This is a genomic window from Allobosea sp. 2RAB26, assembly GCF_052115465.1.
Taxonomy (GTDB): Bacteria; Pseudomonadota; Alphaproteobacteria; order Rhizobiales; family Beijerinckiaceae; genus Allobosea.
Genome location: NZ_JBFRGS010000005.1, coordinates 112,321 through 169,991, shown reverse-complemented (window position 1 = coordinate 169,991; position 57,671 = coordinate 112,321). Strand labels below are relative to the sequence as shown.

The following is a 57,671-nucleotide window of genomic DNA, read 5'->3' as shown; positions in this document are numbered from 1 at the left end:
GCCGGTCGCGAAGCTGCTGCATTTCCTCACAGGCTTCCTGTTCTACCCGCTCGGCTATTACGCGCTGACGCGTTTCGTGAAGAGTTTCGGCATGCCCGCCGATGGTTGGATCTGGGGGGTGATCACCTACTTCATCGCGCTCGGCTTCTTCGCGCCCCTGGCCGGTCAGGCCTTCCTTCTCACCGACGTGCCGCGCCTCTCCCTCATGAGCCTGATTGGCCACGCGATCTATGGCTACCTTGCGGCCTTCGTCTTCGAGCAGCTCGAAGCGTCTTCTGCGCCGGTTCGTTCCCGCTGAGGATCTGACCGGGGCTCTTGTCGATGACCGGGCACATAGCGCGGTTTCAGCGCCCTGTGCCCGGCTCTCCCTCACCAGGATTCGCAGCAAGCTCAACGGCCAGTCGCGCCGCGACTGCCGGCACATCGGGGCTGGCATCGGCCAAAAGCACGGGTGGCGCAACGGAGGCTGCGAAGCTTTCGGCAATGGCTGGCGAGAGCGTGATCGCACGGCCGGCCAGGGCCACCGGCTTGAGGCCGACACGCCCACGCAGTGCCAGAGCGAGGCGGGCGAGTTCCCATCCTGCCCCCGCAAAAATCCGTCTCGCTTCGGGATCCCCGGCCTCATCGGCAGCGCTTACGGCACGGGCCAAAAGCCCCAGGCTGCCGCGGTCGCCGCCATAGATATAGACGCGGGCCGCTTCCCAGGAGCTGCCGCCAACAGCTGCGGAGAGCGCCCGGCCAATCACTGTGCTCCAGCCGGAACCCGGCGCTTCATCTTCTCGCCGCAGGACGAACCGCAACGCCTCGGTCGCGATCCAGGTCGCCGCCCCGCCATCGTCGACCAGCACGCCATAGCCGCCGGCTCGGATGATCTCGCCGCCTGCCGCGAGGTGGTAGCCGATGGAGCCGGTACCGGCATAGACGACGATGCCCTCGCCGGGCGCAAAGCGGGCGCGATAACCGAGCCACATGTCGTCCACGACGAGCACGGATGTCTCGGCGCATTGGAAGGCACCCGCGAGCATCCGTGCAAAGAGGGCCGTCGTCGGCGAAGCCGATCCAATGCCCGTGACGCCGGCCACGATGGCGCTGGGCCGGCCATGGCCTGCGAGTTCCGACGCGAGCCCCGCAAAGATGCCTCGCACGCGCTCATGGTCCGCCTCGCTGAAGACATGGCCCGTCATCGGTGCCACGTCGCCTCGTGCCATGACCTCGCCAGCTGCGGAGACGAGACACCAGCGCGACGCCGTCCCGCCCGTCTCGATGCCCAGGCCCAGCGGGTGCTCAAGCCCGGGCATGCGCGACGAAACGGCGGGTGATCTCGCGGGGATTGGTGATGGCCGTGCCAACGACCACGGCGTGCGCACCGGCTGCGAAGGCCGCATCAAGCTGCTCCGGCCGCTCGAAACGCCCCTCCGCCACGATCGGCGTCGATATGGCGCCAGCGAGGGCAGCGATCAGCGCGATATCCGGCCCCGCCGCCTTCAACGCAGCGGTCTCATCGGTGTAGCCGGACAAGGTCGTGGCAATGTAGTCGGCGCCAAGCCTGGCCGCACGGACACCGTCCTCGAACGTCGCGCAATCCGCGAAGACGGGCTTGCCCAGTTCACCGCGGATGCGCGCGATCAGAACCCCGAGTGGTTCGCCATCGCGGGGCCTGGCGGTTGCATCGAGCGCAATGATGTCGGCGCCCGCGGCAGCAATCAGCGCAGCCGCGGCGAAATCGGGCGTGATATAGACCGGAAAGTGATCGTCCCAGCGTTTGAGGATGCCGATGATCGGCAGCGTGCTGACCGCGCGGATCGCAGCGATATCGGCAGGCCCATTGGCACGCAGGGCGAGCGCCCCGCCCTGCTCCGCCGCCTGGGCCATCGCCGCCATGAACACCGGCCCATGCAACGGGTTGGCCGCCCGCGCCTGGCAGGACACGGCGAGGCTGCCGGGCGGTATCAGGTTCTGATTGTCTAGAAGTGTCACTTTACCGCCCCTGCGGTCATGCCCCGGATGAACTGGCGCGACATCACGATGTAGATGATGGTCAGTGGCAGGGCTGCGATGGTGAGGCCGGCAAAGAGCATGCCCCAGTCGGTGGTATATTCGCCCATGAACACCGAAAGGCCCTGAGGCAGGGTCTTGCGCGCATCGGTCTGGATGAAGACGAGCGGGAAGAAGAAATCGTTCCAGGTCGGCACGGCATTCTGAATCGCGGAGATGACCATCGGCGGCACGGATAGCGGTAGCATGATGGACAGCATGATCCGCGGTTCGGACGCCCCGTCGATGCGCGCGGCCTCCTCGAGTTCTGTCGGCAGCGTCCGCAGGAACCCGGTCATGATGAAGATCGTCGAAGGCAGGCCCATCGCCGTATAGATCAGGATGAGGCCGAAACGGGTGTCGAGCAGGCCGAAATCGCGCATCTGGAGGAAGAGCGGGATCACCGCGAGTTTCAAGGGCAGCATCAGGCCGGCCAGGAAGAACATGAAGACGGCCGAATTGCCCGGGAACTCGTAACGCGCGAGCGCATAGGCCCCCATCGTGCCGAGCAGCAGGATAAGCGCGATGGACGAGCCGGTGATGATCACCGAGTTGATGAAATAGCCCGGCAGGCTTGTCTCGCCCCAGATCCGGGTGAAGTTCGCGACATAGGTGAAATCAGGAACGGAAAACGGTGCGTCGAAGATCTCCCCGGTCGTCTTGAAGGCCGAGAAGACCATGATGACGATCGGGTAGAGCATCAGAACGGAGTTGCCGACGAGCAGCGCGGCGGCGATCAGACTGCCGGGGCTGCTGCGCGGAAACAATGGGTCCGGGCTTTGGGCCTTTGCCGTCACAGCGCGATCTCCCGGCGGCGCAGATACTGCGTAATGAGCGTGGCGACGACCGCGATGAACATGAACATCAAGACGGCAAGCGCATTGCCGTGCCCGAAATCCTGAAGGCCTCCGCTCTGGTTGCCGAAGGCAGTGCGGTAGAAATAGAGCCCCAGCACGTCCGTCGAGCCGTAGGGCGAGCCGTCCAGCCCCGCCATGATGTAGGGCAGCTCGAACCAGTTGAAGGCGCCGATGAAGAGCAGCGTCAATGTGATGGTCGTGGAGGGCGCCACCAGTGGCCAGACGACACGGGTCAGCATCTGCCAGCTGCTGCAGCCGTCGAGCTTGGCCGCTTCCAGGATTTCGCGGGGGATGCGCTGCATTCCAGCCAAATAGACCAGGGCGGGAAACCCGACCCAGTGCCAGGCATTGGCCATGACCAGCGCGGGCAGCGCCGTCGTCTCCTGACCGAGCCAGGGCTGGCGCAGCACGCCGAGGCCGATCATGTCGAGAAGCTGATTGATGAGGCCGAAATTGGGGTCGAGGAAGAGCTTCCACAGGAACCCGACCAGGACGGTGGACAGGATCACCGGCATGAAGATCGCGATCCGGTGAAAGCGAAAGCCGAACGGCTCCCGATAGATGAACCAGGCAAGCAGAAATCCGGCGGTGTTCTGCACCACGAAAAGCGCGAAGAAGACGAAGAGATTGTGCCGGAAGGCGCGCCAGGTCAGCGCCGCGAAATGATCACCGAACAGGACATCGCTGAAATTCTGCAGGCCGACGAATTCTCCCTGGGCCATCCCCTCCCAGCGATAGAAGGCAGAGCTGAGCGCCACCAGCAGCGGCCAGACGACGAAGGTCAGCATCATCGCCATCGGCGGCACGATGAGAAATGCGATCCAGGCCGCGCGCTTGCGCCTTTCGCGGCGTCGGTAATCCGTCTTCATGAGACCTGGCCTGTTGAAGCAGCACTCAGGGGGAGAGCCCGGCGCGCGCCTGTCCAAGCGCATGGTCGGGTTCTGCCGGCCATGCGCATCATGGGAGCTTCAGCCCCGGAGCTTACTTCTTGAAGGGTGCGTAATAGGTCCCGATGCCCTTCGTGACCTCGGCACCGACCTCGGCCGGAGTCGCCTTGCCCGCCAGCATCTTCTGCACGCCGGACTGCAGCAGCACCGAGCCCGTCGGCTCCTGATAGCGGAAATTGACCAGCATGATGTAGGACATGGCCCGCTCGTTGAGCGCCGCGACCTCCTTCAACAACGGATTCTCGAACTTCACGCCCTTGATCGGCGAGATGTTCTGCAGATCGTTCGAGAAGGCCGTGCCGAACTCAGGCGTACCGAGGAAGCGCAGGAACTTGAGCGCTGCGTCCTTCTTCTTCGACGCGGCGTTGATCGCGTAGCCGCCATCGTAATAGAGCGCGACAAGCCGCTCATCCCCGGCCTTGGCAACCGGCGAGGCAAACATCCCCAGTTTCAGCTTCGGGTTCTGGCGCAGGAAGTTGGCGAGCTCGAAGGAGCCACCGGCAAACATGGCTGCGCGCCCGGCCGCGAAGAACTGCTGCGATGCGGCATAATCCACGCCCGAGAAATTCGGGGCGAAGTACTCCTTCAGCTCGTTCAGCTTGGCGAGAGCGCCAACGAAGCGCGGATCGGTGAAGTCGGCCTTGCCGGCGAGCACGTCCTGCTCGAACTGCTTGCCGATCTGGGAGGAGAGCAAGGCGCCGACGATGGTCTCGTTCTGCCAGGAGGTGGCGGTGCCGTTACCGAAGGGGGTGATGCCCTTCTCCTTCAGCGTCTTCGAAACGGCGACGAGCTCGTCCCATGTCGCAGGCGGCGTGACGCCGGCCTTCTCGAACAGATCCTTGTTGTAGATGATCAGCATCGTCTGCGAGGCGAAGGGCACCGCATAGAGCTTGCCATCGGACCGCATGGTCTCTGCCGCCACCGCCGACGCGGGGAAATTGTCGAATTCCGGCACCATCGTCTTGTCGAGCGGCACGAGATAGTCCGGCTTGCCGACGCCAAGCGTGCCGTAGGCGCGCACCTGCACGATGTCCGGCCCGGTGCCGCCAGCAAGTGCGGTCGACAGGACTGTGGGATAGTTCGCGGCCTCGAAAGCCTCGAACTTCACATTGATGTCCGGATGTTTCTTGCGGAACGCCTCGATGAATTTGGCGTAGGCTGCCTTATCTTCCTGGCGCCAGCTCCAGAGGGTGAGATCTTCCGCCTGCACCGGAGCCGCAAGGACTGTCGCGGCGGCGAAAGCCGTCAGGGCGAGCTTGCCAAGCGCGCGTCTCAAGATGGATCTGGTCAGAATCCCGGCCAACATGTTTGCTCTCCCTCGTTGAACGTAACGTTTGTTATTGTTGGATGAATTCGACGGCCGGCAAGTTCGGCGTCACGACGAGCGCGGTCGCGTCATCGTGGATCTTGACGCGGTTGAACCGTTCCGTGCGAGGATCTCCGTTCTCGAGCCGGCGCAGTTCGGCAACGAGTGCAGTTGCACCGTCGCGCACCACAGCCTGCATGAGACCAGCCTCGTCGTAGCGTTTCAAGACATCGACAAGGCGCATGAACCCGTCGGAAGCGAGCAGGACCGTCGCCGTCGGGGACACGGTCGCGGAGAAGGAACGCAAGCCCGCTTGCCACGGAAGCCCGGGATGAACAGCCCAATAGCCATCCGGCTGGTTCAGGAAACGGCGATTCTCGTGAATCTGCGCCAGAGCAGGCGCCGAAATCGGCTCGCCGTCATGCCGCAGGCCGGTTCCGGCCGCTGCGATTGTCCGGGCCTCGAACGGGCCCGCGGAAGCGTCCGTCCAGCGCTCCATATGTTCGCCATCAAGAATAATGATCGACACATCGCCGATCACCACCCCCTCGATACGACAGGATTGCCCCATGGCTGAAAGGCGCAAGAGGCCGAGGACGGCCGAAGGCCCCTCTCCTCCGATACGCTCAGGCTGACCGTCACCCAGCGCGGCGTAATCCCGAGCGGCAGCCACCTCGAGAGTTGCCGCGATCTCGGAAAGCGGGGCTTCATCGCGCGCCGTGGAACGCAGGATCTCATCGACCCGCTGCGCGAGCCACGCCCCTTCCGATTGCTGCTCCGTTCTGGAAGCGCCTGAGAAGAAGGCGGACCCGTCGATGATCCATGCATGCGAGCCGGAAGATCCCGCCATGTCCTCGTTGAAGGGCGCACTGCCCTTGACGCTGACCTGCGACAGGATGCGCCAGCCGGCCGATTCCTTCGGAACAGCAGAGACAGCGGGACGTTCTGCGGACCCTGAAAGAGACCCTTCGCCTTTCACTGTTCCGCGTGCTCCCGCTTCGCGCGCTCAGCGCGATCAACACCCTCTGGTACGATACCAATATAGAACCAGTTAACGCTGTTCAAGCCGGAAAATGCTCGCCCCTGCGCCGCCGGGCGAAGGGTTACGACGCGTGTCTGAGGGGTCAGCCCTCCTGCCGCTCGGCCACCCGCTCCAGCCCGAACTCGCGTCCGGGAATCGAGGCGAGCAGCGCTTGGGTATAGGGGTGTTGCGGATTGCCGAAGACAGCGCCGATCGGCCCGGCCTCCACCACCTCCCCGCTCTTCATGACAGCGACAAGATCGCAGACCTGAGCCGCCACGCGCAGATCATGGGTGATGAAGACGATCGACAGGCCAAGACGCTGGCGCAGTTCCGCCAACAGCTTCAGCACCTGCGCCTGGACCGATACGTCGAGCGCGGAGACAGGCTCGTCCGCCACCAGCACATCCGGCTCCAGAGCCAATGCGCGGGCAAGTCCGATCCGCTGGCGCTGGCCGCCCGAGAACTCATGCGGGTAGCGTTCGGTCGCGGCGGGATCGAGACCGACCAGCCCAAAGAGTTCCTTGGCGCGCGCCAATGCCTGCGCACGCGGCATGCCGTGAACGACGAGGCCTTGCGCGACCGCTTCCCCCGCCTTGCGGCGCGGGTTGAGCGAGGCGAATGGATCCTGGAACACCATCTGGATATGGCGCGTCTCCGCCCGCATCTGCTCGCGGGTCAGACAGGCGAGGTCGCGGCCGTTCAGGCGGATCTCGCCGCTCTCGGGATCGATCAGGCGCACGAGGCAGCGCGCCAATGTCGACTTGCCGGAACCGGACTCGCCGACGATGCCGAGCGTGCCGCCCTTCGGCAGCACCAGCGAAACATCCTTGACCGCGTGGGTGATGCGCTGACCGCGACCGAAGAAGCCACCGGTGCGATACGTCTTCGAGACGTGCTCTACGGTCAGGATCGGATCGCTCGACAGCGGACGCGGAGGCGGAGCCTTCAGTGGCGGCACCGCGGCGATCAGCTGCTTCGTGTACGCGTGCCGGGGATTGTCCAGCACCGCACTGGCCGTGCCCTCTTCGACGACGCGGCCCTGGCTCATCACCGCGACGCGGTCGGCGATTTCGGCAACGACACCGAAATCATGGGTGATGAACAGAACGGCCGTGCCCTTGCGCCGCTGCAGGTCGCGAATGAGTTCGAGGATCTGCGCCTGGGTGGTGACGTCGAGCGCAGTCGTCGGCTCATCGGCGATCAGCACCCTGGGATCGAGTGCGAGCGCCATGGCGATCATGGCGCGCTGGCGCTGACCGCCCGAGAGTTCATGCGGATAAGCCTTGAGCGCCGAAGCCGGATCGGGAATCCGCACTTCATCGAGCAGGGCGAGGACCCGCGTCCTGATCTCGCCAGCCGGCAGATCCGTATGGATCTCGAACATCTCGCCAATCTGGTCGCCAATGCTGCGCAAGGGATTCAGCGCGGTCATCGGCTCCTGGAAGATCATCGCGATACCGGCGCCGCGCACCTTGCGCATCTCAGCCTCGCTCACATCGGCAAGGTTGCGGCCCTCGAAGAGGATGCGCCCGCCGTCGATCGCGACCCCGCCCGGCAGCAGCCGCATGATGGCATTGGCCGTCATCGACTTGCCGGAGCCGGATTCGCCGACGACGCAGAGGATCTCATTGGCCGCCAGGGAGAGCGACACATTCGCCATGGCGTGCGACCGGTCGGCGCCGGCCGGCAGCTTCACGCTGACATCGTCGAGAACAAGAATCGGGGTCATCGGCTCTTCAGCCTCGGATTGAGCGCGTCATTGAGCCCCTGCCCGACCAGCGAGACGGCGAGCACGGTGACGAGAATGGCAATGCCGGGAATGGCCGAGACATACCACTGCACGCGCAGCACATCGCGCCCTGCGCCGATCAGGTTGCCCCAGGAGGCAACGTTCGGATCGGAGAGCTTCAGGAAGGCGAGCGCGCTCTCGAGCAGGATCGCGACCGCCATCACGACGCTGGCATAGACGATCACCGGCGGTAATGCGTTGGGCAGGATCTCGCCAAAAATCAGCTTGATGTCCTTCAGCCCGAGCGTGCGTCCCGCCTGCACGAACTCGCGGTTGCGCAGCGAGAGGAACTCGGCCCGCGTCAGTCGCGCCGAAGCCGGCCATGAGACGATGCCGATGGCGACCGTCACCGTGGTGATGGTCGAGCCGAACACCGCGACGAGCACGAGCAGCAGCAGGAAGTTCGGCAAGGTCTGGAAGGCCTCGGTCACGCGCATCAGTACGGTGTCGACCCAGCTGCCGTAATAGCCGGCGAAGGCGCCGATCGTGATGCCGATCATGACCGAGATAAAGGTCGCGACCAGACCGATCAGCAGCGAAATGCGTGCGCCATGAAAGATCTGCGCGGCGATGTCGCGGCCGGAATTGTCGGTCCCGAGCAGGAAGCGCGGGTTGCTCAAAGGCCAGATCAGCGGCCGCCCGGCAAGCGCCAGCGGATCGCGCGGATAGAGCCAGTCGGCCGTCCCCGCCATGGCCAGAACGAGGATGAGCAGCAGCAGGCCGATGACGGCCGAGGGACTGCGGAAATAGAGCTTTGCGAACTCCATGGCTTAGGCTCCCGCCGTGATGCGCGGATCGAGCCGGGCATAGAGCAGGTCGACGATGAAATTGACCGCGATCACCAGCAGCGCCGAGACGAAGATGATGCCGAGCAAGGTGTTGAGATCGCGCTGCACGACCGATTCATAGGCCAACCGCCCCAGCCCCGGCAGCGAGAACACGCTCTCGACCACCACAGAACCGCCCAGCATCGTGCCAGCCTGCAGGCCGATCAGCGTCACCATCGGCAGCAGCGCATTACGTAGGACGTGCCGCACCACCACCCGCGTCTCATCCATGCCCTTGGCCCGCGCCGTGCGGACGAAATCGAGATTGAGCACCTCGAGCATCGAGCCGCGCATGATGCGCAGATAGATCGCCATGTAGAACAGGCCGAGCGTCAGGGTCGGCAGGATGAGGTGCTTGGCGATGTCGAGCGTCCGGGCCAACCCCGTAAGGCTGACTGTGATATCCTCGAAACCACCCGCTGGCAGCCATTGCAGGTAGATCGAGAACACGACGATCGCCATCAGCCCGAACCAGAAGGTCGGCATGGCGTAGAAGATCAGCCCCAGTGTCGAGATCAGGGTATCGGGCCATCTGTTGACGCCGCGCGCCGCGATCACACCGAAGATCAGCCCGAAGAAAAAGGCAAAGGACAGCGAGGCGCTCATCAGCAGGATCGTCGCCGGCAGCCGCTCCGCAATCACGGTCACGACCGGCTTGCCGTAGATCGCCGAGAAGCCAAGATCGAGCCTGACCAGTCGCCAGAGATAATTGCCGAGCTGGGCCCAGACCGAGAGATCGAGCCCGTAGAACTCGCGCAGATGGCGGGCGGTGGCGGCATCGCCTCCGCCCATTTGCGCCATCATCGCATCGACCGTATCGCCCGGCGCGAATTTCAGCAGCAGAAACACCCCGATCAGGATCAGGATCAGGGTCGGGATCGAGGCGGCAAGACGCCGCCCCGCAAGAGCTAATACGCGCATAGGAACTGGCCGGTTTCGACTGCGGAGGCTGGTGGACGTGTCACTCCGCCAACCAAAGATCGTGCCAGGAACTCGAGCCCCAGCGCGGCGTGTTGGAGTGATTGCGGGCCTTGGCGTTGATCACCGTCAGGAAGATCTGCTCGATCGGCGTCCAGATCGGCAGCTCTGTGTTGGCGCGCCGTACGAAGTCGCCATAGAGCGCCTTGCGCTTCGTCGGATCCACCTCGGTCGCCGCGTCGTCGATGATCTTGTCGATCGTCGGATCGGTCCAGTCCCATTGATTGGTCCATGGCGCACCCTTGGGCTGTCCAGAGCGATACCACACCGTCGTCGAGACCGCAGGATCATTGCGGTACTGATGCCAGCCCGTAGCCAGGTCGAAGGCGTGGTCGTCATAGACCTGCTTCAGGTAGCCGCCACCATCGTTGCGCACGATCTCGACCTTGATGCCGACATTGGCGAGCGACTGCTGGATGAAGGTGGCAAAGAGCGTGATGTCCTCACCCCATGGAGCCGGCAGCAGGCGCACCGAGAAGCGCGTCCCGCCGGCGCCGGCCTTGAACCCGGCTTCGTCGAGCAGCTTCGTGGCGAGTGCCTTGTCGAAGGGATATTGCGGGCCGTTATCGGCCGGATAGAAATCGGTCGAGACGGAGGGGACCGGACCTGTGCCGAGCTTGGCGAAATCGCCGAGGAAATTCTCGATGAAGAACGGGATGTCGAGCGCATGCGCGATCGCGCGCCTGACCCGGATATCCGCGAGTTCCTTGCGGCGGAAATTGAACTCGATCGTGTTGGTGCGGGCGTTGCCCTCGTTGCCCTTGGTCGAAACGATGAAGCGCGGATCCTTGCCGAGACGGGCGGAATCCGAGATCGTCAGGCCCGAGAACGGGCTGTAGTGGATCTGTCCGGCTTCCATCTGGGCGGCGGCGGCAGCGCGATCGGTGACCACGCGCCAGACGATCCGGTCGAGATAGGGGGCGTTGGCGCGCCAGTAGTTCGGGTTGCGGTCGGCGATGATGTGCTGGCCCCGCTCGTACTGCGCGAACTTGAACGGCCCCGTGCCCACCGGTGCCAGATTGACCGGGTTCTGGCGGATGTCGCCTTTGCCTTCGTAGAGATGGCGCGGCGAGATGTAGCCGAGATCGGGCAGTGCGCGCAGCAACAGGTTGAGCGGCATCGGGCGCTCGTAGCGGAACACTGCCGTCAGCGGGTCGGGCGTATCGACGGCGGTGAGGAAGAGCTGCAGCGTGGTGCCGTAGTTGAGGATCTTCTTCCACATCTCCATCGCGGTGAACTGCACGTCGGCGGAGGTGAAGGGCTTGCCGTCATGCCAGGTCACGCCCGGCCGCAGCTTGAACGTGATCGTCTTGCCGTCGGGTGCAGCCTCCCAGCTCTCGGCGAGCACGCCGACCGGCTGGCCGCTGGCATCGAGATCCACCAACTGCTCCTGGATCTTGCCGCCGATGATGTAGACGCCGGTCGAGGCCTGCAGGCTCGGGTTCAGCTGGCGCTGCTCGGCACCGTAATGGACGGTGAAGACTCCGCCCTTGCGCGGTGTTTCCTGGGCGAAGGAGCGCATCGGGAACAGCACATTGGAAGCGATGGCGGCGCTTGTCAGCAGCGCGGCGCGGCGGGTCATGTCCATGGAGACCTCCTGGGTCCGGTGTTCGATAAGGGCAGAGCCGGAATTCACGATGATCCGGCCATCAGGCTGTTCTCAAAGGGGAGCGAAGGCTCGCGTCACGGTACGAAGCTGACGATCACGCCATTGGCGGAGTCGGCCGGTACGCTGACGGCACCACCATGGCGCACCGCGAGCGGGCCGAGCGCCTTGGCAGCGCCTTCGAGATCGGCACTCGCCAGAACGATCGCGGTTGCGCCGGCGGGAGCCGCACCGATCCGCACCGCATCAGGATAGCGCCGCGCAAAACCGGCCGCATCATAGAACAGGAAATCGGCGCGCTTGCCGCCCGACGGCACCAGCCAGCCGTCATCCTGCGGACGCGCAGGCTCGTCGATCAAACGGCTGAGATGCCCGGCGGCCGCCTTCGGATCTGCAGCGAGGACCTCGACCCGAACGATGCGGCTCGCGCCGTTCGCATGTTTCTGGAGCTCAGGAATCCAGACCGTCTCGCGCGTCAGATGCTGGCAGGCAAAGATGCGCAGTCCGCCGGGACTCTCGGTCAGAGGCCAGCGGAAGACATTGAACTTCGCTTCGCCCGTCCCGCCATTCGGCAGATCCACCGGGCGGCCGAAATGCACGGGACCCAGGGCTTCGAGGCCACGGCTCTTGAGCTCGGCCGCGCCGGCAGCGGCATCATCCGTGGTGAAGGCAGCGCGCTCCAGCCCTTCCCGGTTCTTCAGATAGTCGCGGGTCGGCTTGTTCTGATCCGTCTCGGTCAGCACGCCGAGCAGCTCGAGATAGTCGTCTCCGAACATGATCGTATAGTTGCCGGTGCCAAGGATCGGCGAATGGGTGCCGCGCGGCGAGACCGTGAAACCGAGGCGCTCCCATTGCCGGGCAGAAGCATCGAGATCGCGGACGGTCACGACGACATGATCGAGACCGAGAATGTGCTTGAGCGACATGACGCCCCCTTTGACCAAGAACCCAACGGAAGCAGAGTTCATCCGAACCAACAGAGGGGCGCAACCACTTCGAGGTGACGTTTCCAGCAGCCCCCGCTGCGCGGCACACATAGCGTCCGGAGAATAGTATTTTCAACAACCCGAGCGAGAAAGCCTAAATTTGGTAGATTTCATTCGTCTTTGGCGAGAAAAATAGAAAACTGTTCTCCGCCAGGCAAATCGCTGGAACCAACCTACTTGCGAGCGGGCGGTCATGGCGGCAAGTATGCGCAAGCTCCTGCCAAACGGGTTTTGACCGGCCCGCCTTGCGAAAGATCGCCGCCGATGACTGCTCCGCCCTCCGTCGCCTGGCCTCCCTCTCTCTGGGCCGCCACCGCCCAGCCTGGGCCTGTGCTCAGCGCGCTCCAAGGGGATGTCCAGACCGATGTCGTGGTGATTGGTGCCGGCTTTACCGGCCTCTCGACCGCGATCCATCTCCGCGAGAGCGGCGTCGACGTCACGATCGTGGAGGCAGCCGAGCCCGGCTGGGGCGCCTCGGGGCGCAACAACGGCCAGGTCATCCCGACGCTTGCCGGCCACGATCCCTCCGCGATGGTGAAACGCCATGGCGAAGCCGGCGAACGCTTCAACGCGGTGCTGCGCGACAGCGCTCAGTATCTGTTCGACCTCGTGCGGAAATACGATATCCCGGCAGAGGCTGAACAAGCTGGCTGGATCCAGCCCGTCCATTCGCCTGGTCGCTTCAAGCTCGCCGAGAAGCGCGTGCGCGAATGGTCGGCAATCGGGGCACCGGTCGAACTGCTCGATCGCGCCGCTGCGGCGGAGATGCTCGGGTCGGATGCCTGGTTCGGCGGCTTCTGGAATCGCACGGGCGGTCATATCAATCCGCTCGCGCTGACACGTGGACTGGCCGAGGTCGCGCTGAAGCTTGGCACAACCATCTATGCGCGGTCTCCCGCCACCTCGATGAGCCATGCCAATGGCCGCTGGACGGTGAAGACCGCGCGCGGCTCGGTCACCGCTCGCGCGCTCGTGCTGGCGACCAATGCCTATACCGGCGAGTTCGAGCGCGATCTCGCCCCCGAGATCGCCAGCGAGGTCATCCCTGTTCTGTCCTGGCAGATGGCGACAAAGCCGGTCAGCGACAATATCGCCAAGACCGTCATACCGGGCCGCCAGGCGATGTCGGACACGCATCGCGAGCTCTATTTCGCCCGCTGGGACGCCCGCAACCGCCTTGTCACCGGGGGAGCGGCCGTGCTGCCGGGCGATGGCGGGGTCAATCTGCGGCCGCAGATCGCGGCACGGCTGAAAACACTCTGGCCGCAGCTCGGCGATGTCGAGTTCGACTATGTCTGGTCGGGCTATGTCGGGATGACCCCCGACAATCTGCTCCAGCCGCAGGTGCCGGGCTATCCGCGCATCCACCGTCTCGGGCCGGACGGCTTTGCCTGGGTCGGCTGCAATGGCCGGGCCGTTGCGCTGTCCATCTCGCTTGGTCGCGAGCTTGCCAGGGCGACGCAAGGCACGGCGATCGAGACGCTCGGCCTGCCCTTGTCCGAGCCAAAATCCCAGCCGTTCCGCGCGGTCGTGCGCCGGATCGCGCCGCTGGCGCTACCGCTCTATCGGCGGCTGGACGCGGCCGAGATCTAAGCACTCCTCGCACGAGGCTGGTGCGTGCGGCAGCACCCGCACCGATCGATCCGGAGCGCCGGCGCCATTTCGAACATCATCGCCCGGACGATGGCTCCGGGCGATCCTTGCTGAGCCAAAACGGCTCGTGGCCGATGCCCGCTCAATGAGCCGCCATGTCGAGCGGCGGTTCGATATCGTCGGTAATCGGGTTCTGGAACGGGTTCTCGGCGCGGAACGCAGCGAAATCAGCCTTGGCCGCCTTGAGCAGCGCCGGCTGGGACAGGACATCGACCGCGACGCCGGCCATGGCCTTGGCCGCAAGCGAGAGCCCCTTATGCGCCGCCGGCGCGAGGCCCTGGGCGACCAGCTGCCAGGAATGTCCGGGCGTGCCCACGGCATAGCAGGCGACGCGGCATTGCACGGTTGGAACGACCCAGCTCACAGTTCCAACATCGGTGGACCCCACGGAGAGGGCGGCGACATAGTCCAGCGGATAGATGTCGTCGCTGAGCGATTCCCCCTCCCGCACCGACAGACCGAAGCGGCCATAGGAGGCGCGGATATCCTCCTTCGAGAAGGTCTTCTGGAACTCTGCGGCGAAGGCGCGGTCAGCGGCATCGAAACCCGGCCCGCCGAGCCGGATGAGATTGGCGTGCATCGCCTCCTCGAGCGGACGGTTGCCCACGAGGTTGGCATCGCCCGACAATTGCTGCGCAACGACGGAAGTCTCCGTCATCAGAGCGGCGCCATCGGCGATCGCCTTGACCCGCCGCACCAGGTCCCACATCTCGCTGAGCGTCCGGGCGCGGATCAAATGACGCACGGTCGCCTGCGCCTGCACGACATTCGGCGCGATGCCGCCGGCATCGATGATCGCGTAATGGACACGCGCATCGCTCGGCATGTGCTCGCGCATGTAGTTGACGCCGATATTCATCAATTCGACCGCATCGAGCGCACTGCGACCGAGATGCGGCGAGGCAGCTGCATGGGATGCACGGCCCCGGAAGGTAAACTCGACCTCGACACAGGCAAGTGAGATCGCCTTGCTGACGCCGGTGAATGAGGAGGGGTGCCAGCAGATGGCGACATCGACATCGTCAAACAGCCCGGAGCGCACCATGAAGCCCTTGGACGAGCCGCCCTCCTCGGCTGGGCAACCATAATAGCGCACGCGCCCCTTGATGCCCTTCGCAGCCAGCCAGTCCTTGACGGCAGTCGCGGCAAGCAAAGAGGCCGAACCGAGCATGTTGTGGCCGCAGCCATGGCCATTTCCCCCCAACATGATCGGGCGTTGCTCGGCGACGCCGGCCTCCTGGCTCAGTCCGGGCAGCGCGTCATATTCGCCTAGGATCGCAATGACCGGACCGTCCTCGCCCGACTCGCCGATCAGTGCCGTCGGAATACCGGCGACGCCCTTCTCGACACGGAAGCCCTCCTTCTCGAGCATCGCGGCGTGTTCGGCGGCCGAACGCTCCTCCTGATAATTCAGTTCGGGCACGGCCCAGACGCGGTCGCTAAGCTCGAAGAAAGCCGGACTCTTGGCATCCGCCAACCGCCAGATCTCGGCGGTGTTCTGCTGATCGGTCATATCCTGCTCCTGGCTCTTTCCTGCCCATGCCGTCGCGCGGCCGATCGTCCGGATCGGTCTCGGCGCGAACCTGCGTCTCGCTGTTGCGACCAAACGCCCAGCGCGACAAGCCGGCAAGAAGCATGAGCACGATCGGGTCATGCAGCCAGCGCAGGATCCCGCACGGGCAGGAACGCGCCCGGGCCGCCGGGCGTCAGAAGAGGACGACGTTGCCCGTCTGGACGGCCGATCCTTATGCGGCGTGGCGCGTGGAGCCCTCGACGACAACATAGGGCTCGCCGCTAGACAGGCCTTCGACGCGCGCCCTGACGCCATAGACCTCGTCCAGCAGCGACGGCGTCACGATCTCGCGCGGCGCGCCGATCGCGACCAGGCGCGTCTTGGCCAGGACAAGGACCCTGTCGGCGACGCGCAACGCCTGATTAAGATCGTGGATCGAGATCAGGACGCACATGCCGCGGTCCCGCGCCAGTCGACGCACGAGCGACAGCACTTCGAACTGGCGATGCAGGTCGAGCGCGCTCGTCGGCTCGTCGAGCAGGAGGATGTCCGGTTCGCGCGCCAGCGTCTGGGCGATCGAAACCAACTGGCGCTGACCGCCGCTGAGTTCCCCAAGCCCCCTGAAGGCGAGATCCTCGATCTCGAGATCGCGCAGCACGCAATCGATCCGCTTGAGCTCGTCATCGCTGACCGACCATGTCCCGCCCTGCTTGAAGGCGAGCAGGATCGATTCGTAAACCGTGAGCACTGCGTTCACCGCCGTATCCTGCGGCAGGTAGCAGGACAACGGCGCGCGGCGCCCGGGCACGGAGCTCTCGCCGGAAATGCTGACCTCGCCCGCCCCTGGCGCAAGGCCGGCAATCCGTCGGAAGAGGCTCGACTTGCCGGCCGCGTTCGGGCCGATCACGGCAACGACCTCCCCGCCGCTGAGCAGCGGTGTGGTCACTTCGCTCAGAACGACCTTGCGGCCGTAACGGACGCCGACGTCGCGAAGCTGCAGGCCAACTACCATGACCGCTTCCGATTGGTCAGGATCAAGCTGAAGAAGAACGGCACCCCGATGAGCGCCGTTACGATGCTGATCGGGAAGATGAGGCCCGGTATCAGCGACTTGCTGACGACCGAGGAGGCCGAGAGGATGGCGGCACCGGCGAGCGCAGATGCCGGCAGGAAGAAGCGCTGATCCTCGCCGATCACCATGCGCGCGATATGCGGGCCGACGAGGCCGATGAAGCCGATCGTGCCGACGAAGGACACGGGCACAGCCGCCAGCAGGCTGACCAGCAGCATGATCTCCAGCCGCAGCCGCCTGACATCGATGCCGAAGCTTGCCGCCTTCTCGTCACCGAGACGCAGCGTGGTAAGGGCCCAGGCGCGGCGCATGAAGAAGGGCACGCACAGGACAACCACGGCACTGGTGATCGCAAGCTTGTTCCAGCTTGCCTTCGTCAGGCTCCCCATCATCCAGAAGACCACAGCGCCGAGCGCCTGCTCCGAGGCGAAGAACTGCAGCAATGCGAGGAGGGCATTGAAGGTGAAGACCAGGGCGATGCCGAGCAGGATCACCGTCTCGGTCGTCACGCCGCGGGACTGGCTGAGCACATGGATTAGCATGGCCGCCCCCATCGCCGCGATGAAGGCGTTCAACGGCACGATATAATCGACGGCGAACGGCAGGATGGCGACGCCGAACACGAGCGCGAGCGCCGCGCCAAAACTGGCTGCAGCCGATATCCCAAGGGTAAACGGGCTGGCGAGCGGGTTATTCAGGATCGTCTGCATCTGGGCGCCCGCCATGGCCAGCGAGGCGCCCGTCACAACCGCCATCAACGCCACCGGCAGGCGGATGTCCCAGATCACGACGCGCACGGCAACCGGGACGCTGTCCGGCATCACGAGCGCACGCACGACATCGGACGCCGCATAGCGGGCCGGGCCGATCATCAGGTCGGCAATGAAGCTCAGCAGCAGCAGCAGAAAGAGCCCGGCGAGGATCATGCGCCGGCGCGCATTCAGGGCGCGATAGCTCGCCCGCCCCCCGCCCTCGCGCACCGCCTCGGCAGCGGCGCCAGATATTCCGATCTCGCTCATCCCTTGGCCTCGACGGTCACCCAGTAGCCGGGCTGGTAAGGCAAGGGCAGAAAGCGCTCATGCAGGGCCTTCAGTGTGGCGTCAGCATCGACATCCCTGAACAGGTCGGGATGCAGCCATTTCGCGATCTCCTGGATCGCGACGAACTGGTAGGGGCTGTTGTAGAACTGGTGCCAGATGCCATGGACGCGGCCATTCCTGACGGCGGCCGTCTGCGCGAAGGCGGGGCGGCGCGACAGCGCAGCGAGCTTGCGGCGCGCCTCGATCAGGTCGACGCCGGGGCCAAGGCCGACCCAGGCCCCACCCGGGACATAGGCCTCCCAATTGCCGCCGGTGACGATGACGACATCAGGATTGGCGGCGACGACGGCCTCGGCATTAACCGTACCGAAGGTCCCGGGGATCAGGTCGCCCGCAAAATTCTTGCCCCCGGCGATCTCGACCATCTTGCCGAAATTCTCGTTGCCGAACGACATGCAGCAATCGTCGGAATAGCCCCCGGCGCGCTCGATCATCACGACCGGCCGCTTCAATGCCGTAGCCTTGGCAAGACGGTCCGTCACCAGCGAGATCTGCTCGGCCCGGAACGTGATGAAGTCCTCCGCAAGCGCCTCCTTGCCGAAGAGCTTGCCGATCAGCCGCATGGACGGTTCGGTGTTCTGGAAGGGCTTCTCGCGGAAATCGACATAGACGACGGGAATGCCGACGGAGGCGAGTTTCTCGACCAGCTTGGCCTCGTCGCTGGCGATCTTCGCCTCGACATTCAGGAAGAGAACGTCCGGCTTCAGCGCTATCGCCTGCTCGACGTCGAATGCGCCCTCCTTCATGCCACCGAAATTCGGCAGTTTGGCAATCGCGGGATAGCGGGCGAGATAGGCCTTGTAGCTGTCGGGGTCGGCTTTCGGCAGATCGTCCCGCCAGCCGACGACACGCTTGAACGGATCGTCCCTGTCGAGCGCGGCGACGAAGTACATCTGCCGCCCTTCGCCCAGGATCACGCGTTCGACTGGCGCGTTGACCTCGACCGCCCGGCCGAGAACATCCGTGACCCTGACCTTCTCCGCGAAAGCAGGCAACGTCGACGCGATGAGGCCAATGGTCAGAGTGGCTGCTTGAATAACCCTGTGAAGCAATGCCATCACGCCACCACCTAAACCTCGTCTGAGCTGGGCGGCTCGTATGAAATGACACAAGGTCGGTCAAGGCATATCTTTTAGAATACTTCCAATCTACTTGATTAAACGAATTCTAAAGTGAAGAACAGACCGCTCATTCACAAGACTTCTCGGAGCGAACCGAAGGAAAGACTTGTGAGACGCAGCGCAGCGTGGTGAAAGGTGCCGGAAACGGACCAAGACAAGGCGAATGATCGATGTCGACCACGATCGCAAATCGCAACCTGAAGGATGAAATCCGGGACTATTGGTCCATCAGGTCAGAGACATTCGATACGACGCCAGGCCACGAGATCTTTTCCCTGGAAGAACGGCGCGCATGGCTCGCGCTTCTGTCGCGGCACCTTGGCACCGATCAGGGGCGCCGGGCGCTCGACCTGGCCTGCGGCACGGGGGTGATCTCGCTGCTGCTGTCGGAACTCGGCTTTTCGGTGACCGGCCTCGATCTCTCCGAGGCCATGCTGGCGCGTGCCCGCGCCAAGGTCTCGGGCAAGGGACCGATCAAGCTCTTCCTCGGCGATGCCGAGAATACGCTGGAGCCCTCGGATAGTTACGACGCAGTGGTCACCCGGCATCTTGTCTGGACTCTGCCCGACCCGCCGGCCGCCTTCGCCGAATGGCACAGGGTACTCAAGCCGGGCGGGCGCGTCGCGATCATCGACGCGGACACCATCAACACCCCACCGGACAGGCGGTTGATCAAGTGGCTCGCACGACTTGTCAAACGCCTGAGCAGGAATGTGCCGCCTCCCCCACCTTATGCGGACACCCATGCAAGCATCCTGTCGCGCGTCTATTTTTCTGATGGGTGCCGCCCCGATGCCGTCGCCGAGTTGCTGAGGCAGGCAGGGTTCGAGGACGTCGTCGTCGACCGCGACCTTGGCCCGATCCACCGCGCCCAGGGTCGCTTCATGCCGCTCTTCCAGCGTCTCGAGCGCGCAGCGCAAAACCGCTTCCTGATCTCCGCACGCAAGCCGTCCTAAGGTGATTTCCGCCTCCCCCGCACAGACGGACCTGGCAGGCGAAGGCGGCGGCATGCCCTGCGCCGCGTCCTGAGACGCGCCGCATTCGCCCCGACCCGGGCGAGCCAGCATCGTCCGAGCCCGCAACCTCAACATGAATGGCGGCTCGCCGCTCCGCGCCGCAGTCCGGCGAAAGGCTGGAACAGCGCCGCCTTGCGCAGCCTCGTCGTCGAACTCCCTTCCCTGGCATTCCTGGGCCTGTCGGCCTGACCGGGCTCGGCAAGGAAGCTTGACCTGCACCGGATCGAGCGCTGGGCGGGTCGGACTGCCTGCAGCTTCAACGGACGCACACAAGCCAATCAGGCAGCACCGCCGTTGATCCGGCACTTCGGGGCCATAGCGCCTCGTCCGAGCGCATTCCACCCTCAATCCTTAACGCTTGTTGACTCTTCGGTCAGGCGCGATATTGTTCCTGTTATTGCAACTCAAGTTCCATTTTATGGAACTTTTCTGGACTCACCCGGATGTCCATTCTGTCGGCGGCCGTCGATGTGCTCCGTTGCTTCTCCAGCACGCGTCACGATGTGACGGTGACGGATCTCGTTTCCTTGCTTGGAATGCCGAAGAGCAATGCGTCGCGACTGCTGCGGGCGATGCGCGACGAGGGGCTGCTGGAAACGGTCGGCGACAGCAAGCGCTACCGCCCCTCCCTGCTGCTCAATCAGGTCGGCCATATCTACCGCTTCGCCGCCTCGCTGATCGACCGGGCCGATTCCGTGATCGGGCGCATCTCGGACGAAGTCGGACATACCGGCTATATCAGCGTGCGGCGCGGCACCGACATCGTCGGCGTCACGGCCCATCCCGGACGCCACGCCCTGCGCGTCGTCACGTCGATTGGCGACCGAATTGCCGCCTTCGCGTCCAGCACCGGCCGCGCCCTGCTCGCCCGCCTTTCCGACGACGAGGTCCGCCGCCTCTATGCCGGCGGTTTCGAACCGCCGTCCGATACAGCCCCACAGGATCTCGACGAACTCCTAGCGCGGCTCGCCGTCACACGACGCGAGGGCTACGCCGAATCCCATGACGAGGCAGTCAGGGGCGTGCGCGCCATCTCGGTTTCGGTCGGCGATCCGAGCACCGGCGATGAAGTCGCGCTCTGCATTTCCTTCCCGGCAGCGACCGTCACGCCGGAGGAGCGCCTCGCCATTATCCGTTCTCTGGGAGAAGGCGCCGCCGAGATCGCGGCGCTGACCCGGGACCCACTCTTCATTCCCCTACATCCCTCAATCGCGGAGACAGCTCCATGAGCAATCGTTGGCGCATCGGCTTCGATATCGGCGGCACCTTCACCGATTTCATCCTCTATGACGGCCAGGAGCGCTCGGTCCTGCTGCACAAGCGCCTGACCACGCCGCATGATCCGTCCGAGGCTGCCCTGATCGGCCTTGGCGAACTGACCGAGATGGCCGGCATCACGCTGGCCGATATCGGCGGCATCGTGCATGGCACGACGCTGGTGACCAACGCGGTGATCGAGCGCAAGGGCTCCAAGCTCGGCCTGATCACCACGCGCGGCTTTCGTGACATCCTCGAAATGGGCACCGAGCAGCGCTATGACATCTACGATCTGTTCCTGACCTTCCCGGAGCCGCTGGTCTCGCGCGAGCTTCGTCTCGAAGTCGCCGAGCGTATCGACCGCGACGGCAAGATCGTGACGGCGCTCGATGCAACCGCGGTACGTGCAACCGCCCGCGAGCTGGCCGCTGCCGGCTGCGAAGCGATCGCGATCTGCTTCCTGAACAGCTACCGCAACTCCGCCCATGAGCAGGAAGCCGGCCGGATCGTCCGGGACGCCTGCCCCGAACTCACGGTCTCCCTGTCGAGCGAAGTCGTCGCCGAGATCTGGGAGTATCAGCGCTTCGTCACCACCGCGGCGAACGCCTATGTCCAGCCGCTGATGCGGCGCTATCTGGAACGGCTGGAGCGCGAACTCGCAGCCCGCTCGTTCACCGGCTCGCTGCGGTTGATGCATTCGGCTGGCGGCCTGGTCTCCCCCGAGACCGCTCGCACCTTCCCGATCCGCCTGCTCGAAAGCGGCCCTGCCGGCGGCGGCCTTGCGACAGCCTTGTTCGGCGAGCTCGCCGGCCACAAGGACGTCATCTCCTTCGACATGGGCGGCACCACCGCCAAGGCCTGCATGATCGAGGACGGCCGCGCTGAGATCGCGCCGATGCTCGAAGCCGGTCGCGTCAACCGCTTCGCCAAGGGCTCCGGCCTGCCGATCAAGGCTCCCGTCATCGACATGATCGAGATCGGCGCCGGCGGCGGCTCGATCGCCGCCATCGACGAGGTCGGCCTGCTCAAGGTCGGCCCGCACTCGGCAGGCTCCGACCCCGGCCCGGCCTGCTACGGCATGGGCGGCACCAAGCCGACCGTCACCGACGCCAATCTGGTGCTCGGCTACTATGACCCGGGCTTCTTCCTCGGCGGACGCATGGCGCTCGATCTCGCGGCCGCGCGCAAGGCTGTTGCCTCGGTCGCGGAGCCGCTCGGCCTCTCCGTGGAAGAAGCAGCCTGGGGCATCCACAAGGTCGTCGTCGAAAGCATGGGCGCCGCGGCGCGTGTCCATCTTGTCGAGAAGGGCAAGGATCCGCGTCACTACGCCATGGTCGGCTTCGGTGGGGCGGGCCCGGCGCACGCCGTCGATGTCGCCCGCGTGCTCGGCGTCCGGCAGGTCATCATTCCGCCGGCCTCCGGCGCAGCTTCGGCGCTCGGCTTTCTCGCCGCGCCGCTCTCCTTCGACATGGTGCAGTCGCTGCCGGTCGAGTTCTCGGAGGGCTTTGACGCCCAGGCCGTCAACACCGTGCTCAGCGAGCTGGAGGCCCAGGGCCGCAAGCACCTGCTCGAGGCCGGCGTGAAGCCAGCCGACATCACGGTCGAGCGTTCGGCCGATATGCGCCTCGTCGGCCAGATGCACGATATCGCGGTGACGCTGCCGGCCGGCACGATCGATACATCGAGCCTGAACGCCATCCGCGCGGCCTTCGCCACCACCTATTCGGCGCGCTACACCTCGGTCTACGAGGGCGCTCGTCTGGAGGCGATCAACTTCCGCGTCCGCTGCGCCGGTCCGGTGCCGAGCCTCTCTCTCTCCGGCGCGGCCGGCGGCGGCGATGCCGGCACCAAGGTGAAGGGCACTCGCCAGGCCTGGTTCGAGAGCGGCTGGAGCGAGGCGACCGTCTATGATCGCTACGCGCTGCGGCCGGGCGACACCATCAAGGGTCCCGCGATCATCGAGGAGCGCGAAGCGACGACCATCGTTCCTCCCGGGGATACGGTTGCGATCGACCACGTGCTCAACCTGCTGGTCAGCGTCGGGCGGGCCAGCGCCGCCGAGACCACGATCAGCGCCGACATGCCGCTGGCTGAGGCCGCGCGCCGGATCGAGGCCGACCCGATCTCGCTGGAGATCATGTGGAGCCGCCTCGTCAACGTCGTCGAGGAGATGTGGCTGACCGTCTGCCGCACCGCCTTCTCGCTGGTGATCTCCGAAGCGCAGGATTTTGCCTGCGAGCTGCTCGACCCCGAGGGCGAGACGCTGGCTCATTCGCCACGCGCCATGCCGGTGTTCAACCTGACCCTGCCGCGCGCGGTCAAGGCGCTGCTCGAGCGCTATCCGGCCGACACCCTGAAGCCCGGCGACGTTCTGATCACCAATGATCCCTGGCTCTGCGCCGGCCATCTCTTCGACATCGCCGTGGTCACGCCGGTGTTCCTGGGCGACCGCGTCGTCGGACTGATGGGCACTGTCGGCCATGTCTCCGATATCGGCGGCACCAAGGACAGCCTCAGGGCCCGCGAGATCTACGAGGAAGGTTTCCAGATCCCGCCGATGAAGCTCTACGAAGCTGGCCGGATCAACGAGACGCTGGTCCGCCTGCTGGGCGAGAACGTCCGCAATTCCGAGCAGGTTCTCGGCGATCTGCACTCGTTCGTCGCGGCCAATGCGATCGGCGCCGAGCGCCTGCAGTCCTTCCTGAGCGATTACGGCATGCAGGATCTGCGCGCCCTCGCCTCGGTGGTGCAGGACCGTTCCGAGAAGGCCATGCGCGAGGCCATCGCCGCGCTGCCGGACGGGACCTATCACGGCACCGTCTCGAACAACCCGCTCGGCACGCCGATGACCTATCCGCTGGCGCTGACGGTCAAGGGCGACACGATCCATCTCGACTTTGACGGCGCCCCGCCGCAGCTGCCGCAGGGCGGGCTCAACTGCACCCTGAACTACACGATGGCGCATGCGACTTACCCGCTGAAATGCATGCTGACGCCGAATGTCCGCGGCAATGCCGGCTGCTATCGCGCCTTCTCGATCGACGCGCCGATGGGCTCGATCCTGAACTGCGACAAGCCGCTCGCGGTCAACCTGCGGACGCGCACCGGCTGGTACATCGCGCCGAACATCTTCCGCGCCCTGTCACAGGCCGCTCCGAACCAGGTCCAGGCCTTCACCGGACTACCGGTGGCGGCGAGCGTCTATGGCCGGGACCAGGCGGGTGATACCTATTCCGACATGCTTTTCGTCGGCGGCGGCCAGGGCGGCTCGGCCCATGGCGACGGCAAGTCCGGCCTTCTCTATCCGACCTCGGCCGCCAACACCTCGATCGAGACCTTCGAGGCGCGCGTGCCGGTGCTGGTCGTGGAGAAGACCTATCTCACCGACTCCGGCGGTGCCGGCGAGCATCGCGGCGGCCTCGGCCAGCGCGTCCGCCTGCGCAAGCTCTCCGATGACGGTCTCCCGACGCTGGTCTCGCTCTATCCGGAAGGCGTCAACAACCCGATCCCGGGCCTGTTCGGCGGCAAGGCCGGCGGCGGAGCATCAGGGCGGGTCATCGATGAGCAGGGCCATGTCCTGAAGGATGTCGGGACGGGCGACCTCGTCCAGGTCAAGCATCCCCATGAGATCGTGGAACTCGTGCTCGCCGGCGGCGCCGGCTACGGCGCGCCGGCGGAGCGCTCCCGCGACGCCATCGCCCGCGACATCGCACTCGGCCTCGTCTCACCGGAGGCCGCCAAGCGCGACTACGGGGTCCAGACCGGCCATGCGACGCACGACGTCGGCGAGGCCAAGGCCGGCATCCTTGTTGCCTGACGACTGACATCAACAAGCACATCTGCCCCTCCAGGGGCCAATAGCGGGGACTGAGGCATGAAGGACGAACCGAAAGGAGTGCCTCAGCGGCACCCGAGCCTGTTCGAGCCCGGGACGCTGGTGCTGATCGCCATTCTTTGCGTCTTTGGCGCGATCATTGGCATGCAGCTTCTGGTCTCCCTGGGCATCACCGCGAACACATCGCTGATCGGGGCGCTCGCCGCCATGGCGCTTGCGCGCGTGCCGATAGCGATGTTCACGCGCTACCGCTCGATCCATGTTCAGAATCTGGCTCAGAGCGCGATCTCGTCCGCGACGTTCGGGGCTGCCAACAGCCTGCTGCTGCCGATCGGCATTCCCTTCCTGCTTGGTCGCTCCGATCTGGTGCTGCCGATGCTGGCAGGCGCCTTCGCCGCGATGCTGCTCGACGCCTACCTGCTCTACCGGATGTTCGATTCCCGGGTGTTTCCAGCGACCGGGGCCTGGCCCCCGGGCGTTGCCGCCGCCGAAGCGATCAAGGCCGGCGACGAGGGCGGACGCAAGGCGGTGCTGATGGGGGTCGGCTTCGTCACCGGCATCCTGGCCTCCTTCGTCAAGGTGCCGCTCGCGGCCATCGGCTTTGTCGGCTCGACGGCGGTCTCCGGCATTCCGATGTCCGCCTTCGGCGTCGCCTTCATCGGCAATATCTGGGCGCTCTCGATGTTCGGCGTCGGCCTGCTGCTGCGCGGCTATTCCAGCCAGCTCTTCGGCGGCCCGCTCTTCGCCGAGATCATCCCGAAGGGCGATCTGATGGCGGCCTATATCCCGCACGGCTTCATGATCGGCGCAGGGCTGATTGCCCTGTTTCAGGTCGCGCAGCTCCTGTTCAGGCGCAGCGAAGCCCAGAAGCTGGCCGAGGCGGCCTCCGGCGTTTCCGATGCGGAAGTCAGGCGCGCGCTCGGTCTCGGCACCATTGCCTATCTCGTGATCGCGGTCTTCATCGCGCTGGTCGGCGGCCTGATGAGCGATATGTCGATCGGGATGTTGATCCTGTTCGTGCTCTATGCCGCCTTTGCGGCCTATGTGCATGAGCTCATCGTCGGCCTCGCCGCGATGCACTCTGGCTGGTTCCCGGCCTTTGCCGTCGCACTGATCACGCTGATCATCGGCATGCTGATCGGCTTCCCGATGCCGGCGCTTGCCTTGCTCGTTGGCTTCTCCGCCGCGACGGGGCCTGCCTTCGCCGACATGGGCTATGATCTGAAGGCCGGGTACATCCTGCGCGGCAACGGCGCCGATCCCGCCTTCGAGCGAGACGGCCGTCGGCAGCAGCTCTTTGCTGCGATGTTCGCCTTCGTCATCGCCGGTGCGGTGGTGCTGGTCTCCTACCAGTCCTATTTCGACCAGAACCTCGTCGCCCCCGTGAACAAGGTCTATGCCGCGACGATCAAGGCCGGCGTGGCGCCAGGCGTCGCCTGGCAGCTCTTCCTCTGGGCGATCCCGGGAGCGATCCTGCAGTTCATCGGCGGCCCGAAGCGCCAGATCGGTGTGCTCTTCGCCACCGGCCTGCTGATCAGCTTCCCGATGGCGGGCTGGGCCGTTCTGGCGGGCATCGTCTGCCGGCTGGTCTGGGAGAAGCTGCGCGGCAGCACGGGCGAAGGGGACATGGAGGTCTTCGCCGCCGGCATCATCGCCGGAGACGCGATCTTCAGCTTCTTCGACTCGGTGATCAAGAACTTCAGGCGCTAAAGCAACGGCCTGAAAACTGCTTTGCGGTTCTCGGGAAGGCCGATGCGAACACAGAGAGCTGGATCATCGGACCGGAAACGAGATCCGATCGATGACCTCAGCGCCCGTGCCGGAAACGGCACGGGCGTCCCATTCGACAGAGGACGGCCTCGCATGCGCAAACTCGGAACCCTGACCATCGGCCAGGCGCCGCGCTCCGACATCACGCCCATTCTCGACGCGGTGATCAGCTCCGACCTGCCGCGCTGCCATGCCGGCGTGCTGGACGGGCTGAGCAAGGCCGAGATCGAGCGCGACTTCGGCCCTCGCGCCGGAGCTGCCGTGCTGATCACCAAGCTGCTGGACGGCAGCTCAGTCGTCATCGACAGGAGCCGCACCGAAGCTGCGGCGCAGGCCAAGATCGCCATGCTGGAAGCCGAGGGCTGCAGCACGATCCTGATGCTCTGCACCGGCCATTTCGAGACCCTGGCGGCGGACAGGGCGCAACTGATCGAACCTGACCGCATCCTGCCGCCAACGGTCGCCGCCCTCACCCAGGGCGCGCAACTCGGCATCATCGTGCCGCTCGCCGAACAGATCGCAAGCGAGGCCGGGAAATGGGCCGGGCTTGATCGCGGACCGCTCTATGCGGCGGCCTCGCCCTATGGCGGGCCTGGTTCCAACCTGGCCGAGGCCGCCCGCGACCTCGCCAGGCGCGGTGCCAAGGTTCTGCTGATGGACTGCATGGGTTTCGTCGAGGCTCATCGCCGCGAGGCCGCGGAAGCCGCGATGCTGCCTGTGATCCTCTCCAACAGCCTGATCGGCAAGCTCGTTTCCGAGATCGTCTGAGCACTCCTGTCATGCTGGGCCCCAATTTTGGGCAGATCGCCATGCAATGGAGTTCCGGGAGGACGCAGAGACTGGCCTGACATCGGCCACACCCGCCCTTGCGCCGGTGCTTCTGAACGGCAAACGGAAGACGGCGTCTGGAGCCCCCTTCCGCCGCTCTTCCGGCCGGCCGTGGCTCGTTCGACTATTTCAGATTGCCGAGCTGGCTCTTCTGCGTGACGCCGGCTCAGATCTGATGCTCTTCGATCGCCCGCTCGTGGCCGTCAGAGCCCCGCACCCGCATTGCCGTTGTCCGTTTTCGCCCGCCGGAAGCGCCGGATGATCTGGTAGCTTCCGATGCCGGACCTGTCGCGGAAGCCGAAACTCAGGTTGATCACATCGCCTTTCCCTATAGTCACTGATCATGGAGCAACTCCTCGCTCTCGCAGCGCTCGTCGAGGAGGCTGCCCACGAAGGTAGCCCCGTCGCTGCAATGATCGGTGATCGCAAGGTTCACGACATGCCCGTCCTCGCAGAGCAGCCTGATCTCATAGGAGAGCAGCGAGGGTGCGACCTGACGTAGATCGAGGTCGAAATGCCCGCGGCATCTGCCGTTTGCGTTCCGGGATGTTTCGAAACTGTAAGATACAGGCTGGCGCGTACCGTCGCGCCAGATGATCTGGCCCTTGCCCTGAAGCCAGGTGACCTGGCGTTCGCTTTGCACGACGAGCTTCCAGCCTTGACCGGCGCCAACCCGGCACCGCGGCCCGCTCTCGGTTCAGGTTGAACGGAAGCGGCGATGGAGTGAGCGCTCTTCCAGGGCACCAGGCAAGCAAAATCCGCGCGTCATCTCAGCACAGAGGCACGCCCAGGAACGCCTCTCGGAAAGGGTACAACCTAACAGAGAGGCACGTGCCGCCGTCCCACACTCTGTGCAGCCCGCAGCAATGCCCCTCCCACCCCTTTCGAGAAGGGCAGCACGCGACGTCACGGCAAGTCCATTCTGGGATCGAGCGCGTCGCGCAGGCCGTCACCGACGAAGTTGAAGCTCGTAACGGCGAGCGTGATCGCCGCCCCGGGCAGGATCGCAAGCCAGGGCGCGCTGGTGAGATAGCTTTGGGCGTTCTCCAGCATATTGCCCCAGCTTGGAGTCGGCGGTTGGATGCCGTAGCCGAGGAAGCTGATATAGCTCTCGGCCAGGATCGCATGGGCGACGTTCAACGTCGCGGCAACGACGATCGGTGCGATCGCGTTCGGCAACAGTTGACGAAACATGATGCGTCCATTGCTGGCGCCCATCGCGACCGCTGCAACCACATAATCGCGCGTACGGAGCGATTTTATCTGAGCCTCGACGACCCGCGCCACCTCCATCCAGGAGGTCATTGCGATCAGCATGACGATCGAGGGCACCGACGGCGAGATCAGGGCCGAAACAGCAAGCAGCAGGAAGATCGATGGGAAGCACAGCATCGCGTCGACGAAACGCATCAGGGCAGCACCGACCGCACCTTCGTAGAATCCGGCGATCATGCCAATGCAGATGCCGATCGCCATGCTGATCAGCATGGCGGAAAAGCCCACTGCGAGTGAAATCCGCCCGGCCATCAGCAGGCGCGCCAGAATATCGCGCCCGAGAGGATCGGTGCCGAGTACATGCGGGCCCGAGAAGGGTGGCGCGAAGCGCTGCCGGATGTCGATGAACGTGTCGCTATAGGGCAGCAGCATCGGCCCGAAGATGCAGGCGAGCGTCATCGCCACGATTGCCACCGCTCCGAAAACCGCCAGCCGGTGCCGGCGGAAACGGCGAAAGCCGGGGCTGTTCCAGACGAATGGCGAAGCTGCGATCCGGACTTCGGTGACGCCGGTGAGATCAGTGCTCATCAGCCATTCCTCGCAATCCGCGGATCGGCGAGACCATAGAGCAGGTCTGCGATCAGACTGCCGAGCAACACCAGGACGGCGGTGAACATCAGGATGCCCATCACGGTCGGATAGTCGCGATAGCTGATCGAGTCGAGGAAGAGCCTCCCCATGCCCGGCCAGGTGAAGACGGTCTCGGTCACGAGTGCGCCCGAAAGCAATGTCGGCACATGCAGGCCGGTGATGGTGATCATTGGCAGCAGCGCATTGCGAAGGGCGTGCCGCAGCAGGACCTGGCGCTCCGGCACGCCCTTGGCCCGGGCAGTGCGGATATAGTCCTGATTGACGACCTCAAGCATCGAGGAGCGCATGTAGCGGCTCCAGACCGCCGTCGAGACCAGCGCGAGCACGATGCAGGGCCCGATCAGATGATGGATCCGGTTGAGCACCGAACCATCGCCGATGGTGTAGCGGTTGCCGGCAGGTAGCCAGCCGAGCCCGACCGAGAAGACATAGATGATGACAAGGCCGAACCAAAAGGTCGGGATCGAGAGCGCGATCATGGCGCCGATCGTCGCGAGTGAATCGAACAACGAGTAGCGTCGGATCGCGCCAAGCATACCGACCCAGGCGCCGAGCAGCATGGCGAGCAGCGTCGAGCTCAGCATCAGTTCCATCGTCGGCCCGATATGGGAGGCGATGATCTGCAGCACCGGCTGATGGTCGCGATAGGACAGCCCCCAGTCGCCGCGCAGCATGCGCCAGAGCCATTCCGCATATTGCAGCGGCAGCGGGCGGTTGAGGCCGAGCTGTTCAGCGATGCGGTCGAGATCGGCCTGGGTCATGTCGCCGCCGGCGGCGAACTGCGAGAGCGGCCCGCCCGGAGCCAGGTGCAGGATCGCAAAGCCGATCATCGAGACGATGAGCAGCAGCACGAGCGCCTGCAGCAGCCGTCGCACGAGAAAGGTGCTCATGGCGCCGTGTTCCGGGAGGGTCCGTTCATGGTCTCAGCGCGCCCAGTACCAGCTGCCCATGTTCCAGGTATTCTGGCGGGCATTGATATTGGGCTCGTAGCCGATGAGCCCTTCCTTGTAGCCCTCGACCGGAACATATTGGTAGATCGGCAGGATCGGCAGTTCCTCGCGGACGATTTCCTGCAATTTCCAGTAGACGGCCTTGCGCTTGGCCTGATCGAAGGTTTCCTGGCCCTCCTTCAGCAGCTTGTCGACTTCGGCATTCTGCCACTGCATCTGGTTGGCGCCGCTGCCGTTCTTGGCGGGTATAGCATCAGAGGCGAAGCGCGAGGCCGGATCGGGATCGATCACGGTGCGGAAGGCAGTGCCGACCAGCAGCGACTGGAACTTCGAGCGCGTATAGAACTCGCCCCAGATCACCGCGGCCGGCATGTTGTTGATCTTCATGGAAACGCCGACCTGCTGCCAGTCCTGCATCATCAGTTGCTGGCACTGCTCGCGTAGCGAGGCGCCGGTCGTCGTTGAGACCGCGAACTCAAGTGGCACGCCGTTCTTCATGCGAACGCCGCTGCCGCTGCGTTTCCAGCCAGCGTCGTCGAGCAACTTGTTAGCCTTGGCGAGGTCGTAGCTCTGCTGCGGCAGGTTGGGATTGTAGGCCCAGGATTCCTGAGGCGCGAAGGACTCCGTCGGCTTGTGCAGGCCATAGAAGATGACGTCGATGATCGCCTGCTTGTTGATCGAGGCGTAGAGCGCCTGGCGCACCGCCTTCTCGGACAAGGCCGGATGCTCGAGATTGGGCATCAGGATTTCGAGCGAGGCGTTCGGGATCTTCACGATCTTACGGCCCGGCAGCTTCACGGCCTCGGCATAGAAATTCGCCGGGATGCCAGTGCCGATAATGAGGTCGACCTGTCCCGTGCGGAACTGTGCATAGAGAGCCGTCTGGTCCGGCACATATTTGAGGACAGCCTTCTCCAGATAGGGGCCCTTGCCGTGATAACGCTCATTGGCGACGAGCGTGATGTTGTCGCCCGGCGTGCGCTGCCCCCATTTGAAGGGCCCGGTACCGACCGGCGCGCCGTTGAAGGGTGCGGTATTCGGGTCGCTGGCTTTCTCAAGCAGATGCTTGGGCACGATGAAGGTGTTGGAGAGCAGCGCGAGATAGGGCGCGTAGGCCTTCTCCATGCGCCAGGAGATCTCATGCGGTCCCTTGACCACGATGTCCTTGACCAGCGCATGGCCGACCCGGGTGCGGCTCTTGAAGCCCGGCGCATTGATCAGCTCCAGCGTGTATTTCACGTCCTCGGCCGTGAAGGGCGTCCCGTCATGCCAGGTGATGCCCTCGCGCAGTTTGACTTTCCAGGCCAGGCCACCTTCCGAGATGCCCCCATTGGCCTCGCTCGGCACCTCGGTTGCGAGATCGGGCATCAGGTTGCCCTGAGGGTCGGCGAGCCACATCGTATTGAAGACCTGCATCCAGACGGTCTCGTCGACCTCGATGCCAGGCATGAGCGGGTTGAATGCTGTCGGCTCCTGCGACAGGCCAACGACGACCTGGCCGGTCGGTTTAGCGGGCGGTGGCGGAGCAGGCTTGGTCTGGGCGCTGGCTCCAACCCCCGAGGCGGCCAGCAGGCCGCCCGCTCCGAGCGCGAGAAACTGGCGGCGATGCAATGCCGGCATCGGGAAAGCCGAACGGGTCGTTCCGTCGGAGTGCTTTATCATCCGGTAACCCCTCTTTTGCTTGTTTTGCGGAAGTCCCGGGCGCCCCGGGCAATTCAGGCGGAAACGATCGCGCATCCACGCCGCCCGCTTCATCCGTCGGGTCGTTCGCGGGCGCGGCCGGTCCTTCAACCGCGTGCCTAGGTTAGGCCTGCACCCACCCGCCTCGTATGCCGATCACGGCGCCCGGCCGGGCATAATCTGCCGATTCAACCACCGCCTTTGGCATAGGGTTCTGCACCGGATCGGGTCTTATCGAGCCGATCAAATCGGATCGGCCGTGCGGATGGATTGGTCGTTGCCCGCGCGGAGCGGTCCCGCAGCGCAAGGAAAGCCAGCCTATGTCTCCTCCGGTCACCCGCGTCCGTAGCGACGAGTTTCTGCCGAAATCTGCCGATGTGGTGGTCATTGGCGGTGGCATCGCCGGCACGAGCGCGGCCTATGAGCTGGCAAAGAAGGGGCATTCGGTCGCACTGGTTGAGAAGGGGCACCTCGCCGGCGAACAGTCGAGCCGGAACTGGGGCTGGTGCCGCCAGCAGAATCGCGACCTGCGCGAATTGCCGCTGGCCCAGCGTGCCGTCGAGATGTGGAACGGGTTGAACGAAGAGCTCGGAGCCGAGACGGGCTTCCGCCGCACCGGGCTGCTCTATGTGACGACCAAACAATCCGATCTCGATCTATGGTCGAACTGGGCCGACCGCGCCCGCGAGTATCAGATGCATAGCCGGATGCTGACGGCTGCCGAGGCCAAGGCCATGTCTCCGGGCAGCACGGAGAACTGGATCGGCGGAGTGCATTCGCCGACCGACGGGCGGGCCGAGCCCGCGCTGGCGACCCCGGCCATCGCCGAAGGGGCGCGCAAGCGGGGGGCGACCATTCATCAGAGCTGCGCCGCACGCGGACTCGAGACCGAGGGCGGGAAGGTTTCGGCGGTCGTCACCGAAAAGGGCACGATCCGGACCAGCGCGGTGCTCTGCGCCGGCGGGGCCTGGAGCTCGATGTTCTGCCGCCACCACGGCCTCAAGCTGCCGCAGGCGGGCGTGCGCTCCACCTCCTTTTTCACGGAGGCCGCACCGCAGGTAATCGAGGGCGGGCTGTCCATGCCCGATCTCACCTTCCGCCGCCGGCTCGATGGCGGCTATACCGTCGGCATCAGCGGACGCGGCCTGCTCGAACTCACTCCGCAGGGCATGCTCTACGCCCAACAGTTCTGGCGGACCTTCAAGAAGCGGCGCTGGGGCCTGACCATCCGGGCTGGCCGGTCCTTCTTCGCCGGGCCGGAGGCGATCTCCCGCTGGAGCAACGATGGCATCTCGCCCTTCGAGCGGATCCGCACCTTCGATCCGCCGGCACAGGAGGAGCTGATCAGCTTTGCCCTGACACGGCTTGGGCAACTCTATCCGCAGCTCGCCAATGTGAAGATCGCGCATAAATATGGCGGGCTGGTCGATTTCACCCCGGATTGGATTCCGGTCATCTCCGGCGTCGCGACCCTGCCCGGCTTCTATATCTCGACGGGCTATAGCGGTCACGGCTTCGGCATCGGCCCGGCCGCCGGGCGCCTTGCCGCCGACATCGTCGCCAACGACACCCCCATCGTCGATCCACACCCCTATCGCTACAGCCGCATGATCGACGGGACCGATCTCGGCGAGCCCGGCATGATGTGACGCGCCCTTCAATGTCTTGAAGGCAAGCCACCGCATCGGGGTTGGGTCTTGCCATAGCTGCCCCCGCCAATCGGCATCGAGACCGCGCTGCGGCATTGAGTCCGGCGCCGATGCAAAGATGATCCAATGCCGCCGGCAGCGCGGTCGCTAACGTCGCGACGAAACCCTGCCGGAGCTCCCCGCCTATGTCACCGACGCTTGAACGCATCGCCAGCAATGCGCGCCTGCCGGCCCAGGCCGATATCGTCGTGATCGGCGCCGGAATCGTCGGCAGCGCAGCAGCCTATTTCCTGGCGAAGCGTGGGCACAGCGTCGCACTCGTCGAGAAGGGCGTCGTCGGCGGCGAACAGTCGAGCCGGAACTGGGGCTGGTGCCGGCAGCAGAACCGTGACGCCCGCGAACTGCCCCTCGCCATGCGCGCCATGGAGCTCTGGGACGGGCTCAGCCGCGACATCGGCAGCGATATCGGCTTCAGGCGAAGCGGCCTGATCTATGCCAGCAATGACGCCAGCCAGATCGCGCAATGGGACAAATGGCGCGGAACCGCACAGCAATTGGGCATCGATACGCGCATGCTCTCCGGCAGCGAAGCAGCCGCCATGACGGCAGGCACCGGCCACTCCTGGCTCGGCGGGGTCCATTCGGTCAGCGACGGCAAGGCTGAGCCTGCCCTCGCCGCACCTGTCCTCGCAGAAGGCGCCCGTTCGCAGGGTGCGAGCATCCATCAGGATTGTGCTGCGCGCGGCCTCGACATCACGAATAGCGCGGTCTCCGGCGTGATCACCGAGAAGGGCCTGATCCGAACGCGCTCCGTCATCCTGTCCGGCGGTGCCTGGGCATCAGCCTTCTGCCGGCGCCATGGCATCCGGTTTCCGCAGGCGAGCATCCGCTCGACCATTCTGCGGACGGAAGTCGCGCCCAGATTACTCGATGCGCTCTACACCCCCGACTGCGCCCTGACGCGTCGGCTCGACGGCAGCTACACGATCGCGATCAGCGGCAAGGGCACACTTGAAGTCACGCCGCAGGGACTGCGCTATGCGCGCGAGTTCCTGCCGATGTTCATCAAGCGGCTGAAAGCGGTCGAGTTCGGCTTCGGCACCTCCTTCTTCAAGGGGCCGGAGGCGCTCGGAGGCTGGGCTTTCGACAGGGAGACTCCCTTCGAACGCATCCGCGTGCTCGATCCCGTGCCGAGCCGCAAGTCCGTTGCGCTGACGCTGGCAAGGGCACGGGCGCTCTACCCCGCACTTCAAGACGTCGCCGTCCGGGAGAGCTGGGGCAGCTATATCGATTCAACGCCGGATGCCGTGCCGGTGATCTCGCCCGTCGCGGATCTGCAGGGCTTCGTGCTGGCGGCCGGTTTCAGCGGGCATGGCTTCGGTCTCGGGCCCGCGGCCGGCCATCTGGCGGCCGATCTCGCCGTGGGGGACAAACCGATCGTCGACCCGCGTCCCTTCCGGCATTCGCGCCTGATCGATGGCTCGCGGGGCGAGATCGGCGAGTTCTGAACGTCGCCCGTCAGTGTCGGACAGCCCTTCATTCGGCCTTTCGCAGCCGGCGGCAATTCATGCTGAACCGGGGCAGATGATCGGCAGAATCTTTGCTCGGCGGGACGCAATTCCAAGTCCGCGCCTGCACACCGGCCCTAGTCTTGGATGCAACGCGGCAGATCGTGCTGGCGCGGCAACTTCTGATGGCGAGAGACGCGATGAGCACCCTGCGGCCGAAATTCGTGACCTTCGATTGCTATGGCACGCTGATCAATTTCGAAATGGGCCCGGCGGCGCGGCGCGTCTATGGCGCACGCCTGTCCCCCGAGGTCATGGACGGTTTCTGCGAGAGCTTCAGGGGGTTTCGCCTGGACGAGGTCCTTGGCGCCTGGAAACCCTTCATCGAAGTGGTCCATAACTCGGTGGAGCGCAGTTGCAGGGTCTGGAAGATCACGTTCGACCCGGCCGACGCCCAGGCCATCTACGACGAGATTCCGAGCTGGAACCCGCACCCGGATGTGCCGGCAGGCCTCGCCAAGGTCGCCAGGGAGATCCCCCTCGTCATCCTCTCGAATTCGATGAAGGAACTGATTCCGCACTCCGTCGTCAAACTCGGCGCGCCCTTCCATGCGGCCTATACCGCGGAGGAGGCGCAGGCCTACAAGCCGCGCCTGCAGGCCTTCGAATACATGTTCGACATGCTGGGCTGCGGACCTGAAGACGTCGTGCATTGCTCGTCCAGTCTGCGCTACGACCTGATGAGCGCCTACGACCTGAAGATCGGTCAGCGGGTCTTCGTCAATCGCGGTCACGAGCCCGGCATTCCCGCTTACGGCTACCGCGAAATCAAGGACATCGGCGGCCTGCCAGGCCTGCTCGGGCTCTGACGCCGATGCGCGATTTCGACCCTGACGCCATCGCCTTCGCCACGGGCCATTTCATCGCCGGCAGCAACATCGATGGCCCCGGTGAAAGGATCAGCGTCACCCGACCATCCGACGCCAGAACCTATGCCGACCTGCCGGTCGCATCGGCGGAGCTCATTGATCGGGCTGTCGAGGACGCAACGCATGCGGTCAAGCGCAGTGGCTGGGCGACGCAGCCCCCGCGCGACCGGGCGCGTGCCATGCGGCGCTGGGCCGAGCTGATCGAGGCGAAGAGCGAGGAACTCGGCCGGCTGGAGGCGCTGGGCTCGACACGCCCGATCGCCCAGGCCGTGACCGGCGACGTCGCCAGCACGGCCGAAGGCATCCGCTTCTTCGCCGAATGGGCGGACAAGCTCGGCGGCGACGTCGCCGCGACGCGGGCCGACCATTTCGGCATGATCGTCTCCGAGCCCTATGGTGTGGTGGGGGCGATCACGCCCTGGAACTTCCCGCTCAGCATGGCCAGCTGGAAGGTTGGCCCGGCGCTCGCCGCCGGCAACGCGATCGTCCTGAAACCGTCCGAACTGACGCCGTTCTCGACCGTGAGGCTGGCTGAGCTCGCCGTCGAGGCCGGAATTCCGCCCGGTATCTTCAATGTCGTACAGGGCACGGGCGCAGTGACGGGCGACGCACTCAGCCGTCATCCCGGCATTGCCAAACTCTCCTTCACCGGCTCCACCCGTACGGGCATCGCGGTGATGAAGGCCGCGGCCGAAACCGGCATTAAGCCGGTAACGCTGGAGCTCGGCGGCAAAAGCCCGCAGCTCGTCTTCGCTGACGCCGATCTCGACAAGGCAGCGGATTGCATAGCCAGCTCGCTCCTCGCCAATGCCGGCCAGGCCTGCGTGGCGGGTTCGCGGCTGATCGTTCAGCGGCAGGCCACTGATACCCTGGTCTCAGCTCTGCTGGCGCGCCTCTCGCGCATCGCGCCAGGTCCGACCTGGAAATCGTCGACGGGCTTTGCACCGATCATCTCGGAGATCCAGGCCCGGCGCATCGATGCGATCCTGGCCCGTAGCCGTGCCCAGGGCGCCGAGGTGCTGTTGGGAGGAGGAAGGATCGAGGGGCACGGCGGAGCCTTCTATCAGCCGACCTTGCTCGCAGGCGTCGATACGGACACCGCGGCGGTGCGTGAGGAGATCTTCGGCCCGGTGCTGACGATCCAGAGCTTCGACACCGAGGAGGAAGGCTTCGCCCTCGCCGACCACCCCGAGTATGGGCTCGCGGCCGGCGTCTACACCTCCGATCTCGGCCGCGGCCTACGGGCCGTACGCCAGATCAAGGCGGGCACGGTCTGGATCAACCGCTATAACCGCACGCTCGACTTCATCCTGCCGACCGGCGGGTACAAGAGCTCCGGCATCGGCAAGGATCTCGGCCGGCAAGCCGTCGAGGCCAATCTGCGGCACAAGACCGTGCTGATCGACATCGGTGCGTGAAGGCTTACGGCCACTCGCGCGCAGCCGGGCGCGATCGGGATGGAGCCGATCGATCGCCTCGATTCCGGTCCGCGCTGACGACGGCTTTCCCCCTGCTTCAGCGATGCTGAAGCAGGCAGGCTGAATCCACGAGCCTCATCGTCATTCCCGACAAGCCGCGAAGCGGAGGCCCGGGTGTTCGATGGGGCTCCTCTCGTTGACGCCTCCTCAGTGACGCCAGTCCTGGTAGCGGTAATAGGCGCCGACGAAGGGGAGGAACCAGGGCGGACCGAAATGGCCTGGCACTGCCGGCCAGGCGAGCCCCGCCAGTGGATTCGCATTCACGTCCCCGCCCATGACGCGGGCTATGATCTGGCCCATATGCACCGACATCTGGGTGCCATGGCCGCTGTAGCCCAGCGCATAGAACACGCCGTCACGCTCGCCGGCGCGCGGCAACCGGTCAGAGGTCATGTCGACCAGACCACCCAGCAATAGTCGATGCGGACGCCGGAAAGCTGCGGAAAGAGTTCAAGCATCCGCGCCTGCAAAATCGCACCGCTCTTGGCATCGGATTTCGGGCTCGACAGTGCGAAGCGGGCGCGGCCGCCGAAGATCAGGCGATTATCCGGCGTGAGGCGGAAATAGTTGCCGATATTCTTCGTCGTCGTCGCGGTGCGCCGCATCGGAAGGATCGATGCAGCAAGTTCGGCCGAAAGCGGCGCGGTGGCGATGATGAAGCTGCCCACCGGCACGATGCGCCGCCTGAGCCAGGCGAACGGCCCCTGCCGGGAGGCCCCGGTCGCAAGCAGCACCTGCCCGGCCTCGATCTCGCCGCGGCTCGTCACGACCCTGTGCGCACGCGCCTTGAGGCGGTGAAGCTCCGTCACGGCGGCGTTCTCGTAGATGCTCGCGCCACGCCGCGCAGCGGCATCGGCCAGCCCGACACCGAAACGGCCCATATGCATGTGGGCACTGCGCGGGAAGACCAGTCCGCCATGGAATCCGTCGGAACCGATTTCCCGGCGGATATCTTCCGGCCGGACCACGGTGAGATCAGGCTCGACGGTGCGCGACAGCAACTCCGCGCTCTTCTGCAACTTGGCGAAGTGCTCGGGCTTGGCCGCGAGCTTGATCTTGCCGGTGCGGATAAAATCGCAATCGATCGCCTCGCTTGCGACCAGCCTCTCCACCTGATCGACCGCATCATCGAAGGCCCGGTAGAGCGCTACGGCACGGTCCTGGCCCAGGCTGGCTGCGAGACCGCCGAGATCATGGGCGAGCCCGTTATTGCAGTGTCCGCCATTGCGCCCGGACGCCTCGCCGATCACACGGCCCGCCTCCAGAACTGCAACGCTTGCGCCGGATTTTGCCAGGGCCAGGGCCGCCGAGAGCCCGGTGAAGCCAGCGCCGACGATGGCGACATCGACAGTGCCTGCGAGCGGACCTGTGGCGCCTGCGCCGAAACGCGGCGCCGTCGCAAGCCAATAGGGTTCGAGTTTCATCAGCGATCGATCCGCGGGTCAGCGCCGGCTGTCAGGGCCGGAAAGGCGTTGCGAACCGGTCTGCGCAAGCTGTTGCCCAGACGCGGTCCGATTTGGAAGCCCGAGCATGCGACATTCTAAGCCCATGTATTGTATGAATTTTACTATTCTCGAAAGCCAGCGGCGCACCTATACTTGGGCTTCATTCCAGATGAGGCTCGCAGGGGTGGATTACAAAACGGCCAAGCGCCCACTTGACTATGCGATCGATATCCGCGCGATGACCGAGGCCGATCTCGGCCAGGCACACCAACTCTCGATCGCCGTCGCCTGGCCGCATCGCCCTGAGGACTGGCGGCTGGTATTCGAGGTCGGATATGGCCTCATCGCCTGCGACCGGATCGGTCGTGCGCTCGGGACAGCGATGTGGTGGCCCTTTGGCGAACATTTCGCCACGATCGGCATGGTTATCACCTCGCCCCGCCTCCAGGCGCGAGGTGCGGGCCGGCGGCTGATGGACACGATCTTCGAACAATCCGGGCAGCGCGATCTGCGCCTGAATTCGACGCGGGAAGGCTACCGGCTCTACCGCTCGCTCGGCTTCGAGCCCATCGGCCGCGTCTTTCAGCATCAGGGCCGCGTCGAGGATGCAGGCCCCGCCACCGATTCCACGATCTCGGTAAGGCCGGTGGTTGTGGATGATCTTGACGCCATCGCCCGTCTCGATGCGATGGCCTATGGCGCGGATCGGACGCGGGTGATCAAGGCCCTGATGCCGCAATCGATCGGGACGATCCACGAACGCAACGGAGAGGCCGTCGGCTTCGCGTTTTGCCGCCGCTTCGGGCGGGGCCATGTCGTCGGGCCGATCGTGGCGGAGGACGATATGGCGGCGATTGCTCTGACCCGGCCCCATGTCCAGGCACATGAGGGCGAGTTCCTCCGGGTCGACACTGCGATGGAGCAGGGCTTGTTCGGCGGTTTCCTCGAATCCTGCGGCATGATGATCCACGACACCGTGACGACGATGATCCGCGGCAACAATCATGCGGCGCGCGGCACGATGCGCACCTTCGGGCTGATCAACCAGGCCCTGGGTTGACGGTTAGATCATCGGACCGGATATCGTATCCGGTCCGACGTGTTTGCATCGGCTTTCCCGAAAACCGCAATCCACTTTTCGGGCCGATGCTTTAAACGTCGAACAGCACAGGCAGCGGATAGCCCGATTTCTGGATCGGCGTCTTGATGACGATGTAGCTGAAGTATTTCGAGATGCCGAGATTGCGATCGAGCAGCGTCTCGATCAGCGACTGGTAGTGCGTCAGCCCGCGCGTGACGAACTTGACCAGATAGTCATAGCCGCCGCTGACCATATGGCATTCCACCACCTCGTCGACGCGACGCAAGCCTGTCTCGAAGCGGATGAAATATTCCTTCGTATGGTCAGCCAGCGTGATCTCGGTAAAGACGGTGATCGTCTCACCAAGTTTCTGCAGATTGATCGTGGCTCCATATCCGGAAATGAAGCCGGCTTGTTCGAGCCGCTTCACCCGCAGCAGACAGGGGCTCGGAGACAAGCCGACCGCATCGGCCAGCGTGACATTCGTCACGCGGCCGTTGTTCTGGAGCTCGATCAGAATCTTCATGTCAATGCGGTCGAGCCGCACGCCCGGTGTCACCACGAAAGCCTCACCCCAGCCCTCCCCGCGCAAACCCGAACGGCGAGCCACCACTCCGGTGGCGTGAAACTAAACACGTCGCTCTATCCGAGCAAAGCGAGGATCATGCCAGCTCAACCAGTTTCAACTCGGCTGTGACCTGAGGGAGCGCCAGCATGTCGTCCAGCGTCTGGCGCAGGCGCGCGACAATCAGATCGATTTCCGTCTCGCTGCAGCACAGAGGCGGAGCGAGCCCAATGATGTCATCGGCGAAGGCGCGGAAGATCACGCCATTGGCATAGCCACGCGCAAAGAGATGGTCGGACAGCTTCGCCGCGCGCGAGAACTTCGCCTTGGTGACCTTGTCGGCAACGATCTCGACACCGGCGAGCAGGCCGCGCGCCCGGACTTCTCCGACCAGGGGATGGTCGGCAAGCGTAGCGAGGCGCTCCTCGAAATAGGCGCCGACGCGCTGGCCGTTGGCGAGGATGCCACCCTCGTCATAGAGGCGCAGCACCTCAAGCGCGACGGCGGCGCTGACGGGATGGCCCGAATAGGTATAGCCATGCCCGATCGGGCCGCCGGCGGGTGCGTTGTCGGCGATGGCGCGATAGACCTTCTCGCCGATCGCAAGCGCTCCGAGCGGGGCGTAACCCGAGGTCAGGCCCTTGGCCATGCTCATCATGTCCGGCACGACGCCCTCCGCCTCGCAGGCGAACATCGGGCCGGTTCGTCCAAAGCCGGTGATGACCTCGTCGGCGACGAAGAGGATGTCGAGTTCGGCCGCAGCATCGCGCATCGCCTTCAGCCAGCCCTTCGGGGGAACGACGACACCGCCCGAACCCTGCACCGGCTCGCAGAAGAAGGCGGCAACGGTGTCAGCACCGAGTTCCTCGACCTTGGCCCGCAGCGTCGCGACGCTGGCTGCGATGACGGCGCCGTCGTCGGAGCCCGCCGGGTTACGATAGGGATAGGGCGAGGCGATGTAGTGCTGCCCCTCCGCCGGCAGGTCGAAATTGGCGTGGAACGCCGGCAGCGCCGTCACGCCGGCCCCCGTCGAGCTCGAGCCGTGATAGCCTCGCTCTAGCGAGATGATCTGCTTCTTCGCCGGTCGTCCGGTGACGTTGTAGTAGTAGCGGATCAGACGCAGCGCGCTGTCGACGGCATCGGAACCGCCGAGAGAGAAATAGATGTGGTTGAGATCGCCGGGAGTGATCTCGGCCAGCTTGGCGGCCAGCCGGATCGCAGGTTCGCTGCCGAAGCCGAAATAGCCGGTCGCATAGGGCAGCTCGCGCATCTGCGCGGCAGCCGCCTCGACGATGCTGTCATGGCCATAGCCGACATTGACGCACCAGAGCCCCGCAAAGCCATCGATCAGTTCGTGACCATCGGCGTCCGTGATGAAGGCTCCGCGTGCCGACTTCAGGATGGTGACGCCGCGCTTCTCATGCCCCGCCCAGTTGGCGACAGGGTGGACCCAATGCATGCGGTCGAGTGCTTCGAGCGAGTTGACGGTCATGGAGACAGGCCTTGCTGGGGGATCTCTGGATCGAGAGGCGGATGACGGATCAGGCAGCGCCGGCCTGCGTATAGGCAGCAGGTTCGGACCTCAGTCGCGTAGCATGCGCCTGCTCGCGCAGGTAGCGGCCCGGCGTGACCCCGCATATGCTCTTGAAATGACGCGACAGGTGGCTCTGGTCGAAGAAGCCCGCCTCGGAGGCCGCCAGTGCCAAGGGCACGCCGTCGCGCAGCAATGACTTGGCGTAACGGATACGCCGGTGGCAGATGAAGCGATGCGGCGTGAGCCCGACCTGATGGCGAAACACCGTCACGAAACGGCAGACGCTCAGTCCGGCGAGAACCGCAATATCCTCAAGATAGACCGCGTCGGTGAAGTGCCGCTCGATATGGGCGAGAGCACGTTGGATACCGGGGCTGATGCGGCCCGAAAGCGCTGCACCGACATTGGAAACTGGCTCATGCATGGACTGGCTCTTCCCTGCTGACGGCCTGGCCGCCTTGCCAGAAGCCTAGGACCGGGCCGCCATGATGTCGGCTTCAGCGGAGGGGCCGACATGGTATCCCCTGCGCATTTCCGAGGCAGCGACAGCACATCATGCTTTCGGTGCTCTGAGCGGCGCCGCCGCTCAGGCTTGCTTCAGCCCGCCCATATGGAAACTCTTGGTCTCCAGATATTCCTCGATGCCGGTTGCGCCGCCTTCGCGCCCAATTCCGGACTGCTTGATGCCACCGAAGGGCGCAACCTCCATCGAGACGGAGCCGGTATTGAGCCCGACCATACCGAATTCGAGCCGCTCGCCGACGCGCCAGGCGCGATGCAGGTTCTCGGAGTAGAAATAGGCCGCCAGGCCATAGGGCGTGCCATTGGCGATCTCGATCGCCTCATCCTCATGCCTGAACCGGAACAGCGGCGCGACCGGGCCGAATGTCTCCTCGTTGGCAAGGGGCATCCGTGTATTCGCCCCGGTCAGCACGGTCGGCGCAATGAAACGGGCAGGATCGAAGCCAGCCTCCCCGCCGACCACCCGCTTTGCGCCGAGCGCCAAGGCATCCTCGACATGTGCCCGGACCTTTTCGACGGCCGCGGCATTGATCAGCGGACCGATACTGACGCCATCCCTGCGACCATTGCCGACCTGCATTGCCGATACCGCTCTCGCAAGACGCTCGGCAAAGGCGTCATGAATGCCGTCCTGCACCAGGATGCGGTTGGCGCAGACGCAGGTCTGGCCGGCATTGCGGAACTTGCTGGCGATGGCCCCTGCAACGGCCATGTCGAGATCGGCATCGTCGAAGACGATGAACGGGGCATTGCCGCCAAGCTCGAGGCTGAGCCGCTTCAGCGTGTCGGAGGACTGGCGCATCAGCAGCGCACCGACCCTCGTCGAGCCCGTGAAGGAGAGCTTCCGCACGGCGGCACTGCCGGTCAGCGTCTCGCCGATCGCATTGGGCAGGCCGGTGACGATGTTGATCACGCCCTTGGGGATACCGGCCCGCGCCGCCAGCATACCGAGCGCCAAAGCCGAAAAGGGTGTCAGCTCGGATGGCTTGACCACGACGGTACAGCCCGCCGCCAGTGCCGGCGCACATTTGCGGGTGATCATCGCATTGGGAAAATTCCACGGCGTGATCGCGGCAGAGACGCCAACCGGCTCCTTGAGCACAAGGATGCGCCGGTCGGTGGTCGGAGCCGGCACGATGCCGCCATAGATGCGTCGCGCCTCCTCGGCGAACCATTTGATGAAGCCAGCGCCATAGCGCACCTCGCCCTCGGCTTCCGCCAGCGGCTTGCCCTGTTCTGCGGTCATGATCAGCGCGAGATCACCGGCATGCGACAGCAGGAGATCGTGCCAGCGCTCCAGCAAGGCAGCACGCTCGGCTGCCGGGCGCGCGCGCCACGCCGGGAAGGCAGCTTCCGCGGCAGCGATGGCAGCCTGCGTCTCCGCTTCGCCGCAGGCCGGGATCGTACCGAACTCGGAGCCGTCGGCGGGATCGCTCACCGCCAGCACCGCGCCCGACGCCGCCCCGACCCACTCGCCACCGATCAGCGCGCGCTGGACGAACAGGCTTGGATCCTTCAGCTGTTCCACGAGCATGGACTGATCTCCCCTCAATAGCCGCGCTTGCGGTCCACCAGCCCGAGCAGCGGTTCGCCGGCGCGATGACGTCTCAGATTGTCGAGCACGACGTCGACCGCCGTCTCCGGCTGGGTCATGCTGGCGATATGCGGGGTGATCAGCACGCGCGGGTCGCTCCACAGCACATGGCCGACGGGCAGCGGTTCGGGCGCGGTAACATCCAGGACCGCTGCCGAGAGCTGGCCGCTGTCAAGCGCGGCGAGCAGAGCATCCTGATCGAGATGGCCGCCACGTCCGGAACTCACCAGCCGCGCCCCGCGCGGCAGTTTTGCGAAGAGCTCGGCATTCAGCACGCCGCGCGTCTCGTCGGTCAAAGGCAGCAAGCAGACCAGGATATCGGTGCGGCTGAGGAAATCGGTCATCCCGTCCGGGCCGGCATAACAGGTGACGCCCTCGATCTCGCGGCGCGAGCGGCTCCACCCCGCGACCTGGAAGCCGAAACCTGCGAGCTTGCGACACGCGGCCTCCCCCAGCATGCCGAGCCCCAGAACGCCGACGCGGCGGGTCGAGGCCGGCCACACCCTGATCGGACGCCAGAGCTGGTCGCGCTGCTGGGCGATATACGGCACGAGGTCGCGATGCAGCGCCAGCACCGACATCGTGACATACTCGACCATGCCGTCGACGATGCCGGGTTCGACCATGCGCACGACCGGAAGCTCCGGCGGCAGCTTCGAAAAATCGAACTGGTCGACACCGGCCCCGACCGAGATCAGCAGTTCCAGATTAGGAAACTGCGCCATGATGTCGTCGGGTGGCATCCAGGCAGCGAGATAGCGGATGTCTGCGGGATCGCCGACATCCGGCCAGATGCGGAATGCCAGATCCGGCGCCTTTGCCGCCAGAAGTCTGGCCCATTCGGCACCGCGCGCGGGATCGGATTTGTAAAGCAGCGCCATGGGGTCCGCCTGCTCCGACAATCAGCCGAGTGCCTGGTTGGCCAAGGCGTAGAGGCGCATCGGCCCCGGTTGGTCTGGCATCTCGCCAAGCACCATCGACGTGACCAGCCCCGCAGGCTTCAGACCACATTCCGTCAGCCAATCCCCTAGCCCTGAATCCGCCTGGATATCGACACGCAGGAACTGACCGCGCTGTTCATGCAGCCAGTGCGCAACCAGGGTTTGAGCATCGTCGCGCTTCATGGCGACGACAGGTCCGATCACCAGGCCGCGTCCGAAGCGGCGCAGGATGCTGAAGCCCACGGGCTGGCCGCTGCGCTCCAGCACGATGCACTCGCCGCAGGCGAGCAGCATCTCCAACATCGGTTTGCGCGCCAGCCCGGTGGCCTGCCGGTCGATCCGCTCCAGCATTTCCAGATCCGCTGGGCGACCAAGGCGCAGCGACATGCCAGCTTGCAGGACGGGCGCCGCGATCGCCGACGCATCGCCCTGATGTTGCTGCACCCCACCACAGGGAACGAAGCCGAGCTTCGCATAGAGCGGCTCCCCGGCGGCAGTGGCATTGAGCATCAGCGAGCGCCCCTGTGCCTGCTCGAGCAGCGCCTGCATCAGCCGTTTGCCGATGCCCCCACCCTGATGGGCGGGCGAAACAATGATCATGCCGAGCGTGGCATGGCTCTCACCATAGGGCCACCACAGTGCCGTCGCGACGATCTCCTCGCCGAGCGTCGCGACGACGCCATGGCCGAGGCCGATCACCATCTCCCAATCCTCGGCGCGATGCGGCCAGTTCACGGCGCACGACAGCGCATGGCAGGCCAGTGCGTCGGCCGTCGAGATCTCGCGCAGAAGCAGCGTCTCTTGAGGGGCGGTAGCGGACATCATCGGTTCCATGGTCAGAGGCATCGGCCGGACGGTCGCGGGCTTAGCCGCGGACCTCCTGCACGACGTAGAATTTGGCGACATGAACGCGGCTTTCCCATGCGCAGGGCGTCTCCTGGACAACGAAGACGCTGTCGCCTTGCTCGACACGTGTGACGCTGCCATCGGCCCCCGTGAGATCGACGCTGCCTGCGACCAGATGCATCAGCTCATTGACGCGATGCGGGCGCGAGATGCGGTGATAGGGCGTCGAATCCCAGGTGCCTGCCCGGAAGCGCGAGGCCTCGTCGGTAAAGGCGTTGAAGCTGCGGCATTGCGGCGTCGGGCCGATGAGCACCTCGACCGGCGGCGCCGCCGAGGGCGAGAGGGCGGCCTCAGCCAGAATTTCCTGCAATCCCGGCGCGGCCGAGGTCGCACCGGTCATGGCGCAGAAGACGAAGCGCGCACCGGGCATCGCTTCGATCCGCAACCCGGTGCCGCACGCGATCACGGCCCCGCGCCCGGGTGTCAACTCCAGGGCGGCCTTACCGGTCTCGGCAAGACGCAGCAGCCCGGCGACAACAACCAGGAATTCGGTGTGAGGAAATGAGACGCTTTCGCAAGTCCCCTCGAACGTGGCGCGGCCCGCGGCCATGGAATCGGGGCCGGTCCACGCAATCTCGCGGCCCGCGGCAAATGGGTCGGCCGCGCTTAGCCTCGTCGTGACGTGGCTGATGGCAGGCTGCGCGCCCTTGGCGCGGTCAAGCACTATGATTGCGGGCGATGTCATCTGTGGAGCCGTCCAGACGTTTCTTGCGACAGTTCCAGAGCTAAGGCCAAAGCCGCCATGGGGATTGGACCATCTTTCCGGGCGCCGGCTTCCGCCCGGTCCCGTATCGGCCGCACGCCCCCAGGGAATGGGAAGGTCGGCTTACACAAGCGCAGCAGCAACCGCCCCACCCCGCGCCTGAACCGGATGGGGACGGCATGATCTGCTGAGCGCCTGTCATTGTTCGAGACAGCGCGGCCAAGCAAAAGGCCGCGGCTGTCACGATTTCAAGGAGCCTTGCCGAACGCGAGCGGAGGCCGGATTTCCGGCCTCACGTGCTCAGGCGTGGGCAGGCGCAGCGTCCGGCGTATAGCCGGCCTGGGCGATGATCTCGCGAACCCGGGCAAGATCGGCACCTTCGACCGAGACGAGGCGAGCCTCCGGGTTGGCACTGACCTTGGCGCCGGGGATCGAGCTCTCGATGGCGCTCTTGATGGTGCCGGCGCAATGGCCGCAGGTCATGTCGTCGACACGAACGGAAACGCCGGAAACGGCAGCGGAAGCAATCTCGTGGTCCTGAGACTGGTGAGCTTGGCACATGGGAAATCTCTCCTGAAGGAATGAGCGCAAAATCAGTGTCGGTCCTTGCCATATGGCAAGGTCAAGCCCGGATTTTCTTCCCACGACAGGTCCGCGGCCGCTTGACACTCACACTATGGGAAGCCGCACCGCATTGAGCGTTCGTCCAATCAAGGTGGCGCAGATGACGGTAATCAATCAGTCCGAAGTGCGGTCAGCGCGGAGGCCCCTGGTCGCGGTCGGGGGCATCACCTCCTCCAGGGCCGACCGCGTCGAGAAGGCGCAGCGCCTGCGCCGTTTCTCGCCGCCAATGGCCGGCGCTGCGGTGGCGCCGTTCGAGCCTCAGCAGGTGCCCGCTCGATGACCGCAAACCACACCGTCCACATCGCCAACCTCGCGACCGAAATCACCGTCGCGGCGGATATGACGATTCTGAAAGCGGCCCAGCTTGCCGGGTACGCCTATCCCTATGGCTGCCAGGTCGGGCGCTGCGGCGCCTGCAAGTCGAGGCTTCTCTCGGGCGAAGTCGAGCTGCTTCCCCACACGCCCTTCGCGCTCACCGCAGCAGACACGGAGCGCGGCTTCGTTCTCGCCTGCCGCGCCCAGCCGCGCAGCGATTGCAGCGTCGCCTGGCTTGGCAGCGACACGGCCGGACATCCCCTGCGCGAGGTTTCGGGACGGGTCGTCTCGCTGCAACGCCCGACGCCGGATATCTCGATCCTGCGGGTCGAATTGGAGGGAGAGCCGCTCGCCTTCACGGCCGGCCAATATGCCGAACTGCATTTCGCAGGCTGCGCGCCGCGCAATTATTCGATGGCGAACGACCCGGACGAGCCGCTCCTCGAGTTCCACATCAGGCATGTCGCCAATGGTGTGACCAGCGGCCATGTCGCGAGCGGGTTGCAGGCGGGCGATCCCGTCCGGCTGCGTGGCCCGATGGGCACGGCGCATCTGCGCGCAAGGCGGACCGGGCCAATCCTCGCCGTGGCGGGCGGAACCGGGCTCGCCCCGATCCTGTCGATCCTGCACAACGCCGCGCGTCTGCACCTGAAACAGCCGATCCGGCTCTACAATGCCGCACGGGCTGAGCATGATCTCTATCAGGAGGCCACGATCGCTGACCTCGCCAACCGGCTCGCCGATTTTACCTATATCCCTGTCCTGAGCGACGGACCGCCGCTCGGTGCTCGCCTTGAAGCGCTTGCCGAACTTGAGGGCGTGACAGCCTATGTCGCCGGCTCGCCCCGCCTGGTTGATGACGCCGTCGCAGCCATGACGCGCCGCGGACTCGACCCGGCTCACGCCTATGCCGACGCCTTCTTCACGGCAGCGGACCAAGCATGTGCGGACGGCACGGAGATCGCGGTCCGGGCGTGACGGCAAGACGAGGACAATGGGTGTGCGTGGACCGCCTCAGACGCCAAGCCTCGCTCAGTTCACCTGACGACGGTGCGCCTCATAGAGCGCGAGGCGCCTGCGCCGGCTCGGCGATTCCTCCCGGGCCGCAGCCGCGTGGCTGAAGGTCGGCACAGTCTCGGCAAAATGGCACGCGGCGCTGTGCCCCGCGCCGACGGCACGAAGGCTCGGCACGTCACTGCGGCAGCGCTCCTGCGCAAGGGGGCAGCGCGTATGGAACCGGCAGCCTGCTGGCGGATTGAGCGGGCTCGGAACATCGCCCCCCAGCACATTCCACGCCTCGCGCCGGGTCGGGTCCGGCTCCGGAGCCGCTGACAGCAGCGCCTGCGTGTAGGGATGGCGCGGATTACCGTAGAGGTCCTGCTTGCTCGCCAGTTCGACGACCTGCCCGAGATACATCACCGCCACGCGATCGGCCATGTGCTTCACGACGGCGAGGCCATGGGAGATGAACAGATAGGCCAGGCCGAATTCCTTCTGAAGGTCCTTCAGCAGGTTTACGACCTGTGCCTGGATCGAAACGTCGAGAGCCGACACCGGCTCGTCGCAGACGATGAGCTTCGGAGACAGGGCCAGGGCCCGGGCAATGCCGATGCGCTGACGCTGGCCACCCGAGAACTCGTGCGGATAGCGCGCCGCATGATAGGGGGCGAGATCGACCCTCCGAAGCAGTTCCAGCACGCGCGCACGCCGCGATGCCGCCGTGCCCTCGCCATGGACCAGCATGGGCTCGGCAATCAGCTCCTCCACCGTCATGCGCGGATTCAGGCTGGCATAGGGGTCCTGGAAGACGATCTGCATATTGCGACGCATGCTGCGCATGGCCGCTCGGTCGAGATGCGTGATGTCGCGACCTTCGAAGCGCACGCTGCCCGCCGTGGGCTCGATGAGCCGCATGGCAAGACGCGCGGTGGTCGACTTGCCGCAGCCGCTCTCACCGACGATCGCCAGGGTTTCGCCAGGATGGATCTGCAGGCTCACCCCGTCCACGGCACGGACCGCACCGACCTGCTTCTTCCGGATCAGGCCCTTGAAGACGGGGTAGTGCTTGGTCACGTCCTCAAGTTCGAGCAAAGGCGCTGTCATACGAACTCCTCCAGCGGGGCCTTCCGACAGGCGACGAGATGGGTCGGGCCGATTTCCCCGAGCACCGGCATCTCCGCCCGACAGCCGTCATCCGCAAACGGACAGCGCGGATTGAAGCGGCAGCCTTGCGGCAACCGGAAGGGCGGAGGCACGACGCCGTCAATCGCGATGAGCCGCGCAACGTCCTGGTCCATGCGTGGCATCGAGCCCATCAGGCCGATCGTGTAAGGGTGCTGCGGATCGTGGAACACGTCCTTGACCGAGGCCCGCTCGACCACTTTGCCGGCATACATGACGGCCACTTCGTCGGCGACCTGGGCGACGACACCGAGGTCGTGGGTGATCAGGATCATCGACATGCCCGTCTCCTCCTGCAACTCGCGCAGGAGCCTGAGAATCTGGGCCTGGATGGTGACGTCCAGCGCCGTGGTCGGCTCGTCCGCGATCAGCAGGGCCGGCTTGCAGGTCAGCGCCATGGCGATCATGACCCGCTGGCGCATGCCACCCGACAGCTGATGCGGATACTCGTCGAAGCGTCGCTCGGGCGACGGAATGCGCACCCTGCGCAGCGCCTCGATGGCCTCGTCGCGCAGATCGCGGGCGGAGGCCTTGCGGTGCGCGCGCAAGGACTCGACGACCTGATACCCCACTGTGTGCACCGGGTTGAGGCTGGTCATCGGCTCCTGGAAGATCATGGCGATGCGGTTGCCACGAATGTCGCGCATCTCGCTCGGCGGCAGCTTCAGGAGGTCGCGCCCTTCGAACAGGATTTCGCCGCCGGCATTGCGTCCCGGAGGCGGCACGAGGCCCATGATCGACAGGGACAGCATGCTCTTGCCGCAGCCGCTCTCCCCCACGATACCGAGCGTCTTGCCGCGCTCGAGCGAAAGCGAAATACCGTCGACCGCCCGCACCGTCCCGTTGAGGGTCTGAAAGGCCGTCGTCAGATTGCGCAGCTCGATGATCGGTGTGGCCGTGGCCGGGCTCATGAGCGGGCCCCGGAAGTTCGATGCCCGGCTTCGGGAAAGGTCAGGGGCGAGTAATCCGTCACCGGGCGGCCGGCCCAGTCATTCCTCGGAGCGGCCGCTTCGGTCCGCTTCTGGGCTTCGTGCAGGCGCCTCGCAGCGGCGGGGTAATCGATGGTGAGGACCTCGCCACCGTTCACGACAAGCCGGCCATCGACATAGACGCGATCGACCGCGCGCTCGGCCGCTGCGTAGATCAGGCTGCGAACGGGATCACGCCGCGGCTGCATCATGGGATGGGCGAGATCGACGAGCACGAGGTCCGCCTTGCAGTCAACCGCGAGCCGGCCGATATCGCTGCGCCCCAGCGCACGGGCGCCAGCGACCGTCGCAGCCTCGAACAGGTCGGTCGTGCTGAGCGTGCGCGGGCTCTCCGCCATCAGGCGCGCGACATAGGCCGCGTTGCGCATTTCCTCGAGCATGTTGTGGGGATAAGTGTCCGTCCCCAGGCCGATATTCACGCCGGCGCGCCGATAGCGCCCGAAATCACGCAAGGCGATGCCCCGCCGCATGAAGACGGTCGGACAATGGGCGACCGTCGTGCCGGTCTCGGCCAGGAGATCGAGATCGCGGCGACTGTGCCAGGCGTTGCGCGGGTAGTCGTCGAGGAAAATGGCGTGACCGACGATGCTCGTGGAGCCGAGCACGTCGAGCTTCTCGAGCCACTGGATCGGCGAGACGCCATGCCGGCGCGTGATCTCATGGAACTCGACCGTCGACTGCGCCGCATGGATCTGCCAGCGCAGCCCGCGTCGGCCGGCCTCAGCATAGCTTTCCTTGATCAGCCCCTCGCTGCAGGTGTCGATCTGGGCGGGGCATACCATGCCGAACAGGCGCCCCGAGGGGTGGGCCTCGGCCTTGGCGATAACCTCGAAGGCGTGCGCCATGGCGTCGGCACCGGCCTTCTCGTCCCACTCGTATTCGACGACATAGCCATTGCGCGTATGCCAGCGGGCCGAGCGGAACATCGGAGCGAGGCAGACGCGCATGCCGCTCTGCGCCGCGAGGTCGAGCCAGTCCGGATGCGGCACCGACAGATCCGCAACCGTCGTCACGCCGGAGAGCAGCAGCTCGGAATAGGCGACGCGCACGCAATCCGGCACCGCCTCGGCATCCGGACGCAGGATCGGCATGAACTCGTAAAGCGAGGAATTGTAGAGCGCCGGCGAACCGAGCTCATCCAGGAAGCCCTTGTTGAGGGGTTCGCTCGACGGATGCGAGTGAATATTGACGAGGCCGGGCATGACCATTCGCCCCTGCCCATCCACGGTCTCGTCCGCCGGGCCGTCATAGCGCTCGCCGACGAAAAGGATCTTGCCATCCTCGAAGGCAACATCCGCGCCGTAGAGATAGACGTGACCGGCAGCCTGGGCATCCCAGGCCACGACGACATCCGCATTCCTGATGACCGTGATCGTCATGGCATCATCCGTAGAGAGAACAGAGAAGGCGCCCGGGCCGAAGAACGCGCGCGAGAACCGCGCGGCCGACCGGAGCAGGAGATGCGGCGCGGGTCTCCCCCGCGCCGCATCGAAGCGCTCAGCGCTTCAGCTTGATGTCGAGGCCCTTGTAGAGTCCTGCGCCATAGACACCGTGGGCACGCACGCCCTCGACGCGATCGCCCGAGACAACCCAGAGCGGCTGGGAAACGAGCGGCACCCAGACATTGGCTTCGGTGAGCTGGGTCTGGACGGCGCCAATCGCCTGCTTGCGCCTGTCGGCATCGACGGCCGTTGCCGCAGCCTTCAGCATCTCGTCGGTCTTCGGGTCCTTCCAGTTCATCCGGTTCGGGGTCGGCGCCTGGCGGCTGTTGAAGTAGAGGTTCAAGGCCTCGGTCGCCGTCACATAGGGATAGGCCATCACGAAGGCGTCGAATTCCTGCGTGGCGAGCTTGCCCCAGGCGACCGTCGCATCCCAGAGTTGGATCTTCATGTCGATGCCGACCTTGCGCAGGTCGGCCTGCATGGCCTCGGTGATCCGCGGATTGACGTCGTTGCGGATGCCGTAGACCGTGAAGGTCGCCTTCTTGCCGTCCTTCTCGCGGATGCCGTCGGCACCAGCCTTCCAGCCAGCCGCATCGAGGAGCTTGGCCGCCGCGGCCGGATCATATTTCGGCATCTTGGAGGCCGCGCCCTTGTCGAAGTCGAGGACGCTGGCATTGAGGAGTGCCGGCAGGGTCTGGCCCTTGCCGAAGAAGATCGCCTTCGCGATGGCGTCCTTGTTGACGGCCATGTTGACCGCCTCGCGGATCACGCCCTCGCTGGAGATGGGCTTGTCGACCTTGAAGCCCATGAAGATGTCGTAGATATAGTTGTCCTGCCGCTGCACCTGCATGCCGGGCATACGCTGCATCGTATCGAGCGCGATATAGGGCATATAGTAGGTGACGTCGGCCTGCTTGGCCTGGATCGCCGCCATCAGCGTATTCGACTCAGGAATGATCTTCCAGACGATCTCGTCGATCTGCGGCTTCGGATCCTTGTAGATCGGCGGCCCCCAGGTGTAGTGGGGGTTCTTCTTCATCACGAGTTCCTGCCGCGGGGTCCACTTCACCCAGCAATAGGGTCCCGTCGCGTTGAAGCCCTGCACGCCGAAATTGGCGCCGAGTTTCTCGACCGCGTTCTTGTCGACCACCGAAGCGAAGGACAGGCCGATCTGGAAGAGCAGGTCGCTATAGGGCTCCTTCAGCTCGTAGACGACGGTCGCATCGCCCTCCGCGCGGATGTCCTTGACCTGACCGCCGCGGAACGACACCGGCGACTTGTTGGCCGGATCGGTCCAACGCTTCAGCGAATAGACAACGTCCTCGGCTGTCATCGGACGACCGTCGCAGAACTTCACATCGGTGCGCAGCTTGAACGTGTAGGTCGTGCCGTCCGGAGAGACCGTCCACGATTCCGCCAGGCCGGGCTTGATCGTCTTCATGTCGAAATCGACGCTGACCAGCGTGTCGGCCAGCATGTAGAGCGCTTCGGCCGCAGCCGTCGATGTCGAACGAATCGGATCGTAATTATCGGCGTCGATGACGCGCAGGATCGACAACGGTGCCTTCTGCTGGGCGCAGGCGGGAGCTGCGGTGGCAGCAACAGCGGCGGCGCTGCCGAGAAGCAGTGCGGTAAGCCTATTCATGTGAGGGAACCTCCGGAAATTCTGCGTCTATTTGCGCAGCTTGGGATCGAGAGCATCGCGCAGCGCGTCGCCGAGAACGTTGAAGGCAAGCACGACCACGAAGATGACGAGGCTTGGCAGGACGGAGACATGCGGCGCGAAGAACAGGAAGTTGCGGCCGTCGGCCGCCATCGCGCCGAGCTCTGCCGTCGGCGGCTGCGCGCCAAGGCCGAGGAACGACAGGGCCGCGCCGAGCAGGATGACCTGGCCGAACCGCAGCGTGACGAAGACGAAGATCGCCGACAGGCAGTTCGGCAGCAGATATTTGAAGATGATGCGTGCGTCGCTCATGCCGAGCGAGCGCGCGCTCTCGATATAGTCCTGCTGCAGCACGACGATGGCTGAGCCGCGCACGACGCGCGCCATCAGAGGCACGGTCGCGATCGAAAGCGCGATGATCACGGCCGTGAGCCCGGGACCGAAAATGGCTGCGATGGCCAGTCCGAACAGGATTGCCGGAAAGGACAGAAGCACGTCCATCAGGCGCATGAGCAGGCCCGACACCCGCGTGTAATAGGCCGCAACGAAGCCGACGAGGCCACCGAGCGCACAGCCGAAGACGACGGAAGCGAACCCCATCAGCAATGTGGTGCGCAGGCCGAAGAGCAGTCGCGTGATCATGTCACGCCCCTGCCCGTCCGTTCCCAGCAGGCCCATCTCGCCGGGCGCCTTCAGGGTATTGGCGAGATCGCCGCCATAGGGGTCCGACGGCGCAAGCCAGGGCGCGAAGATCGCCCCCGCGATCACCAGCACCACGAGCACCAGCGAGATGCAGGCGCCGACATCGCTGACGAGCATTCTCAGCACCGACGGGCGGCGGACGATGAAGTCTTCGGTCGCTGGCGTCGGCAGCGATTCCGCCTGCCCCTTCGCGAGCGTCTGCGTGATGGAGCTCATCAGGCGCCCCTCACTCTCGGGTCGAGCACGGCATAAAGCACGTCCACGGCAAGGTTGATCAGGATGAAGCCGAGCGACAGCACGATGATCGTGCCCTGCGCCATCGGCAGATCGCTCGACAGGATCGCGCCAACGGCCAGCCGGCCGATGCCGGGCCAGCTGAAGACGGTTTCGGTAACGACGGCGCCGCCGAGCAGGAACCCGATCTGCAGCCCGATCAGCGTCACGACCGGAACGAGCGCATTGCGCAGGGCATGCCGCATGACCACGGCCCGTTCGGTCAGCCCCTTGGCGCGGGCCGTCCTGACGTGATCCGCTCCCAGCACGTCGAGCACCGAGCTGCGGGTCATGCGCGCGACGGGGCCGACGAAGACGCCGCCCAGCGTGATGGCAGGCAGGATGATCGCGAGAAAGCCGTCCCAGGTCCAGAAGGGCCCCATCCGACCGGTGAAAGGCAGCAGCGGATACTTGAAGCCGAGCAGCCAGATCAGCGCCAACCCGAGGAAGAACACCGGCAGGGAGACGCCTGCGACCGACACCGCCATGATCGCGCGATCAAGGATCGAGCCGCGGAAATAGGCGCCGACCGTGCCCATGGCGATGCCCAGCGGAATGGCCCAGATCAGGGAGGCGACCATCAGCTCAAGCGTCGGCCCGATCGTGTTGCCGAGCTCCTGGACGACCGGCACGTTATTGATGATCGACACGCCGAGATCGCCCTGCAGCAACCGCCCGACATAGATCAGGAACTGTTTCCAGAGCGGCTGGTCGAGCCCGAGGTCGCGGCGGATGGCCTCGACGATGTCCTGTGTGGCGGTTGGCCCCGCTCGCACCTGCGCAGGATCGGTCGGGACCACCTGCATGAGCAGGAAGCCCAGCAGGAGAACCCCCAACAAGACCGGCAGCGCGAGCAGCAGCCGTTGCAGCGTGTGCCTCAGCATTCGGCTTCCCCCTACTGCGCTGCGGCTGCGAACTGGCCGAGCCGGTCATAGACCACCTCGCCGCCCAGCAGCGTCAGATCGCAGCGCGCATCCATCTCCACGGTCTCGACCGGAGAAGCGAAGATGTCGTGCGACAAAACCGCGATATCGGCGAGCTGCCCCGGCACGAGACGTCCCATGCGGTCCTCGGCGAACTGGGTATAGGCGCCGATCGCCGTATAGGCATGGACGGCCTCCTCCATCGTCAGGCGCTCCGCCGCACCGATCACCGTGTGGCGCTTGGTCTGGCGCGTGACCATCGTGAAGAGGTTCTTGAATGGGTCCGTGGCGCAGACCGGCGCATCCGAACTTGCAGCGGGATGCACACCGGCATCGAACCATTTGCGCATCGGATAGGAGGCGTCAGCCCGTTCCTGCCCGAGATTATGCACGTAGAGATCGCCGAACTCGTAGATGAACACCGGCTGCGGCACGGGATCGATTCCGGCAGCTGCCATGCGGGCGAGCTGGCTGTCGGTCAGGAAGCCGCAATGCTCGATACGGTGGCGACGCCCGAGGACGGGGTGCTCGGCACTGTCCGCCTGCTCGATCCCCGACAGCACCTGCTCGATCGCAGCGTCGCCGATGGCATGAATCGCGAGCTGGTAGCCGAGCCTGTGATAATGCGCGAGGTAACCGTGCATGTCCTTGTCGGAATAGATGAAGATGCCGCGATTGTCGGGGTCGCCGACGCGATAGGGCTGGCTCATCGCCGCCGTCAGACCACCGGCGCTCCCGTCACCGAACACTTTCATGGCGCCGTAGCGCAGCAGGCCGACCTCCCGCCCGAAGCGGTATCCGGCCGCGTGCGCGGCATCGCCGATCCCGTCGGCATTGCCATAGATGCAGACCCAGGTCCGCACCGGCAGGCGGTTGGTGCGGGCCATCTCCTCATAGGCATCGATCTCGGCCATGCCCGCCAGCATGCCGACGCTGGCATCCATCACGCTGGTGAAGCCCTGCGACAGCATGTAGTGGCCAGCCTGCTCGATGGCCGTCGTCAGCTCCGCGTGGCTGGGTTTCGGCATCGCCTCGACGATCAGGCGCATGGCGCTTTCAGCCAGAAGGCCGGTGAGCTTGTTGTCGCGCCGCTCGATCAAGCCGCCATCGGGGCTCGGCGTGTTGTGGCCGATGCCGGCCTTGCGCATAGCCTGGCTGTTGACGACGCCGACATGGCCGCAGGTGCGCTTGATATAGACCGGATTGTCGGGCGCCACCTGATCGAGCTCGTCGGCGGTGGGATGGCGGCCCTCGGCCAGTTCATTGTGATCATAGCCGCGCCCGAGCACCCACTCGCCTGGCTTCTTCGTCTTGGCGACAGTCGCGACGCGGCGCAGTACCTCGTCGATGCTGCGCACGCCCTCTTCCGGCCGAAGATTGATTTCGTTCATGCTGACGCCGAGCGGCAGCAGATGCATATGCGCATCGTTGAGGCCGGGGATCGCAACGCGACCGGCCAGGTCGATGACACGCGTGCCTGCTCCCCGCAGGCTCGAGATCTCCTCAGTCGAACCTGCCGCGAGGACTGTGCCGTCCTTGACCGCCAAGGCCTCGACGAAACCCTCGGCCAGACCGCAGAAGATGCGGCCGTTCAACAAGACGGCGTCCGCTTGAATCATAACCTTACGCTCACTGCTGCATTGTAATGATTGACACCGCTGCGCGCGCAACTTGCCAGGCGCAAGCAAA

At 65.2% G+C, this 57,671-nt stretch carries 47 protein-coding genes and 1 pseudogene (1 of these 48 running past the window's edge); 13 read left to right on the top strand and 35 right to left on the bottom strand.

Features of this window, described 5'->3' with window-relative positions:
• A protein-coding gene (locus AB4118_RS11210) for a hypothetical protein (protein WP_441489788.1) crosses the window boundary here: on the top strand, positions 1-298 show its 3' portion. 203 nt of this gene lie to the left of the window's left edge; the window shows 298 of its 501 coding nt (coding positions 204-501); the start codon falls outside the window, past its left edge; the stop codon is at positions 296-298.
• Between the two features lie 46 nt (positions 299-344).
• Here the strand turns inward: AB4118_RS11210 and AB4118_RS11205 are convergent, their stop codons facing one another.
• The 11 genes from AB4118_RS11205 to AB4118_RS11155 all read right to left on the bottom strand — a co-directional run bounded on the left by AB4118_RS11205 (position 345) and on the right by AB4118_RS11155 (position 12,294).
• Entirely contained in the window at positions 345-1,298 is a 954-nt protein-coding gene (locus tag AB4118_RS11205) for a BadF/BadG/BcrA/BcrD ATPase family protein (RefSeq protein WP_441489787.1), read from the bottom strand.
• Positions 1,285-1,977 (bottom strand): N-acetylmannosamine-6-phosphate 2-epimerase, encoded by a 693-nt coding sequence (locus AB4118_RS11200; protein WP_441489786.1) that lies wholly within the window; start codon positions 1,975-1,977, stop codon positions 1,285-1,287. The genes AB4118_RS11205 and AB4118_RS11200 overlap by 14 nt, the downstream gene beginning before the upstream one ends.
• Entirely contained in the window at positions 1,974-2,831 is an 858-nt protein-coding gene (locus AB4118_RS11195; protein WP_441489785.1) for a carbohydrate ABC transporter permease, read from the bottom strand. Before AB4118_RS11195 ends, AB4118_RS11200 begins: the two co-directional genes overlap by 4 nt.
• A complete protein-coding gene (locus AB4118_RS11190) occupies positions 2,828-3,760 on the bottom strand; it encodes a carbohydrate ABC transporter permease (RefSeq protein ID WP_441489784.1) in 933 nt (310 codons plus the stop codon). Before AB4118_RS11190 ends, AB4118_RS11195 begins: the two co-directional genes overlap by 4 nt.
• 112 nt (positions 3,761-3,872) lie before the next feature.
• A complete protein-coding gene (locus AB4118_RS11185; RefSeq protein ID WP_441489783.1) occupies positions 3,873-5,114 on the bottom strand; it encodes an extracellular solute-binding protein in 1,242 nt (413 codons plus the stop codon).
• A gap of 61 nt (positions 5,115-5,175) precedes the next feature.
• A complete protein-coding gene (locus tag AB4118_RS11180) occupies positions 5,176-6,123 on the bottom strand; it encodes a hypothetical protein (RefSeq protein ID WP_441489782.1) in 948 nt (315 codons plus the stop codon).
• 145 nt (positions 6,124-6,268) lie between these two features.
• Positions 6,269-7,897 carry an ABC transporter ATP-binding protein gene (locus AB4118_RS11175; RefSeq protein ID WP_441489781.1) on the bottom strand — a complete coding sequence of 543 codons (1,629 nt, stop codon included), beginning with the start codon at positions 7,895-7,897 and terminating at the stop codon, positions 6,269-6,271.
• Positions 7,894-8,724 (bottom strand): ABC transporter permease, encoded by an 831-nt coding sequence (locus AB4118_RS11170; protein WP_441489780.1) that lies wholly within the window; start codon positions 8,722-8,724, stop codon positions 7,894-7,896. Before AB4118_RS11170 ends, AB4118_RS11175 begins: the two co-directional genes overlap by 4 nt.
• 3 nt (positions 8,725-8,727) lie before the next feature.
• Positions 8,728-9,705, bottom strand: a complete 978-nt coding sequence (locus tag AB4118_RS11165) for an ABC transporter permease (protein ID WP_441489779.1) — start codon at positions 9,703-9,705, stop codon at positions 8,728-8,730.
• A gap of 40 nt (positions 9,706-9,745) precedes the next feature.
• A complete protein-coding gene (locus AB4118_RS11160; RefSeq protein ID WP_441489778.1) occupies positions 9,746-11,350 on the bottom strand; it encodes an ABC transporter substrate-binding protein in 1,605 nt (534 codons plus the stop codon).
• Between the two features lie 95 nt (positions 11,351-11,445).
• Complete coding sequence (locus tag AB4118_RS11155) at positions 11,446-12,294, bottom strand: VOC family protein (RefSeq protein WP_441489777.1); 849 nt, start codon at positions 12,292-12,294, stop codon at positions 11,446-11,448.
• Positions 12,295-12,618: 324 nt separating this feature from the next.
• On the opposite strand from AB4118_RS11155, the gene AB4118_RS11150 reads away from it, so the two are divergent.
• Positions 12,619-13,947, top strand: coding sequence for an NAD(P)/FAD-dependent oxidoreductase (locus AB4118_RS11150; protein ID WP_441489776.1), 1,329 nt, complete (start codon positions 12,619-12,621; stop codon positions 13,945-13,947).
• A 142-nt stretch (positions 13,948-14,089) separates the two neighbouring features.
• Here the strand turns inward: AB4118_RS11150 and AB4118_RS11145 are convergent, their stop codons facing one another.
• The 4 genes from AB4118_RS11145 to AB4118_RS11130 all read right to left on the bottom strand — a co-directional run bounded on the left by AB4118_RS11145 (position 14,090) and on the right by AB4118_RS11130 (position 18,750).
• Positions 14,090-15,520: an amidohydrolase gene (locus tag AB4118_RS11145; RefSeq protein ID WP_441489775.1), complete on the bottom strand. Its 1,431-nt coding sequence runs from the start codon at positions 15,518-15,520 to the stop codon at positions 14,090-14,092.
• Positions 15,521-15,752: 232 nt separating this feature from the next.
• Positions 15,753-16,532, bottom strand: a complete 780-nt coding sequence (locus tag AB4118_RS11140) for an ABC transporter ATP-binding protein (protein ID WP_441489774.1) — start codon at positions 16,530-16,532, stop codon at positions 15,753-15,755.
• Positions 16,526-17,611, bottom strand: coding sequence for a FecCD family ABC transporter permease (locus AB4118_RS11135; RefSeq protein ID WP_113515844.1), 1,086 nt, complete (start codon positions 17,609-17,611; stop codon positions 16,526-16,528). Before AB4118_RS11135 ends, AB4118_RS11140 begins: the two co-directional genes overlap by 7 nt.
• The gene (locus AB4118_RS11130; RefSeq protein WP_441489773.1) at positions 17,608-18,750 is read right to left on the bottom strand and encodes an ABC transporter substrate-binding protein; all 1,143 of its coding nucleotides are present in this window, start codon (positions 18,748-18,750) and stop codon (positions 17,608-17,610) included. Before AB4118_RS11130 ends, AB4118_RS11135 begins: the two co-directional genes overlap by 4 nt.
• A 233-nt stretch (positions 18,751-18,983) precedes the next feature.
• Here AB4118_RS11130 and AB4118_RS11125 point away from each other — a divergent pair, with 233 nt between their 5' ends.
• From AB4118_RS11125 to AB4118_RS11105, 5 genes are all read left to right on the top strand, one after another.
• Positions 18,984-19,769, top strand: a complete 786-nt coding sequence (locus tag AB4118_RS11125) for a class I SAM-dependent methyltransferase (protein WP_441489772.1) — start codon at positions 18,984-18,986, stop codon at positions 19,767-19,769.
• 503 nt (positions 19,770-20,272) lie between these two features.
• Entirely contained in the window at positions 20,273-21,058 is a 786-nt protein-coding gene (locus tag AB4118_RS11120) for an IclR family transcriptional regulator (RefSeq protein ID WP_441489771.1), read from the top strand.
• Positions 21,055-24,903 (top strand): hydantoinase B/oxoprolinase family protein, encoded by a 3,849-nt coding sequence (locus AB4118_RS11115; RefSeq protein WP_441489770.1) that lies wholly within the window; start codon positions 21,055-21,057, stop codon positions 24,901-24,903. The genes AB4118_RS11120 and AB4118_RS11115 overlap by 4 nt, the downstream gene beginning before the upstream one ends.
• 57 nt (positions 24,904-24,960) lie before the next feature.
• Positions 24,961-26,631, top strand: coding sequence for an OPT/YSL family transporter (locus AB4118_RS11110; protein ID WP_441489769.1), 1,671 nt, complete (start codon positions 24,961-24,963; stop codon positions 26,629-26,631).
• Between the two features lie 153 nt (positions 26,632-26,784).
• On the top strand, positions 26,785-27,459 hold the full coding sequence (locus tag AB4118_RS11105) for an AroM family protein (protein WP_441489768.1): 675 nt from the start codon (positions 26,785-26,787) through the stop codon (positions 27,457-27,459).
• A gap of 394 nt (positions 27,460-27,853) precedes the next feature.
• Here the strand turns inward: AB4118_RS11105 and AB4118_RS11100 are convergent, their stop codons facing one another.
• The 4 genes from AB4118_RS11100 to AB4118_RS11085 form a co-directional block, all read right to left on the bottom strand.
• A complete protein-coding gene (locus tag AB4118_RS11100; RefSeq protein ID WP_441489767.1) occupies positions 27,854-28,162 on the bottom strand; it encodes a hypothetical protein in 309 nt (102 codons plus the stop codon).
• A 263-nt stretch (positions 28,163-28,425) separates the two neighbouring features.
• Positions 28,426-29,322: an ABC transporter permease gene (locus AB4118_RS11095; protein ID WP_441489766.1), complete on the bottom strand. Its 897-nt coding sequence runs from the start codon at positions 29,320-29,322 to the stop codon at positions 28,426-28,428.
• Positions 29,322-30,275, bottom strand: a complete 954-nt coding sequence (locus AB4118_RS11090) for an ABC transporter permease (protein WP_441489765.1) — start codon at positions 30,273-30,275, stop codon at positions 29,322-29,324. Before AB4118_RS11090 ends, AB4118_RS11095 begins: the two co-directional genes overlap by 1 nt.
• A 33-nt stretch (positions 30,276-30,308) precedes the next feature.
• A complete protein-coding gene (locus AB4118_RS11085; RefSeq protein WP_441489764.1) occupies positions 30,309-31,997 on the bottom strand; it encodes a peptide ABC transporter substrate-binding protein in 1,689 nt (562 codons plus the stop codon).
• A gap of 338 nt (positions 31,998-32,335) precedes the next feature.
• Here AB4118_RS11085 and AB4118_RS11080 point away from each other — a divergent pair, with 338 nt between their 5' ends.
• The 4 genes from AB4118_RS11080 (at position 32,336) to AB4118_RS11065 (ending at position 37,519) form a co-directional block, all read left to right on the top strand.
• The gene (locus AB4118_RS11080) at positions 32,336-33,664 is read left to right on the top strand and encodes an NAD(P)/FAD-dependent oxidoreductase (RefSeq protein WP_441489763.1); all 1,329 of its coding nucleotides are present in this window, start codon (positions 32,336-32,338) and stop codon (positions 33,662-33,664) included.
• A gap of 185 nt (positions 33,665-33,849) precedes the next feature.
• The gene (locus AB4118_RS11075; protein WP_441489762.1) at positions 33,850-35,172 is read left to right on the top strand and encodes an NAD(P)/FAD-dependent oxidoreductase; all 1,323 of its coding nucleotides are present in this window, start codon (positions 33,850-33,852) and stop codon (positions 35,170-35,172) included.
• 200 nt (positions 35,173-35,372) lie between these two features.
• Complete coding sequence (locus tag AB4118_RS11070) at positions 35,373-36,041, top strand: haloacid dehalogenase type II (RefSeq protein WP_441489761.1); 669 nt, start codon at positions 35,373-35,375, stop codon at positions 36,039-36,041.
• A 5-nt stretch (positions 36,042-36,046) separates the two neighbouring features.
• Positions 36,047-37,519 (top strand): aldehyde dehydrogenase family protein, encoded by a 1,473-nt coding sequence (locus AB4118_RS11065; RefSeq protein ID WP_441489760.1) that lies wholly within the window; start codon positions 36,047-36,049, stop codon positions 37,517-37,519.
• Between the two features lie 207 nt (positions 37,520-37,726).
• Here AB4118_RS11065 and AB4118_RS11060 read toward each other — a convergent pair.
• A pseudogene (locus AB4118_RS11060) lies at positions 37,727-39,003 on the bottom strand (NAD(P)/FAD-dependent oxidoreductase).
• 205 nt (positions 39,004-39,208) lie between these two features.
• On the opposite strand from AB4118_RS11060, the gene AB4118_RS11055 reads away from it, so the two are divergent.
• Positions 39,209-40,084, top strand: a complete 876-nt coding sequence (locus AB4118_RS11055; RefSeq protein ID WP_441489759.1) for a GNAT family N-acetyltransferase — start codon at positions 39,209-39,211, stop codon at positions 40,082-40,084.
• A 91-nt stretch (positions 40,085-40,175) separates the two neighbouring features.
• On the opposite strand, the gene AB4118_RS11050 is transcribed toward AB4118_RS11055, so the two are convergent.
• The 8 genes from AB4118_RS11050 to AB4118_RS11015 form a co-directional block, all read right to left on the bottom strand.
• A complete protein-coding gene (locus AB4118_RS11050; RefSeq protein WP_200878107.1) occupies positions 40,176-40,652 on the bottom strand; it encodes an Lrp/AsnC family transcriptional regulator in 477 nt (158 codons plus the stop codon).
• A gap of 115 nt (positions 40,653-40,767) precedes the next feature.
• The gene (locus tag AB4118_RS11045; protein WP_441489758.1) at positions 40,768-42,162 is read right to left on the bottom strand and encodes an aminotransferase class III-fold pyridoxal phosphate-dependent enzyme; all 1,395 of its coding nucleotides are present in this window, start codon (positions 42,160-42,162) and stop codon (positions 40,768-40,770) included.
• Between the two features lie 49 nt (positions 42,163-42,211).
• The gene (locus AB4118_RS11040; RefSeq protein ID WP_441489757.1) at positions 42,212-42,628 is read right to left on the bottom strand and encodes a helix-turn-helix domain-containing protein; all 417 of its coding nucleotides are present in this window, start codon (positions 42,626-42,628) and stop codon (positions 42,212-42,214) included.
• 162 nt (positions 42,629-42,790) lie between these two features.
• Positions 42,791-44,260 carry an NAD-dependent succinate-semialdehyde dehydrogenase gene (locus tag AB4118_RS11035; RefSeq protein ID WP_441489756.1) on the bottom strand — a complete coding sequence of 490 codons (1,470 nt, stop codon included), beginning with the start codon at positions 44,258-44,260 and terminating at the stop codon, positions 42,791-42,793.
• Positions 44,261-44,274: 14 nt separating this feature from the next.
• Complete coding sequence (locus AB4118_RS11030) at positions 44,275-45,201, bottom strand: 2-hydroxyacid dehydrogenase (RefSeq protein WP_441489755.1); 927 nt, start codon at positions 45,199-45,201, stop codon at positions 44,275-44,277.
• Positions 45,202-45,222: 21 nt separating this feature from the next.
• Entirely contained in the window at positions 45,223-46,083 is an 861-nt protein-coding gene (locus AB4118_RS11025; protein WP_441489754.1) for a GNAT family N-acetyltransferase, read from the bottom strand.
• Between the two features lie 43 nt (positions 46,084-46,126).
• Entirely contained in the window at positions 46,127-46,852 is a 726-nt protein-coding gene (locus tag AB4118_RS11020; protein WP_441489753.1) for a cupin domain-containing protein, read from the bottom strand.
• A 318-nt stretch (positions 46,853-47,170) separates the two neighbouring features.
• On the bottom strand, positions 47,171-47,431 hold the full coding sequence (locus tag AB4118_RS11015) for a heavy-metal-associated domain-containing protein (protein WP_441489752.1): 261 nt from the start codon (positions 47,429-47,431) through the stop codon (positions 47,171-47,173).
• Between the two features lie 339 nt (positions 47,432-47,770).
• Here AB4118_RS11015 and AB4118_RS11010 point away from each other — a divergent pair, with 339 nt between their 5' ends.
• Entirely contained in the window at positions 47,771-48,787 is a 1,017-nt protein-coding gene (locus tag AB4118_RS11010) for a 2Fe-2S iron-sulfur cluster-binding protein (protein WP_441489751.1), read from the top strand.
• A gap of 54 nt (positions 48,788-48,841) precedes the next feature.
• Here AB4118_RS11010 and AB4118_RS11005 read toward each other — a convergent pair whose 3' ends face one another.
• The 7 genes from AB4118_RS11005 to AB4118_RS10975 all read right to left on the bottom strand — a co-directional run bounded on the left by AB4118_RS11005 (position 48,842) and on the right by AB4118_RS10975 (position 57,601).
• Positions 48,842-49,912, bottom strand: a complete 1,071-nt coding sequence (locus AB4118_RS11005) for an ABC transporter ATP-binding protein (protein ID WP_441489750.1) — start codon at positions 49,910-49,912, stop codon at positions 48,842-48,844.
• Positions 49,909-50,901, bottom strand: a complete 993-nt coding sequence (locus tag AB4118_RS11000) for an ABC transporter ATP-binding protein (RefSeq protein ID WP_441489749.1) — start codon at positions 50,899-50,901, stop codon at positions 49,909-49,911. Before AB4118_RS11000 ends, AB4118_RS11005 begins: the two co-directional genes overlap by 4 nt.
• On the bottom strand, positions 50,898-52,358 hold the full coding sequence (locus AB4118_RS10995; protein WP_441489748.1) for an amidohydrolase family protein: 1,461 nt from the start codon (positions 52,356-52,358) through the stop codon (positions 50,898-50,900). Before AB4118_RS10995 ends, AB4118_RS11000 begins: the two co-directional genes overlap by 4 nt.
• Before the next feature lie 118 nt (positions 52,359-52,476).
• Positions 52,477-54,066 carry an ABC transporter substrate-binding protein gene (locus tag AB4118_RS10990; protein WP_441489747.1) on the bottom strand — a complete coding sequence of 530 codons (1,590 nt, stop codon included), beginning with the start codon at positions 54,064-54,066 and terminating at the stop codon, positions 52,477-52,479.
• A 27-nt stretch (positions 54,067-54,093) separates the two neighbouring features.
• Entirely contained in the window at positions 54,094-55,002 is a 909-nt protein-coding gene (locus AB4118_RS10985) for an ABC transporter permease (RefSeq protein WP_441489746.1), read from the bottom strand.
• On the bottom strand, positions 55,002-55,943 hold the full coding sequence (locus AB4118_RS10980; RefSeq protein ID WP_069880300.1) for an ABC transporter permease: 942 nt from the start codon (positions 55,941-55,943) through the stop codon (positions 55,002-55,004). Before AB4118_RS10980 ends, AB4118_RS10985 begins: the two co-directional genes overlap by 1 nt.
• Positions 55,944-55,954: 11 nt before the next feature.
• Positions 55,955-57,601 (bottom strand): amidohydrolase, encoded by a 1,647-nt coding sequence (locus AB4118_RS10975; RefSeq protein WP_441489745.1) that lies wholly within the window; start codon positions 57,599-57,601, stop codon positions 55,955-55,957.
• Between the last annotated feature and the right edge of the window lie 70 nt (positions 57,602-57,671).

Excerpts from the sequence above, each read along its gene's own strand:
- AB4118_RS11075 (WP_441489762.1), top strand. The coding sequence starts at position 33,850 with ATGTCACCGACGCTTGAACGCATCGCCAGCAATGCGCGCCTGCCGGCC.
- AB4118_RS11140 (WP_441489774.1), bottom strand. The coding sequence starts at position 16,532 with ATGGTAGTTGGCCTGCAGCTTCGCGACGTCGGCGTCCGTTACGGCCGC.
- AB4118_RS11080 (WP_441489763.1), top strand. The coding sequence starts at position 32,336 with ATGTCTCCTCCGGTCACCCGCGTCCGTAGCGACGAGTTTCTGCCGAAA.
- AB4118_RS11155 (WP_441489777.1), bottom strand. The coding sequence starts at position 12,294 with ATGTCGCTCAAGCACATTCTCGGTCTCGATCATGTCGTCGTGACCGTC.
- AB4118_RS11205 (WP_441489787.1), bottom strand. The coding sequence starts at position 1,298 with ATGCCCGGGCTTGAGCACCCGCTGGGCCTGGGCATCGAGACGGGCGGG.
- AB4118_RS11010 (WP_441489751.1), top strand. The coding sequence starts at position 47,771 with ATGACCGCAAACCACACCGTCCACATCGCCAACCTCGCGACCGAAATC.
- AB4118_RS11005 (WP_441489750.1), bottom strand. The coding sequence starts at position 49,912 with ATGACAGCGCCTTTGCTCGAACTTGAGGACGTGACCAAGCACTACCCC.
- AB4118_RS11110 (WP_441489769.1), top strand. The coding sequence starts at position 24,961 with ATGAAGGACGAACCGAAAGGAGTGCCTCAGCGGCACCCGAGCCTGTTC.
- AB4118_RS10990 (WP_441489747.1), bottom strand. The coding sequence starts at position 54,066 with ATGAATAGGCTTACCGCACTGCTTCTCGGCAGCGCCGCCGCTGTTGCT.
- AB4118_RS11145 (WP_441489775.1), bottom strand. The coding sequence starts at position 15,520 with ATGACCGATCAGCAGAACACCGCCGAGATCTGGCGGTTGGCGGATGCC.
- AB4118_RS11000 (WP_441489749.1), bottom strand. The coding sequence starts at position 50,901 with ATGAGCCCGGCCACGGCCACACCGATCATCGAGCTGCGCAATCTGACG.
- AB4118_RS10995 (WP_441489748.1), bottom strand. The coding sequence starts at position 52,358 with ATGACGATCACGGTCATCAGGAATGCGGATGTCGTCGTGGCCTGGGAT.
- AB4118_RS11130 (WP_441489773.1), bottom strand. The coding sequence starts at position 18,750 with ATGGCATTGCTTCACAGGGTTATTCAAGCAGCCACTCTGACCATTGGC.
- AB4118_RS11035 (WP_441489756.1), bottom strand. The coding sequence starts at position 44,260 with ATGCTCGTGGAACAGCTGAAGGATCCAAGCCTGTTCGTCCAGCGCGCG.
- AB4118_RS10985 (WP_441489746.1), bottom strand. The coding sequence starts at position 55,002 with ATGAGCTCCATCACGCAGACGCTCGCGAAGGGGCAGGCGGAATCGCTG.
- AB4118_RS11065 (WP_441489760.1), top strand. The coding sequence starts at position 36,047 with ATGCGCGATTTCGACCCTGACGCCATCGCCTTCGCCACGGGCCATTTC.
- AB4118_RS11160 (WP_441489778.1), bottom strand. The coding sequence starts at position 11,350 with ATGGACATGACCCGCCGCGCCGCGCTGCTGACAAGCGCCGCCATCGCT.
- AB4118_RS11115 (WP_441489770.1), top strand. The coding sequence starts at position 21,055 with ATGAGCAATCGTTGGCGCATCGGCTTCGATATCGGCGGCACCTTCACC.
- AB4118_RS11105 (WP_441489768.1), top strand. The coding sequence starts at position 26,785 with ATGCGCAAACTCGGAACCCTGACCATCGGCCAGGCGCCGCGCTCCGAC.
- AB4118_RS11190 (WP_441489784.1), bottom strand. The coding sequence starts at position 3,760 with ATGAAGACGGATTACCGACGCCGCGAAAGGCGCAAGCGCGCGGCCTGG.
- AB4118_RS11040 (WP_441489757.1), bottom strand. The coding sequence starts at position 42,628 with ATGCATGAGCCAGTTTCCAATGTCGGTGCAGCGCTTTCGGGCCGCATC.
- AB4118_RS11025 (WP_441489754.1), bottom strand. The coding sequence starts at position 46,083 with ATGTCCGCTACCGCCCCTCAAGAGACGCTGCTTCTGCGCGAGATCTCG.
- AB4118_RS11045 (WP_441489758.1), bottom strand. The coding sequence starts at position 42,162 with ATGACCGTCAACTCGCTCGAAGCACTCGACCGCATGCATTGGGTCCAC.
- AB4118_RS10980 (WP_069880300.1), bottom strand. The coding sequence starts at position 55,943 with ATGCTGAGGCACACGCTGCAACGGCTGCTGCTCGCGCTGCCGGTCTTG.
- AB4118_RS11020 (WP_441489753.1), bottom strand. The coding sequence starts at position 46,852 with ATGACATCGCCCGCAATCATAGTGCTTGACCGCGCCAAGGGCGCGCAG.
- AB4118_RS11170 (WP_441489780.1), bottom strand. The coding sequence starts at position 8,724 with ATGGAGTTCGCAAAGCTCTATTTCCGCAGTCCCTCGGCCGTCATCGGC.
- AB4118_RS11120 (WP_441489771.1), top strand. The coding sequence starts at position 20,273 with ATGTCCATTCTGTCGGCGGCCGTCGATGTGCTCCGTTGCTTCTCCAGC.
- AB4118_RS10975 (WP_441489745.1), bottom strand. The coding sequence starts at position 57,601 with ATGATTCAAGCGGACGCCGTCTTGTTGAACGGCCGCATCTTCTGCGGT.
- AB4118_RS11085 (WP_441489764.1), bottom strand. The coding sequence starts at position 31,997 with ATGATAAAGCACTCCGACGGAACGACCCGTTCGGCTTTCCCGATGCCG.
- AB4118_RS11090 (WP_441489765.1), bottom strand. The coding sequence starts at position 30,275 with ATGAGCACCTTTCTCGTGCGACGGCTGCTGCAGGCGCTCGTGCTGCTG.
- AB4118_RS11135 (WP_113515844.1), bottom strand. The coding sequence starts at position 17,611 with ATGAGCGAGATCGGAATATCTGGCGCCGCTGCCGAGGCGGTGCGCGAG.
- AB4118_RS11015 (WP_441489752.1), bottom strand. The coding sequence starts at position 47,431 with ATGTGCCAAGCTCACCAGTCTCAGGACCACGAGATTGCTTCCGCTGCC.
- AB4118_RS11175 (WP_441489781.1), bottom strand. The coding sequence starts at position 7,897 with ATGACCCCGATTCTTGTTCTCGACGATGTCAGCGTGAAGCTGCCGGCC.
- AB4118_RS11070 (WP_441489761.1), top strand. The coding sequence starts at position 35,373 with ATGAGCACCCTGCGGCCGAAATTCGTGACCTTCGATTGCTATGGCACG.
- AB4118_RS11150 (WP_441489776.1), top strand. The coding sequence starts at position 12,619 with ATGACTGCTCCGCCCTCCGTCGCCTGGCCTCCCTCTCTCTGGGCCGCC.
- AB4118_RS11095 (WP_441489766.1), bottom strand. The coding sequence starts at position 29,322 with ATGAGCACTGATCTCACCGGCGTCACCGAAGTCCGGATCGCAGCTTCG.
- AB4118_RS11165 (WP_441489779.1), bottom strand. The coding sequence starts at position 9,705 with ATGCGCGTATTAGCTCTTGCGGGGCGGCGTCTTGCCGCCTCGATCCCG.
- AB4118_RS11125 (WP_441489772.1), top strand. The coding sequence starts at position 18,984 with ATGTCGACCACGATCGCAAATCGCAACCTGAAGGATGAAATCCGGGAC.
- AB4118_RS11030 (WP_441489755.1), bottom strand. The coding sequence starts at position 45,201 with ATGGCGCTGCTTTACAAATCCGATCCCGCGCGCGGTGCCGAATGGGCC.